We start from the raw sequence: 54,402 nt of genomic DNA on the forward strand, positions 1-54,402 counted from the left end.
ACCCCCGAAGGGGATCTACCTGCTTCCCGCGCTCGACTTGCATGTATTAGGCACGCCGCCAGCGTTCGTCCTGAGCCAAGATCAAACTCTCCAAAAAAGTTTGGGCAAGATTGACACCAATCAACCCCACCGAATGTCTTAGCTTTTGCAGAAGCAATGCTTCTGCTTGTTTATAAGAAAAAACGAGTTGTTTCTTCTTGACATACTGGTTGTTTTGTTCAGTTTTCAAAGATCGATGTTTTGTCGTTTTTCGCGACAAGATATAATTTATCATGTTTACCGTTTGCTGTCAACAGTTTTTTATGAAAAATTATCGTCTTGTTTTGCCGAACTGTGTTTCTGTCGGCGACAAAAACTAATATAGCATATATGAAAAACTTACGCAAGGGGAGAAGTGACATTTTTTTATAAAATCGATCATAACTTATCGACACACCCCCCTCCTAACAGATTAAAAACCCCCAGATGACTGCGGATAAAGCCAGTACGGAGGTTTTATGTGCTATCGTTATTGATTTTCACTGCGCTTAGGCATGTATTTTATACATTCCTGTTCGCTTGCCACTCTCCGAAACAATTGAAAAAGGATTTGATATCTCTCCCTCATCGCTCTCTTCACCATATGGTCAATTCGGTGATCTTCCAAATCCATTAATAATTCTTCCAATTCCCTTCTGAGAAGATATTCAATCTCCTTCTGCTCCATTTCATTTACAAGTAAACCTAACATTTTCATTCACCTATCTTTCCTCTACTTATCCGTGTAGTTATTCTATATGCCTCTAAAGTTCTTTGAGCGATCTATATCACATAATTCGTCACTGTTAAAAATTTTGTCGGTCTTTTTGTGAATTTATGTCAGAAGAACTCATTTTCCGGCCGGTATGGTTACTATTCCCTGTTTCCCTTACTTTTCATCCACATTTTCTGCATTTTTTCCAATTTGTTTCAGCAGTTCCCGTTTCCCTCGTTCTACTCTTTAAAGTGATGCATAGAATACTTTTAAGCAGGACAAGTATAGGAGGGTAGCAATTGCAGCATTTTTATGTTTGGAAACTCAACAAGTGGAAACGCTGGTCGGTAGTCGTTCTATTCGCATTCTTCACCGCTACATTTGTCTGGTTTGAAAGAGATGGTTCATTTTCTGTATTTTCCGGTGAAGAACCAACAGCAATAGCAAAAGGTAATGCCAACTTGCCGGACATTGCCCTGACTTTCAATATAAGCTGGGGAGAGGAAAAAGTGTTCGACATACTGGAAAAGCTCAAAGAAGAAGAGACACAGGCTACTTTCTTTCTAAGTGGGGAGTGGGCTGAACGCCATCCGGATATTGTAGAAAGAATCAACGATGGAGATCATGAAATAGGTATGCTTGGATACCGGTACAAAAGCTATATGGACCAGGAGCCCGAGGAAGTGAGACAGGATTTGATAAAAGCAAAGGAAGCTTTTGAAAAAATGGGACTGGAAAATACGAAGCTGCTTCGGCCGCCTAGCGGGCATTTCAATAAAGAAATTATAGAGATGGCAAAACAAATGGATTTCGAGGTGGTCCACTGGAATATAAACACGCATGACTGGAAGAACCCCGGCACTGAAAAAATAGTGGATACGGTAATGAAGGAAACTTCAAATGGGGACATTATTTTAATGCATGCATCGGATTCAGCTAAACAGACAGCAGACGCTCTGGAAATCATACTGCCAGGTTTAAAAACGAAGGAGTTCCAATTTGTGACCATGTCCGAACTCATCGAACAAGCTCACTCTGAAGCTGAACTGGTAGAGTAACAAAGGATTTCTCGCCTAGCAAAAACTGGCGGACATAAAGTCCGCCAGTTTTTTTCACGCCTTTCCGGCGGTTGATTTACTGTCTCCTTGAATACGATGCAATACAAGTAGCTGATAGGTATTACAGGCCAATAACGGAAAGATCATTAAAATAGCATAGTCAATGCCTTCCACCTGCATTCCTGGTATCCATTCTATAGTAGTCATTACCACCATAAGAAATAATGCTGGAATAAATGCGCGTTGATTTGTTTCGCTTGCCTTGATTTTAGCAATAATCCATCCATAGCCAAGAATGGCCCCAGCCATTAGGATAAACCAGTACAAAGCTACCCCATCAGTTGCGCGATAAGGAAAATATATAAGATCGAACACAACAAAAGCGATCAACAACACCTGGACAGTAGGCCAATATATCCGGAACAGTGAAAGGCCGAACCGGTTAATAAACAGATAAGCAAAGAAGCCTGTTTGACTGACTGCAGCAAAGACAAAGCCAATTCCGAGAAAGAAGATGACCAATCCTAATAACTCAAACGCATCGAACGGACTGAGGTAACGGGCATAATCCTCCGCTTTTACAAAAAAGCTTGTAATGAGCCCCACTACACCTCCGAGCAAAAATGTTCTAAAAAGGAACCCCACTAACTTGCGACTATTCAAACCTGTTTCCTCCTAATTTTATATCAAATATTCCTAAGATGCCCATCTTCATGCACAATTGGTATTTTATCATGTGTGCAGCTTTTTTTCCTTAAAAGCATTGCATAATTTAGAATTTGTTCACGCATATTAAGAGTATAAAGGAAGGAGAAATTCCCATGAAGCACATATCCATTATGATTGCTCTAGGATTTTCCTTCATTTTGTTAGCTGCCTGCGGCGGCCAGACCGCTTCGGGTAATGAAGGAGAATATGACACCACAAAAAAGATGGTTGTTGATATACTACAGACAGAAGATGGGAAGAAAGCAATTCAGGAAATAATGGCCGATGAAGAAATGAAAAAGGAACTTGTCATCGAGTCTGATGTAGTGAAGAAGGCTGTAAATGAGACGCTTGCAGGTGAAAAAGGTGCTGAGATGTGGAAAAAGCTGTTTGAAGACCCCAAATTTGTGGAGGGTTATGCGAAGTCCATGGAAGAGCAACACCAGAAAATGATGAAAAAACTAATGAATGACGCTGACTACAAGGAAAAAATGCTTGAATTGCTCCAAGACCCCCAGATGACCGACCAAATGCTCAATGTTTTAAAAAGCCAAGAATTTAAATCTCATTTAGAAAAGACGATCCAAGAAACATTGGAAACTCCTACCTTCCAGGCGAAGATTCAGGAAATCCTTCTTAAGGCCGCTGAAAAGCAAGGCGGCGGTGGACAGCAAGGTGGCGGTCAAGGCGGAGACGGCGGCGGCGGTGGCCAATCCGGTGGGGGCGGGGGCGGCAGTGGTGGCAGCGGCCAATAGTTGCCATCGCCACTACGTGAGTAATTGCCCTTGCACCAAGAAAAGGGCGCCTGCTAGGGACGCCCTTTTCCTGTTTATTCTTCCATTTTAGCCACAACTTTAGAAGCAATCTTATGATACTCTTTCCCAATTGGGTGATCTTCCTGATAAATGGATGGTGCAAAGACATCCTCTTCCTCGTAAGGCTGCTGAAGAGGCAGTTGTCCGAGCACCTTCGTACTGAGGGCTTCTGCAAGCTTCTCTCCCCCGCCTTTTCCAAATACATACTCTTTCTCTCCTGTAGATTCGCTTTGGAAATAAGCCATATTCTCCACTACACCCAAAATTTCATGTTCTGTCTTCAATGCCATCTGTCCTGCGCGGGCAGCGACAAATGCTGCAGTCGGATGGGGTGTTGTTACAATGATTTCCTTGCTTGTTGGAAGAAGTTCGTGAACATCCATTGCTATATCACCTGTGCCTGGCGGCAGGTCAAGTAAAAGATAATCCAGATCTCCCCACTCCACTTCAGAGAAGAAGCTGTTCAGCATTTTCCCCAGCATAGGCCCACGCCAGATAATCGGAGAGTTATCTTCCACAAAAAATCCCATAGATATGACCTTTACTCCAAACCGCTCCACTGGGATGAGTTTCTTTCCACGTACCGCCGGGCGGTTTTCCACTCCCATCATATCTGGTACACTGAATCCATATATATCTGCATCAATTATTCCGACTTTCTTCCCGAGACGCATGAGGCTTATTGCAAGATTGACTGTTACGGTTGATTTACCGACGCCGCCCTTCCCGCTTGCCACTGTGATGAATTTGGTGTCTTTACTGCCTCCAAGCAGCGTAGATTCTTTTTCTTCGTCTGCAGCACTCTGGAACTTTTTAATTACTTCGTCCGGCAATTGTTCAAAGCGGAGACCGACAGTGGAAGCGCCATTTTTCTTAAGGATTCCGACAATTTCCTGCTGAAGTTTCATTTGCTCCGCAGTATTCGTTTTTGCAATCCCTGCTTTTACACTGACATGCTTCTTTTCTTCTTTTATCGTTACATCTTTTACAGCATCCAATTCCTTAAAGGTTCTATGTAAAAACGGATCTTTTACCGGATTTAGAAGTTCGATAACTTCTTCTTTTGTTAACATTCGTCACCATCCCTTTCTAGCTAATGTCCCTCTTTTCGCTAGTATAACACAAATTACCCAGTTTCTAAGTGATTTGAATTGGAATGATGGCGGTTTCAACCTTCTTCGGGGAGGTCTTCCGTAACATAGCGCAGTATCCCCTCATATATGCTGGCTGCCATCCCCTGCTGATAATCGTCCTTCTTCAATAAGTCCCGCTCTTCTGGATTGGATAAAAATCCAATTTCCACTAATGCTCCAGGAACTTCAGCATGCTTGAGAAGATAGACTCCATTGATTGCCAAAGCCTCCCTGCTGGTGTTTTCCATATTTCGAATAATCTCCTCCTGAATCATTACAGCCAAATGCTTATTCTCACGGGACTCCGGGTAGTAGAAGGTTTGCGCCCCCCTCCATTTGCTGGATGCAAGGGCATTTAAATGAAGGGTAATAAAAAGATCTGGTTCTTTTTCATGTATAAAATTAAGACGGGCACGGATGTCTTCCGCTTTCCTCCGTGATAGCCCCTGTGTATCATCCGCGGCGAGATCCTTGTCTTCCTCCCTGGTAAGATACACCACAGCCCCGGCCTGCTGAAGGAAATTCTGCAGCTTCTTCGCCACCGCTAAAGATATATCCTTTTCCAGGGTGTCATCACTGCCCACAGCCCCGCCGTCCACCCCTCCATGACCAGGGTCGATTACTATGGTTTTGCCAGCGAGCGGCATGGTCCAAGCAGCTTCATCTGTATTCTGAATAGGAAACTGAACCAAAGCCACTAATAGCACAACCCCTAAAACCCATAACAGATACGTTTTAATATTCTTCATGGCCTCTCGCCCCTTGTCCATCTGCTTTTAAAAATATATGGATCTGGTTAAGAAAATATGACCTGTGTCCAATACTTGGGACGTTTATTTCTCATAAATTAGTGGTATCATTAAAGAAATGAACCAGAGTGAAAGGAGAGAATAGTATGGATTGGCTTGGAATTGGAGTCATTATTATTGGAATAGCACTGCTCGTATTGGTTATCCTGCTTATCAAGCCTTTGAATAAGTTATCAGGTGTATTGGAGAATCTGCAGAAGACAACGGACGACCTGCCCGAGACAGTAACCAATCTTACCGCACAAACTAAAGAGGCACTGAGCACGAGTACAGATACGCTGCATCACGTAAACAACCAAGTAAAGGAACTTAGCCCTATCTTCTACATAGTGGGAGATGCAGGACGGGCCACCAACCAATTATCTAACTCCATGGTGAATGCGGTAACCAAAATGGAATCAAAAACACAGGATGCAAGCAATCTGTCCTACCGTAAGAACCTGGAAGGTATATATGGAGCACTGACACTCGGGTATATACTATTCCAGAAAAGAAATGAATTTTCGGCTCCTAGAAAAGGATCAGCTGATGTAAGGTAAAAAAATATTCCTTGCCGTCGTACACGGCAAGGAATATTTTTTAGGTGTCAATGTGTGTTTGGACATCCTGTTTAATTGCTTGAATCTGGTTTGCTCTCCTCCAGCCATCTTCATATAATTTCTGATCGAAGTGCCTGACTTTCTCCAGGAGCGTGCGGTGTTCCTCCAGCTTTTTTCTCCGGGAAAGGTTCCTGTTGAACCCCCATCCGATTGCAGCTCCTGCACATGCAATAGCCGCCAATGAGAGCTTATTGCTAGTGTCGGCTTTATTGTCCATCCTTAGAGGCTCCTTCACTTTTCGCTCTTCTCCCTTTTTGAAGCAGGTAATACCCCAAGGCAAAGGATCCATAAAGACCGCCAAGATTATTCTTTCCAGAAATGCCACTTGCCTCTTCTGTTTTGTTTTTCATGGTTTCGGTCATGTCTACAAGTGAGGAAGAGAGCTTCCGGGTGGCATCCCCCATATCCCCTGCCATCTCGAAAAAAGGTGTGAGCTGCTTCATTTTTTCATTAACATCTGCCAAGGTATTATTACTCTCACTGATTAGGACTCCTGTTTCCTTCATTACGTCATCCAGCTGATCCGGTAATCTGTCAACGGTTTTTTCAACACCTTTCAACATTCCGGCCATATGCTGTAATGTGTTTGCAAGAAAAATCGCCAATATCAAAAATGCGATGCCGATTAATAAAACACCAATCCCCGTTAATGTCATGGTCTATCTCCTTTCCTTGTCTGCACTGCCGGAAGATGCCCGGCTCTGTGCTCTTGAGCTTTTAACTCATTCTCCCCTTGAGGCATGAGTTCATTCTTTACCGGCTTTGTTTTCACCCACTTGGAATAAAGATGGGAACCTGCTTCCGCCCATTTTATTCCTTCTACAAATGGCCAAACCTCTGCCTTAAACTCTGCTTCAGACATGCCAGCGCGTTGCTGCTGGTAAGCATGGCTGAATGACTGGGCGGAGAGCCCTAGTTCTTCCAGACTGTCAAAAAGACTGTCGGTCGATTTCATTTTAACTCCCATGTCATCTACAATCTTGTCTGTCCCGCGGAGGGTTTCCTTTAGCTGCGGGGTAATATGCGCAATTTCTTTCTCTACTTTTCCAAACGTTCTACCAAGAGAGTCCAGGACGTCTGCGGTACGTTTTAAAACCAGGCAGATATACGCTACAGCGATTGCAAATGCGATGGAACATAATAAGATTCCTAAATATACTACTCCCATATCTGTACCTCCCTTAAAAGCATTATACCACCAGTAGTTGGAAATAAAACGTTTTAAGCCTTCCAGTACTGACGATTAGATTATGACACACTTGGGTAAAGGATAACAAAACAAAACAATATTACACTACTGGAGGAAGTAACATGTCGAAACTGAAGAACTTTGCAAAAGAATTGATGGGCAGATTTAAAGAGGATAATATTCCTTTACTGGCTGCCTCCCAGGCGTATTACTATCTTTTGTCTATATTTCCGCTTCTAATCGTAGGATTCACCATTCTCCCGTACCTTAATATCCAGCCGCAGCAAGCCGTTGATTTTATCGGAAACATACTTCCATCTGAAATTGCCTCGGTTTTGCAAGAGAATGTTATAAGCCTTGTTGAAACCCCGCGCGGTGGACTTTTAACCGTCGGTATCATCGGTGCTTTATGGTCTGCATCTAATGCCGTGAACGCATTTATAAAAGCTTCTAATGAAGCATATGAAGTGGAGGAGACCCGCAATTTTATTGTTGTACGCTTGATTGCCCTCGGGTTGACTCTCGGCATGATTATTTCCATTGCCGTAGCCTTCCTGCTGCCCATATTCGGCAATGTCATTATTAATTTTGTAGAATCTATCATCGGTCTGCCACCTGGAACCAGTCTAATGCTGCAGGCAGTGCGCTGGGGCATAAGTATCATAGTATTAACCAGCATACTTTTAGTACTTTATCATGTTGCTCCTAACAAGAAACTTCCATTCAAGCATATATTGCCAGGTGCACTGACAGCAAGTATTCTCTGGCAATTGATATCCCTAGGATTTTCGTTCTATGTAAGCAACTTTGGTAATTACTCGGCTACTTACGGCAGCCTTGGCGGTATTATCATTCTAATGATTTGGTTTTTCCTGACAGGCCTAATCCTTATGACAGGCGCCGTGATAAATGTTCTCTATCACAATAGACAGGTAGCCTGGGACACAGAGAAACAGCAGGCATCAAATATATAGAATAAAGGGGATGCAAACTGGCATCCCCTTTTACATGCTTATCTGGCTATCATGCCGGTGATTATATTCTCTCCCCAGTCACCCCCCCTGAATATACTTCTCCAAGGTACTTCTTTGGCCCTGAGCGGAGTGATGAATACAGCACCGTCACGGAATTGGCCCGTCGGTGATTGTGCGACCCACTCACCGGGCTCTATCCCGCTCTTAATTTCATACATAAAATCCTCATATATTCCTGTATCGACTGCTTGCTGCTGGAGGATGCCATTCTCTGCCATTTTCCACACTGCTCCATCATATACCGCCTCTTCATATACGGCGGTGGCTCCCAATGATTCTTCCAGCGTTATTGCCATGCCGGTGTGGTAGCCGGGCAACAGTCCCTCTTCTTCCGTATATTCACTTAAAGAAACTTGGAATGGATAGCTGCTCTCCCCTTCTACAAGAACAGAGTCTGGTGAATCACTCACTTGAGTAATTTCCCCCTCTATTAATGTATCTGTAGTTTTTATACTTACTTCGACAGGCATACCTGCTTCAACTTCAGCACGTTCTTCCTCCGAAAGTTTCCCCTCAGCTCTCAATTGTATATTTTCTATGGTGATGACCGGATCAGCTAATGATTCGGATATCGACTGAACCCTTCCCTCATAAGAGCTCTCGACTACTACAGTATTACCAGTCTCCTGTAATTCGGCAAGCGACGATTCTATACTTTCCAATTGTGCCGTCTTCTGAGAAAGTTCTTTTTCCTTTTCAATCAAATATTCCTCTTTCATCAGCTCAGCTTCTGCAGGATCTGCGGATTGTACCGAAGCCTCCTCGACAGGTTCAGGGGCTAAAGGAGATGAGAGGGCCGCCTCTGTTGATTCTGACTGGGTGCTTGGTATCTGGTATTGCTCCATTTGTGCAATCGCCTCTTCAATGGCTGCGATTTCACCTCGCAGTGTCTCTGCATTCTGGGTAAGCTCGGCTTCTGCTTCTGCATAATTATCTGCTTCATACGCGAAAAGCGGGTCACCCTGCTGAACCAGTGTACCTTCTTCCACAAAGAACTCCTGGAAAGAACCAAGGCTATCATCAAAATAGACCATCCACTCTTCTGCAGGCTCCAATACACCAGGCTTATGCAATAATTCAGCCATATCCGTCTCCATTGCAGGCGACCATTCACTGATATACGCCTTCTGTTCTACCTTGCCTTCATCGTCTAAAGCTACCAATAGAACATTCACCACTAGAAACAATACAGCAACAAGCAGTACCACCTGTTTCTTCATCATTCAAACCACCCGCTTAAGATAAATGTATCAGAGTATGAAAACAATGCCGCCATACACCAGTACAAAATATGTAGTATAAAGACATTTGCCCACAGCCATTTTTTGCTAATGGCTGCCATCGTGCTCAGGAATTTAACCTGAAACCACATGATCCATAACTGGAAAAGGGAAATCGCACCGAAGAAAAAGATCAGCCATGCATTGTCTGTAAAGTAAGAAGCTATGATGCCAAAAGAGAAAGGTGATACATACCAATCAAGGCCGCTTAATAGCATGAGCGGTATCCATGTCAATCGTTCTACCAGCATTACCAGCAAAACTGCCTGCTGCATAACCAAAAGCTTTTTGTATGGTATATTTGTCAATAAATGAAACAATAGGGATGGCACAAATAACACAAATGCAGACAATAACAGAGCATATAGGAGCCGCCCTATAATAAAACCAGCTTTTGTGATTTCATATTGTATAGCGGACATAGATGCCGCATTTCTGGAGATCAAGTCACTCCCCATCCCGAGATAGGACATCCATCCATAAACCAATAAACTCAATAAAACAATTAATAATGTCGTTTTCCATAAATTATGTATCTTCTCTGCTTTTCGGATTCGGAAGAGATGATCTTCCATCGAGAAGAAGATTTTAAATAAACTTCCATAATAAGACATTCAGCTACATTCCCTCTTTTTCATTGTTATAATTTTAATACTTATCTAATTTTAACGCACCTTTCGATAAAATTCTAACATCTTCTTCCACAATTAGCCCCTCCACTTTTCTCTAACTCCCTCTTTCCCTAAAAGTCTCAGCAAGAAACTACCTATTGTAAAAAAATGAAATATTTCCCTCAATCTGGTAATAAATGCTCTGCATATAAAAAAACTCCCATTCCTGTATGGAAAGGGAGTTTTTTGTGTAAGCATATTAACGTTTTGAGAACTGTGGTGCACGACGCGCTTTCTTGAGACCGTATTTTTTACGCTCTTTCATACGTGCATCACGAGTCAAGTAGCCTTCAGATTTTAGGGAACCGCGGTATTCCGGATCTGCTTCCAGAAGAGCTCTAGCGATTCCGTGGCGGATAGCACCAGCTTGGCCAGTAAATCCTCCACCATGAACGTTTATGATAACGTCATAAGTTCCTTCTGTTTCTGTGGCAGCCAATGGCTGGTTCAGAATAAGAAGTTGTGTTTCATATGGGAAGTAGTCTTTTGCCTCACGGCCATTAATAGTAACATTCCCTGTTCCAGGTACTAAACGTACACGTGCAGTTGATTTTTTACGGCGTCCTGTGCCATAGTATTGTACTTGAGCCAATTGATTTACCTCCTTTTAATTACCCGCGAAGCTCGTAAACTTCTGGTTTTTGTGCTTGATGATTGTGTTCAGAACCTCTGAATACATGAAGCTTCTTACCCATTTTGCGGCCTAACGGGCCTTTTGGAAGCATACCTTTGATAGCAAGTTCCAGCATTTGTTCCGGGTATTTTGTACGCATTTCATTGGCACTGCGTTCTTTCAAACCGCCAGGATGGTTGGTATGACGGTAGTATTTTTTATCTGTAAGCTTCTTGCCTGTCAGTTCAATCTTCTCTGCATTGATGATGATCACATGATCACCAGTGTCAGCATGTGGTGTGTAGGTTGGCTTATGTTTACCGCGAAGGACAGAAGCGATTTCACTTGCCAGACGGCCTAGACGCTTGCCTTCCGCATCCACAACAAACCATTTGCGTTCAATATTGTTTTCATTCGCCATGAAAGTTGTGCGCATGATTGTTTTCCCTCCAAATTATCAATAATTCGATTCAAAGTTTATATTCTCAACATAATTAGTTTCCGGGGCTAATCATGGTTTAGAAATAAAATGCCATAAATCATCATATACCAGAAAGCGGTCTATGTCAAGGGTTAGAGGGGATTTTCCTCCCTGTTCCCTTTATAAATTACATCCCACAGATATAGCCCCTGCGGAGGGGCTGTTTCCCCTGCAAACTTGCGGTCGGTTTTTTCTATAATAGATTGTATCTCTTCCGGTTTTTTTCTGCCTTGGCCAACATCCAGCAGAGTTCCTACCATTATTCTGACCATATTATATAAAAATCCGTTACCGCGGAAAATAAATTCGATGTACCCATCCCTTTCTATGCAGGAAGCATGGTAGATTGTCCTCACTTTACTTCCTTTTGTTGTCGCTTTTGCGGAAGAAAAGGAAGTAAAATCATGAGATCCTTCAAAGTAACGGCACGCTTCCTGCATGGATTGGAGATTAAGGCGATAAGGAAAGTGAAAGACATAATTTCGGCGGAACACGTTTGGCTCTTCCGAATTATTGACATAATATCGATACTCTTTTTCCTTTACGTCAAAGCGGGAATGGAACGAGGAAGAAACCTCTGCACTCCGTTTTATATGAATATCTCCAGGCAGCAGACTGTTCAAGGCCTTTTTCCATTTTTCTTCAGGTATTCCATAAGAAGTTTCAAAATGGAAGACCTGGCAGAATGCATGAACCCCGGCGTCTGTCCTGCCGGATGCATGGACCCCTATCTGTTTTCCTTTGTGTATTTTCGCTAAGGCCTTTTCCAATTCTCCTTGCACAGTCCGTTGATTCGGCTGCGTTTGATAACCGGAAAAACGGGACCCATCATAGGTGACAATACATTTGATTTTTCTCATTCAACAAGCCCTCTCTCAGATGATGTGTCGAACGGCTGCAGCGATCAGAGAGTCCTAAGATGTTTCTAAGAGTAGCTTCTAGTAAGAAACAAGCCTATAACCACCGCAGCAAATAACAGAATGACCCATATATCCCGTGGCTCTATTTTCAGTTCACGTAGCTTGGTACGTCCCTCCCCGCCTTGATAGCCTCTGGCTTCCATGGCCATCGCCAGCTCCTCCGCTCGCTTAAATGCACTAACAAACAAAGGAACGAGCAATGGAACGACAGCCTTGGCCCGATCCTTAATGGTCCCGGAACGGAAATCGACGCCCCTGGAAGCTTGTGCTTTTGAAATCTTTTCCGTTTCCTGCATAAGCGTAGGTATAAAACGGAGGGAAATGGACATCATCAACGCGAGCTCATGTACCGGGAATTTCACTTTCTTCAAGGGGGCAAGCAGTTCTTCCACAGCGTCTGTGATTTCAATTGGGGTGGTAGTAAGCGTCAAGAGAGAAGTAACTAAAATGAGCAGGAAAAACCTCATGGAGATGGCAAACCCTTGAACGACTCCCCCTGTATAAAATTCAAATACCCAGAAGTCAAAAAATACTTCGCCTTCCCTTGTAACAAATAAGTGCAGGATGAAAGTGAAAACAATTAAGAACCAGACAGGTGTCAGACCCTTCAACACAAAGCGAACTGGGACTTTTGACACCAGCATACTGGCTAGAGCAAAACCAGTGATAATTGTATAACTTGCCACAGTGTTCGCAAAGAAAACAATCAACACATAAAAGAAGATCAGCGTGATTTTAGTACGGGGATCCAGACGATGGACAAGAGAATTCCCTGGGACATACTGACCAATGATTAAGGAATTATTCATAAGGCTCCCCCTTTTGGAGGATATCCTTGATGACGGCAGCCAGTTCCTTCATAGATTGTCTCCGAAATGGGATGCTTACTCCCAACTTACTTTCCAGTTCGCCCATGAACTGGACGATTTCAGGTACATCCAGTTGAACTGCTTGCAGCTCTTCTTTCCTGGTAAAGACCTCTTCCGGCTTGCCTTCCATGAATTTGCGGCCTTTATTCAAGATAATCACATGGTCCGCATATTGGAGTGCATCCTCCATACTGTGAGTGACAAGGACGGTGGTAAGCTGCTGCTCTTTATGCAGCTGGTGAAACATCTCCATAATTTCCTTTTGTCCCCGGGGGTCAAGACCTGCTGTTGGCTCGTCCAATACCAAGACTTCCGGTTTAACAGCCAAAACGCCGGCGATGGCAACCCTTCTCATTTGCCCCCCGCTAAGGTCAAACGGGGACCGTTCCAGAATTTCCTCCTGCAGGCCGACAGCTGGAAGAATTTGTTTTATACGCTGTGAAATTTCCGACTCATCCACTCCAAAATTCTGTGGGCCAAATGCAATGTCTTTTCTCACCGATTCTTCAAATAACTGATGCTCTGGGTACTGAAAAACAATTCCAACTCTGCTGCGTAATTTCATTATATCCTCGGGCTTTTCCTCTTTTGTAAGACGGAAGCCCCCAACATTGACCATTCCTTTGCTTGGTCTAATCAAGCCATTCAGGTGCTGTAAAAGGGTAGACTTTCCGGAGCCAGTATGACCAATGACTGCAACAAACGATCCCGATGGAATATGGAAAGAAAGGCTGTCGATTGCTCGATGTTCGAAAGGGGTATTTTCTTGGTAGATATAGCTTACGTTCTTGAATGCAATGTCCATAAATCCTCCAATAACTCTTCGTGGTTTAGCGGACCTTTCCGGGCAACCGGAACACCAGCAAGCTGCAGTTCATCTGCCAAAATAGCCGCAAAGGGAACATCCAAGCCTATACTCCGCAATTCCTCTTTCTTCTCGAAGATCTCTCGAGGGGCGGCTTCCTGCCATACTTCTCCCTCATTCATCACAATTACACGGTCGGCCTGGACTACTTCTTGAAGATCATGGGTTATTGTAATGAGAGACAAGTCATTCCTTTGCCGAACCTCAGAAACGGTTTCCATAATTTCCCCTCTTCCATGGGGGTCGAGCATCGCAGTAGCCTCGTCCAAAATCATAACCCTGGGAGAGATGGCTAATACGCTCGCAATCGCTACCCTTTGTTTCTGGCCACCTGATAATCGATGCGGCTCGGTCAAAAGATAATCCTGCATTCCGACAGCTTTCAGGTTGGTTTCTATTTTCTCTATCATTGTTTTTCTGTCAAACCCTCTGTTTTCCATCCCGAATGCAACATCATCCTGAACCGTAGTGCCCACAAATTGGTTATCGGGATTTTGAAAAACCATGCCTACTTCCTTGCGAATCTCCCAGACTGAATCCTGATTTACTTCCATACCATTTATTAGAATCTGGCCCTCTTGCGGGTATAGAAGGCCATTCAACAGCTTGGCAATGGTCGACTTTCCAGAGCCATTATGGCCAATAATTGCCACCCACTCATTTTTATAAATATCGAATGAACAGTTTTTCAATACCCAGGGTTGTTCCTCACTATAACGGAAAGATACATCGCGAAACTCAATCAGTTTTTCACTCATTCTCTGCTCCCCCTCCTGCCCCTAGATCAGGCCCAAATGGATGATGCAAAATCCATATCACGGTAAAAACCCAACCTATATCATTTCCTCCCAAAGGAAGTGGACAGCATCTTTCACTTCTCTATCTCTACAAAAAAAGGGCTTGGATTCACCTCATGAAGAGATTCAGTCCTGCCCTTGACGCATATTGTAGATTAAACTAGTTCAATAATTGCCATTTTTGCCCCGTCTCCTTGGCGCTCACCAAGTTTAAGAACACGGGTGTAACCGCCTTGGCGGTCTTCATAGCGTGCAGCAACGTCGTTGAAAAGCTTCTGGAGAACTGTTTCATCTTCGTTAGCTTCCTGATTATACAGAAATGCTGCAGCTTGACGGCGTGCGTGAAGATCCCCACGCTTGCCTAGTGTAATCATTTTCTCTACCACCGAGCTAAGTTCCTTCGCTTTTGCCTCAGTTGTTTCCAAACGCTCATGGATGATAAGGTCAGAAGCAAGATTGCGAAGAAGAGCCAAACGGTGATCTGTTGTACGTCCTAATTTTCTAGCCATGGACTATCCCTCCCTTTCTAGTTGCTTGGGCATTGAAGAATAAATGAATTTGAAGTTTAATCAGTATTCTACAAGCTGATTAATCATCATCCCGCAGACCGAGACCAAGATCATTAAGTTTAACCTTTACTTCCTCTAATGATTTACGGCCAAGATTACGGACTTTCATCATATCTTCTTCCGATTTATTTGCAAGCTCTTGAACTGTATTGATTCCGGCACGTTTCAAGCAGTTATAAGATCTAACGGACAGATCAAGTTCTTCGATAGTCATTTCCATAACTTTCTCTTTTTGATCTTCCTCTTTTTCGACCATGATTTCGGCCTTTTGAGCTTCATCCGTCAACCCTACAAATATATTAAGATGTTCTGTAAAGACTTTAGCTCCTAAAGAAACTGCTTCCTCAGGGCGAATGCTTCCGTCTGTCCAGACATCCAATGTCAACTTATCGTAGTTTGCGACTTGTCCTACGCGTGTGTTTTCAACTTGGAAAGTTGAACGCGAGACCGGGGTGAAAATTGAATCAACCGGAATTACGCCAATAGGCTGTTCATCCCTTTTATTCTCTTCCGCCGGACGGTAGCCACGACCACGTTCCGCGGTGATTTTCATATGCAAGTTAGCTTTTGAATTCAACGTAGCAATATGAAGGTCAGGATTTAAAACTTCCACATCACTATCATAAGTTAAATCAGCAGCCGTAACTTTCCCTTCCCCCTGTACATCGATCTCCAACGTCTTCTCATCATCAGAGTAAATCTTCAGGGCCAGTTTCTTCAGGTTCAAAATAACCGTTGTGACATCTTCAACAACACCTTCAATTGTTGAAAATTCATGCAGTGCTCCATCGATTTGAACTGATGTAACAGCAGCACCTGGAAGTGAGGATAAGAGGATACGACGCAAGGAGTTTCCTAGAGTGGTACCATATCCACGTTCGAGCGGTTCGACTACGAATTTACCGAATGTAGCATCATCGCTGACTTCTACCGTTTCAATTTTTGGTTTTTCAATTTCGATCATTCAATAAAACCCTCCTTCAAAACGTCGAAACCCCGGTTAGACATTTGTCTAACCGAAATTCCTCAAATAGGCAGTTGGCGTTTCTGCGCTACCTGCATTTCTTTTGCACTTTGTTGTCCGGATGCTATGTGCATAGGTCTTGCCCTATGCTTTCAGCCATCATAACCCATTATAGACAGGGTGACAAATTATATACGGTACAATTATACACGACGACGTTTTGGCGGGCGGCAACCATTGTGAGGTACTGGTGTAACATCCATAATTGCAGTGACTTCCAAACCTGCAGCTTGTAGAGAACGGATCGCTGCTTCACGACCGGCTCCTGGACCTTTAACCGTTACTTCCAATGTTTTCATGCCATTATCGATTGCTGTTTTTGCAGCTGTTTCTGCAGCCATTTGAGCAGCAAATGGAGTGGATTTACGGGAACCTTTGAAACCAAGTGCCCCTGCAGAACTCCAGCCGATGGAATTACCCTGCTTATCCGTAATAGTAACAATTGTATTGTTGAAGGTAGAACGGATATGAGCAATACCAGATTCAATATTCTTTTTCACACGACGCTTACGTGTATTAGTTCTACGTGCCATTGATTAGCTAACCTCCTTCACTTTATTTTTTCTTATTAGCCATTGTTTTACGAGGACCTTTACGTGTACGTGAATTGTTTTTGGTCTTCTGCCCACGAACCGGCAGACCGCGGCGGTGACGTACACCTCTGTAAGAGCCGATCTCGATCAAACGCTTGATGTTCAGGGAAGTTTCACGGCGAAGATCACCTTCGACTGTGTACTCATCCATTGCCTTACGGATTCTTGATAGTTCGTCTTCTGTCAAATCACGAACACGAGTATTTTCGGAAACGCCTGCTTCCTTAAGAATTTCCTGTGCAGTAGAAGTCCCTACACCATAAATGTATGTCAAGGAAATAACTATGCGTTTGTCACGAGGAATATCTATACCTGCAATACGTGCCATCGATCAATGCACCTCCTGTTTTTTAGCCTTGTTTTTGCTTGTGTTTAGGGTTGTCGCAAATCACCATTACTTTACCCTTACGTTTAATTACTTTGCATTTCTCGCAAATTGGTTTTACAGATGCTCTTACTTTCATCATCTTTACCTCCTTTTATATCGGAGCTCTTATTTATAACGGTACGTAATTCGTCCTCTTGTTAAATCATACGGAGATAGTTCCACCGTTACTTTATCGCCTGGAAGAATGCGGATGAAATGCATACGGATCTTCCCGGACACATGGGCCAGGACCGTATGTCCGTTTTCAAGCTCTACTTTGAACATCGCATTCGGCAATGTATCCGTTACGGTTCCTTCCACTTCAATTACATCGTCTTTCGCCATCGTGTTGATCTCCCTTCTTCAAATCAGTCACAACCTCATCTGCAAATTTAGCTATGGCATAACGCAGCTTGCCATTTGTGACACGACCAGTTTCCAGAAGGCTGTTTTGGACTTCAGGGGATATATGGCCCGTTAACTCAATATGACTGATATTCTTCTTCTTTGGCCGGTCATATTTACGTTTTTCCCCATCTGCGAGCAGAACATACCGATCATCGACGACTTTTATGATTATCGCGTATTGGCCCGCTTCACGTCCCTGCATAATACGAACAACTTGACCTATTAGCGGAATCGAATCATCTTCGTTCAACACCAATCACCTTCAATTAGGCTTGAATAGCACTTACCTTTTCCAGAAAAGGAGTAAGAACTATAATCATGTGCCACTTAAACTATGAAATCACACGTCAATCATAATTACTACGATACCAATTATATCTTTTCATTGGCAGATTTTCATCTGTACCGTGCCTCAAAATACAGCCAACAGCTTATTTTTCAATGATAGCTTGAATATCCCGGAATACTTCATCAATCTCACGATCTCCGTCTACCGAAACAAGATATCCCTGATCCTGATAAAAGTCCAATAAGGGCTGCGTCTGTTCAATATTCACGGCAAGACGATTTTTAACCGTTTCAGGTTTATCGTCATCACGCTGAATCAATTCAGAACCATCGTTATCACAGATACCTTCCTCTTTTGGAGGGTTGTATTGGATATGATAAGTTGCTCCGCATGTCGGACAAATTCTTCGACCAGTTAAGCGCTCCACTAATTTTTCTTCCGGTACATCCACATGCAGTACATAGTCAATACTGCTTTCCATGTCTTGCATAAGACTCTGCAAGCTTTCCGCTTGGGCAATGGTCCTTGGAAACCCATCAAGCAGGAAACCATTTTTACAGTCTTCTTTGCTTAACCGTTCTCTAACAATCCCAATAGTTACTTCATCAGGTACAAGAGCTCCCTGATCCATATACTCTTTCGCTTTTTTGCCTAAATCTGTACCTTCTTTAATTGCTAAGCGAAACATATCTCCAGTAGAAATATGAGGAATGTTATACTTTTTATTTATTTTCTCTGCCTGTGTGCCTTTTCCGGCCCCAGGAAGACCCATTAAAATCAGGTTCAACGAATTTCCCCTCGCTCTCATTGGCAGCCCGATTACTTAATAAACCCTTTGTAGTGGCGTTTAACCAGCTGACTCTCCAACTGTTTCATGGTGGTCAGGGCAACCCCAACAACAATCAATAAGCTTGTGCCGCCGATTTGTACTGCGGTCGGCAGGTTTGCAATACTGCCCAGTACTATAGGAAGAACAGAAACTGCTGCTAAGAACAGTGAACCTACAAAAGTAAGTCGGTACATGACTCGTGTCAGATATGTCTCCGTGTTTTGTCCGGGACGTATTCCAGGAATATAACCGCCCTGTTTTTGCAGATTTTCCGCCATCTGTTCAGGGTTTACCTGGACAAATGTGTAGAAATAGGTGAAAGCAATAATCAATGCCACATATATCACCATGCCAACAGGCTGTGTATAATCAAAAATATATTGGATGGTAGAGGCTGCCCCACTGCCTTCAAAGAAGCTGGCAATGGTCGTAGGAGCCATAATAAAAGCAATGGCAAAGATTACTGGTATAACACCCGCCGCATTAACTTTAAGCGGTAAATGGGTGGATTGCCCTCCAACTGGAGACCGGTTCACTAGTTTTTTTGCATATTGAATAGGTATTTTACGTAATGCCTCATTCACAAAGACCACACCAACTGTAACAGCAACAACGACCAGTGCGATCAGTGCGACAATCACGATATTGATAAATAACTCATCACCAGGATTTACGAAATACTGGCTGTACAATTGACCGATACCGTTCGGCACTGCAGCAACAATACCTGCAAAAATCAAAATTGAAATTCCGTTTCCAACACCATGCGCTGTAATTTGTTCCCCCAGCCACATTAGAAATGCCGTACCACTGGTCAATACAACGGCTATCAGCAAGAATTTCCCGACGCCGGGATCTTCAATCAACATGCCTCCAGCCATGGCATTGAAGCCGATAGACATTGCAATCGCCTGGATGAAAGCAAGCACAATCGTTGCATAACGGGTGATCTGTGCAATTTTCTTCCGGCCAACTTCTCCTTGTTTTTTCAACTCGGCAAGTTTAGGAACAACATCCATCTGCAATAACTGCATGATAATGGAGGCAGTGATGTATGGCATGATCCCCATGGCAAAAATGGAGAAGTTTTGTAAAGCTCCTCCACCAAAAGTATCAAGAAAACCGAAAACATTTTGCTGGTTCATAAAGTCAATTGCATCTTTATTGGTATATGGTACTGGAATGAAAGTACCTAGCCGAAAAACAATCAACATTAACAAGGTGAAAATTATTTTCTGTCTGATGTCTTTTACGCGCATAAAATTGGAGATCGTACGGAACATTAGATCACCTCAGTTTGACCGCCCGCTGCCTCGATAGCTTCCTTAGCTGAAGCAGAGAACTTATGAGCTTTTACTGTAAGTTTCTTTTCAACAGAACCGTTACCAAGCACCTTGATACCAGCTTTCTGTTTACTAACGACACCTTCTTCAAGTAATAGCTCAGGTGTGACTTCCGTGCCGTCTTCAAAACGATTCAGCGCGTCCAAGTTTACAATAGCAAACTCTTTGCGGTGGATATTAGTGAATCCTCGTTTTGGCAGCCTCTGGAACAATGGCATTTGACCGCCTTCGAAGCCTGGACGAGTACCTCCGCCTGAACGTGCCTTCTGCCCTTTGTGTCCTCTGCCGGAAGTTTTACCATTACCGGATGACATTCCGCGGCCTACACGGTTCCTGTTTTTGCGAGTACCTTCTGACGCCTTCAATTCATGAAGTTTCATGCGAGCACCTCCTCTTACGCTTGATTTTATTAAACTTCTTTTACCGTTACCAGGTGGGATACTTTATCAACCATACCGCGTACAGCTGGAGTATCTTCCAGAACGACTGATTGACGGATTTTTTTAAGACCTAAAGCTTCAACAGTTTTACGCTGTTTATCTTTTCCACCAATAACACTGCGTGTGAGGGTGATTTCTAATTGTTTAGACATAATTCTTCCCTCCTTATTATCCTAACAGTTCTTCGACAGACTTTCCACGTAGTTTCGCTACGTCTTCTGCACGTTTCAGATTTGTCAGTCCGTTTAATGTTGCACGAATCATATTGATTGGTGTATTGGAGCCGAGTGATTTAGTAAGAATGTCGCCGACACCAGCCAATTCAAGAATTGCACGGACAGGTCCGCCGGAGATAACTCCTGTACCTTCCATTGCTGGCTTAAGCAATACATTACCAGAGCCAAAGCGTCCGTGGATTTCATGTGGAATAGTAGTTCCGACAATCGGTACTGTAATCAAGTTCTTCTTCGCATCATCAACTGCTTTTTTGATTGCTTCAGGTACTTCTTGTGCTTTACCTGTACCAAAACCTACATGGCCATTTTTATCACCGACAACCACTAAAGCTGCAAAGCGGAAGCGACGTCCACCCTTAACTACTTTTGCAACACGGTTGACCGTAACAACACGTTCTTCAAGATCTAATTTGTTCGGATCGATGTTTGTACTCATCTAATGGTTCCCTCCTTTATCTTAAAATTCCAGTCCTGCCTCGCGAGCAGCATCTGCCAATGCTTTCACACGTCCATGATAAAGGTAGCCTCCGCGATCGAATACAACTGATTTATAACCTTTATCCTTGGCACGTTTAGCAATCAATTCTCCTACCTGTGCAGCAGAATCGACATTACCGGTTGCTTCCACGTTCAATTCGTTATCGTTGGTAGAAGCACTCGCTACTGTAACACCATTGTTATCGTCGATTAGCTGTGCATAGATGTGTTTATTTGAACGGTACACGTTCAAACGAGGGCGTTCTGCAGTGCCGAAAAGATTTTTTCGTACACGCTGATGCCTTCTTTTACGTGTAATATTTTTGTCAGGTTTTGTGATCATCTAGCTCACTCCTTTCTGCTCCCTAACTCACTTTACTTAGCAGTCTTACCTTCTTTACGACGTACATATTCGTCTTGGTATCTGATACCTTTACCTTTGTAAGGCTCTGGCGGGCGGATTGCTCTGATATTAGAAGCAACAGCTCCAACAAGCTCTTTGTCGATACCCTTTACTACGATCTGTGTATTTTTAGGAACTTCGATTTCAATACCTTCAATCGGATCCAATTCAACAGGATGTGAGTAACCGGCATTGATCACTGTTTTATTACCTTGCTTCTGAGCACGGTAACCGACACCGATGATTTCCAGGGATTTTTCAAAACCTTTGTGTACGCCCACTACCATGTTGTTGATCAAGCTGCGGGTAGTACCGTGCAATGCACGATGCTCTTTATGGTCGCTTGGACGCTCAAGTGTAATGATGTTATCTTCAATATTTACTTTAATATCTCCATGCAAATCTCTTGATAATTCCCCTTTTGGCCCTTTTACAGTAACCTTAGTTCCGTCTAACTGAACTTCGACGCCTTCAGGGATTTCAATTGGTTTAAGTCCTATACGAGACATTCCATGCACCTCCTCATCTAAAAAAGTTAATTACCAAACATATGCCAGCACTTCGCCGCCAACAGCTTGAGAGCGCGCTTCTTTATCGGAAAGCACTCCGTTAGATGTTGAGACGATGGCAATTCCTAAACCGTTAAGTACGCGGGGTACTTCAGTTGCTTTAGCATAAACACGAAGCCCAGGCTTGCTGATGCGTTTAATGCCAGTGATAACACGTTCGTCACTAGAGCCGTACTTAAGGAAAATACGCAGAACACCTTGCTTGTTGTCCTCAACATATTCAAAATCGGAGATGAAACCTTCACGTTTAAGGATATCAGCGATTTCTTGTTTCATTTTTGAAGCAGGAAGCTCCAATTTTTCATGACGTACCATGTTAGCATTACGAATACGAGTCAGCATATCTGCGATTGGATCTGTCATAACCATTACTCATTACCTCCTTCCCGAATCGGGGTTTACCAGCTTGCTTTTTTGACACCAGGAATTTGACCTTTATAGGCAAGTTCACGGAAACAAATACGGCATAATTTAAATTTACGGATTACAGAATGTGGACGGCCACAGCGCTCACAGCGTGTATATTCACGTACTTGATATTTTTGTGGGCGCTTTTGCTTCGCAATCATTGATTTCTTTGCCACAATTTTCCCTCCTTCTATTAGCTCTTAGCTTACTTTTGGAAAGGCATGCCTAGCTGAGCCAAAAGTTCACGTGCCTCTTCATCAGTATTGGAGCTTGTTACAATAACAATATCCATACCGCGCACTTTACTTACTTTATCGTAGTTAATTTCCGGGAAAATCAATTGCTCTTTAACACCTAGAGTGTAGTTACCGCGACCATCAAAAGCCTTTTTAGAGATACCGCGGAAGTCACGCACACGTGGCAGTGAAACGGCAACAAGCTTTTGAAGGAATTCGTACATACGCTCACCACGAAGTGTTACTTTCGCGCCGATTGGCATACCCTCACGAAGGCGGAACCCTGCGATGGATTTCTTAGCACGAGTAACCATAGGCTTTTGACCAGAAATTAATGCAAGCTCTTCTACGGCATCATCCAATGCTTTTGAATTTTGTACTGCGTCGCCAACACCCATGTTGATAACAATTTTCTCAATGGCTGGCACTTGCATAACAGAATCATAGTTGAATTTGTTCATTAAAGATGGTGTGATTTCATCTTGGTATTTTTGTTTAAGTTCATTCATCATGTCGCCCTCCTTTCGTCGCTAAATTATTTATCTATTGCTTCACCGGATTTTTTAGCGATACGGACTTTCTTTCCATCACGTACTTCGTATCCAACACGAGTTGGCTCACCGGATTTTGGATCTATTGGCATTACGTTAGAAACATGGATTGGACCTTCGATGTCGAGGATTCCACCCTGCGGATTATCCTGGGAAGGCTTCGCGTGCTTCTTGATCATGTTTACACCTTCTACAAGAACACGTTCCTTCTTAGGATAAGCTTCTAAGATAACGCCCTCTTTACCACGGTCTTTGCCGGATAAAACTTTGACTTTATCACCTTTTTTAACATGCATGCTTGACGCACCTCCTTGACAGGTTTCTATCGCTTATAAAACTTCTGGAGCTAGAGATACGATTTTCATGAACTTTGCATCGCGCAATTCACGTGCGACCGGCCCAAAGATACGAGTACCTCTTGGACTTTTGTCATCACGGACAATTACCGCTGCATTTTCATCAAAACGAATGTATGACCCGTCTTTACGGCGTGCACCAGATTTAGAACGTACAATAACTGCTTTGACGACATCGCCTTTTTTGACAACGCCTCCTGGTGTTGCTTGTTTCACCGTGCAAACAATGACATCACCAATATTAGCGGTTTTACGTCCGGATCCGCCTAATACTTTAATGGCCAATACTTCACGAGCACCAGAGTTATCTGCAACTTTCAATCGAGTTTCCTGTTGAATCATAACACTGTTACCTCCCTTCGGATACCTTCCGAGCGAACTTTAATTATATGATTACCGCTTCTTCAACGACTTCTACCAGGCGGAAGCGCTTGGTTGCTGACAGCGGGCGAGTTTCCATGATGCGAACAACGTCACCGGTCTTAGCCTGGTTGTTTTCATCATGTGCTTTGAATTTCTTTGAGTACTTAACACGTTTTCCGTATAGCTTATGAAACTTGTAAGTTTCAACTAATACAGTAATTGTTTTATCCATTTTGTCAGATACAACACGACCTGTATATACTTTACGATCATTACGTTCAGTCATATGAGGCTAGCCTCCTCTCTAAGATCAGTTATTTACACTTAGTTCACGTTGACGGACAACGGTTTTCATGCGGGCAATGTTCTTTCTTACTTCACGGATGCGTGCAGTGTTTTCCAATTGGCCGGTTGCAAGCTGAAAGCGTAAATTAAAAAGCTCTTCTTTTAAAGATTTTACTTTTTGTTCAATTTCGGCAGTGGTTAGTTCTCTGATTTCATTAGCCTTCATTGATTTCACCACCAATTTCTTCACGTTTTACAAATTTAGTTTTAATCGGCAGCTTATGTGAGGCCAGACGTAACGCTTCCCGCGCAACTTCCTCAGGCACACCTGCGATTTCAAACATAATTTTTCCTGGTTTTACTACTGCTACCCAGCCTTCTGGAGCACCTTTACCGGAACCCATGCGGACTTCGAGGGGTTTAGCAGTATATGGCTTATCTGGAAAGATTTTGATCCAAACTTTACCGCCACGCTTCATGTAACGAGTCATTGCGATACGGGCAGCCTCGATTTGACGGCTTGTGATCCAAGAAGCTTCTGTAGCTTGAAGACCGTATTCCCCAAATGCTACTGTTCTGCCACCTTTAGCTTGGCCTCTCATTTTCCCACGATGTTGTCTACGATATTTAACACGTTTAGGCATTAACATAATGCATCTGCCCCCTTCCTTATTTGTTTGGTTTAGTTGGAAGGACTTCCCCACGATAGATCCACACTTTGACACCTAACTTACCATAAGTTGTGTCTGCTTCTGCAGTGCCATAGTCAATGTCGGCACGCAAAGTGTGAAGTGGTACAGTTCCTTCACTGTAATGTTCTGCACGAGCAATGTCAGCTCCGCCAAGACGTCCGGAAACCTGTGTTTTGATTCCTTTCGCTCCACCACGCATTGCACGCTGGATGGATTGCTTCTGGGCACGACGGAAAGAAATTCGGTTTTCCAGCTGACGAGCGATATTTTCAGCAACAAGTGTTGCGTCAAGATCAACTTTTTTGATTTCAACAATATTAATATGAACACGTTTGCCAGTAAGGCTGTTCAGCGCTTTTCGAAGTGCTTCCACTTCTGAACCACCTTTACCGATTACCATACCTGGCTTACCAGTATGAATGGTGATATTCACGCGATTTGCTGCACGTTCAATATCGATGGAAGAAACAGCAGCTGTACGCAAACGGTTTTCAAGATATTCTCTGATTTTAATATCTTCATGCAGCAAGTCTGCATAGTCTTTGCCGGCATACCATTTTGACTCCCAGTCTTTGATGATGCCAACACGAAGACCCGTTGGATTTACTTTTTGACCCACTGACTATCCCTCCTTCTTTTCTGTCACAACCACTGTGATATGGCTTGTGCGTTTATTAATTCTGCTTGCACGTCCTTGAGCACGTGGACGGAAACGTTTCAATGTAGCACCTTCATTAACAAATGCTTCAGAAATGACCAGGCTATCTGGATCCATTTCATAATTGTGTTCTGCATTAGCGATAGCGGAGTTTAATACCTTTTCCACGACCGGGGATGCTCCGCGTCTTGTATGGCGCAGGATTGCTACAGCTTCACCAACATTTTTTCCTCGAATTAGATCGACAACTAGACGTACTTTACGAGGAGCAATACGAACTGACTTCGCAACGGCTTTAGCTTGCATGTTGAATGCCTCCTCTCATTAGCGTTTTGTTTTCTTGTCATCGCCAGCGTGTCCTTTAAACGTACGGCTTGGCGCGAATTCACCTAATTTATGTCCGACCATGTCTTCTGTAATATAGACGGGTACGTGTTTACGTCCATCATAAACTGCGATTGTATGACCAACGAAATTAGGGAAAATAGTTGAACGGCGGGACCAAGTCTTAATAACTTGCTTCTTATCCGTTTCATTCAAGTTCTCGACTTTTTTCATTAGATGGTCATCTACAAAAGGTCCTTTTTTTAAGCTACGACCCATGGATAAACCTCCTTCCGCAATTGAGAGACGGGTGTGTTTCCCCGTCCAAAACTTAATTTATTTTTTTCGCTTACGAACGATATACTTATCAGATGGTTTGTTTCGTTGACGCGTTTTGTAACCAAGTGTAGGTTTGCCCCAAGGTGACATTGGTGATTTACGTCCGATAGGAGCGCGACCTTCACCACCACCATGCGGGTGATCGTTAGGGTTCATTACAGAACCACGAACTGTTGGGCGGATACCTTTCCAGCGGGAACGTCCTGCTTTACCTACACGGACAAGTTCATGTTCCAGATTTCCGACTTGGCCGATTGTTGCACGGCAAGTGGAAAGTACCAGGCGGACTTCTCCTGAAGCCAAACGTACGAGTGTGTACTTGTCTTCGCGCCCTAGGACCTGAGCTTCGGCACCGGCGGAACGGGCCAGCTGGCCTCCACGTCCTGGTTTTAGTTCAATGTTATGAATGATAGTACCTACAGGGATGTTTGCCAATGGCAATGCGTTCCCCATTTTAATGTCTGCTTCTTCTCCAGAAACAATTTCTTGCCCTACCTTCAGCCCTTTCGGAGCTAAGATGTAGCGTTTTTCACCGTCAGCATAGTTGATCAATGCAATGTTTGCGGAACGGTTTGGATCATACTCAACAGTAGCAACGCGTCCTGGTATACCATCTTTATCGCGTTTGAAGTCGATAATACGGTATTGACGCTTATGGCCGCCACCTTGATGACGAACAGTCAATTTCCCTTGGTTGTTACGACCGCCACGTTTGTGGAGTGGGCTCAACAGGGATCTTTCCGGCTTGTCAGTAGTGATTTCCGCGAAATCAGATGTTGACATATTACGTCTGCCGTTTGATGTTGGTTTAAACTTCTTAATCGCCATCTTGTTTTCCCTCCTTCACTTATTTTTGATTAAGCTTCAAAGAATTCCAGTTCTTTACTGTCTTCAGTAAGCTGTACAATTGCTTTTTTGCGGTCTGGGCGGTAACCACCGTAACGTCCCATACGCTTGAATTTACCTTTAACATTCAATGTGTTGACTTTTTCAACTTTCACACCAAAAATTAATTCAACAGCATCTTTGATCTCTGTTTTATTGGCTTTTGGATATACTTCAAATGTGTACTTTTTCGCTGCCATCAAATCAGCGGAATGCTCAGTGATGACAGGGCGCTTAATAATATCACGTGGGTCTTTCATTATGCAAGCACCTCCCCTGCTTTTTCAGCTGCATCCTTTGTGACGATCAGCTTGTCATGCGTAAGCAAGTCAAGTACATTGATTTCTTCTACGGTCAGTACTTTTACTGATTGAAGGTTGTTTGCTGAGCGGATTACTGTTTCTTCTTTGTCAGCAGTAACGATCAGTGCTTTTGTGTCCACTTTAAGGGCATCCAGCATCTTAACAACTTCTTTTGTTTTAGGTGCATCAATTGCAATGTTATCCAGTACTACAAGATTATCTTCTTGTACTTTGGAAGACAAAGCAGATTTAAGCGCCAAACGACGTACCTTCTTAGGAAGTTTATAACTATAGCTGCGTGGTGTAGGACCGAATACTGTTCCGCCGCCTACCCATTGTGGAGAGCGAATGGAACCTTGACGTGCACGGCCAGTCCCTTTCTGACGCCATGGCTTACGACCACCACCGCGAACCTCCGAGCGATTTTTCACTGCATGAGTACCTTGTCTTAAGGAAGCACGCTGCATTACTACAGCTTCATGTAAAACATGTGTGTTTGGTTCGATGCCGAATACAGAATCATTCAACTCCACATCTCCAGCTTGTGAACCATCTTGTTTAAAAAGTGCTACTTTAGGCATGACATATCCTCCCTTCGTTTATATGATTAGTTAGCCTTGTTTGCACTCGTGATTTTCACGAATGATTTTTTAGCACCAGGAACATTTCCTTTAATCAAAAGCAGATTCTTTTCAGTATCTACATTCACGATCTCAAGGTTTTGGATAGTAACCTGATTGCCACCCATCTGTCCAGGGAGTGGTCTACCTTTAAATACTCTCATTGGGTCAACCGCACCTAATGAACCTGGGCTTCTGTGATAATGGGAACCGTGGGACATTGGCCCGCGCTGTTGGTTATGACGCTTGATAGAGCCTTGGAAACCTTTCCCTTTAGTAGTTCCTGTTACATCAATTCTATCTCCAGCCTCGAATACGCCTACTCCGACTTCTTGGCCGACTTCATACGCATCAACGTCTGCGTCACGGATTTCACGAACGTAGCGCTTAGGGCTAGTGCTCGCTTTTTCAGCATGACCTTTAGCCGCTTTGTTTGCGCGAGATTCCTTGACATCAGCAAAGCCTAATTGCAGAGCTTTGTAACCATCATTCTCTTCTGTTCTCTTCTGTAAAACTACGTTTGGCTCAGCCTGGATAACTGTTACAGGGATTAATTCACCAGTTTCAGAAAATAGCTGAGTCATGCCGATTTTACGACCTAAGATTCCTTTCGTCATCCGTTACACCTCCTATAGTTAACATTAAATTTATAGTTTGATTTCAATATCCACACCGGATGGCAGGTCAAGACGCATAAGCGAATCAACTGTCTGCGGAGTTGGATTAACAATATCGATCAAGCGCTTATGTGTACGCATTTCGAATTGCTCACGAGAATCCTTGTACTTGTGCACCGCACGCAATACTGTGTAGACTGACTTCTCAGTTGGGAGTGGGATTGGTCCAGACACCTTAGATCCCGCTCTTTTTGCAGTGTCTACGATTTTTTCAGCAGATTGATCCAACACTTGGTGATCATATGCTTTCAAACGAATTCTGATTTTCTCTTTTGCCATTATTTTCCCTCCTTTTTCGCCCATATTATTACAGACATACTCCACGGAAATTCCTTAGCAGACCCGCCATGGCAAAGGGGCCGGGTGTGCCAACAACCTTCCGTTTCATCGCCCTAAATGACCAACATTCATATTATATAAGAAATCGCTGGTCAGTGCAACCTTTATATACATAAAAATATCTAATCGCACATCAATGTATTATACAGACTTCGAGCAGCCATTTCAAGGGCCTCAGTTATTTTTTTACTCTTTATCCTTGGTAGATTCTCTCAATACAGCAATTCTTTGAAAGACATGTTTATAGAAGGAAGCTGTTCAGCTAGGAAAGTACAGTGTAAAGCTATAGAAGACAATATTCCAGCGTTTGCAATTAAAAGGGGAGACTCAGCACTCCACTGTCCAGGAATGAACCAGATACTGAAACGGTACAGAAATTCCCAAAAGGATAGAATGTGAGGAAGTATTTCTCTTTTTGCTAAAATCTATAAACATAGGACTAGATTGTTTTCATAAAAAAGCGGACAGCAACTTGTGCTGTCCGCTCTATACGTAGGATTCAATTATTCTTGGATCTCGTTAACAACGCCGGATCCTACAGTACGTCCACCTTCACGGATGGAGAAACGAGTACCGTCTTCAATAGCGATTGGGGAAATGAGTTCAACTTGCATTTCCACGTTATCACCAGGCATAACCATTTCTACGCCTTCTGGAAGTTCAATAACTCCAGTCACGTCAGTTGTACGGAAGTAGAACTGAGGGCGATAGTTGGCGAAGAATGGAGTGTGACGTCCACCTTCTTCTTTGGAAAGAACGTATACTTCTGCTTTAAACTTTGTGTGTGGAGTGATAGAACCAGGCTTGGCCAGAACTTGACCACGGTTGATATCTTCACGAGCCACACCACGAAGAAGTGCACCAATGTTGTCACCAGCTTCTGCATAGTCAAGAAGCTTACGGAACATCTCAACACCAGTTACAGTAGTTTTGGAAGAGTCTTCGGCAAGACCGATAATTTCTACTTCGTCCCCTACTTTAACTTCTCCACGCTCAACACGGCCAGTTGCAACGGTACCACGTCCAGTGATGGAGAATACGTCTTCAACAGGCATCATGAATGGCTTATCTTTGTCACGGTCTGGAGTTGGGATATACTCATCAACTGCAGCCATCAGCTCAACGATTTTTTCTTCATACTCTGCATCACCTTCAAGTGCTTTCAGTGCAGAGCCTTTAACTACTGGCACATCGTCACCAGGGAAGTCATATTCAGTGAGAAGATCGCGAACTTCCATTTCTACCAATTCTAATAGTTCTTCATCGTCTACCATGTCCGTTTTGTTAAGGAATACTACGATAGAAGGTACACCAACGTTACGGGACAGCAGGATGTGCTCACGAGTTTGTGGCATTGGACCATCAGCAGCAGATACAACAAGGATAGCTCCGTCCATCTGTGCAGCACCAGTGATCATGTTTTTAACATAGTCAGCGTGACCTGGGCAGTCAACGTGTGCATAGTGGCGAGAATCAGTTTCGTATTCTACGTGAGATGTAGCAATGGTAATTCCACGCTCTTTTTCTTCCGGAGCTCCGTCGATTTGGTCATACGCCATTGCAGAACCTTTACCGGATTTCTTATGCATTACAGAAGTAATTGCAGCAGTCAGAGTAGTTTTACCATGGTCAACGTGTCCAATTGTTCCAATGTTGACGTGACTTTTAGAGCGATCGAATTTTTCTTTAGCCATTTATAGTTCCTCCTTTAATTAAATGAAAGTTGTTAGCATTTATAGTCAGCCAAGAAAATATACTGGTCATAATCTCAGCCTTTACTAAAAGTTATACTTTAGATTGAAGAAAAAATCAATTATTCACCAGCGTTTTTCTTGATAATTTCTTCAGCAATGCTTTTCGGCACTTCTTCGTAGTGGTCGAATGTCATGGTGTAAGTTCCACGGCCTTGCGTATTGGAACGCAATGCGGTAGCATAACCGAACATTTCGGAAAGAGGCACGAATGCATTAACAAGCTGCTGCTGCCCACGGGAATCCATACCTTCTACACGTCCACGACGGGAAGTTACGTCACCCATGATATCACCCATATACTCTTCAGGGATAACAATTTCAACTTTAACAACCGGCTCAAGGATTACTGGCTGAGTCTTAGCTTTAGCAGCTTTAAGCGCCATGGAACCAGCAACCTTAAATGCCATCTCGTTGGAGTCGACATCATGATAGCTTCCATCATATAGAGTCGCTTTGAAGTCGATCAGCGGGTAACCTGCAAGAATACCATTCTCGGCAGATTCTTTGATACCTGCTTCAACTGACGGGATGTACTCACGAGGGATAACACCACCGACAATTTTGTTTTCAAATTCAAAGCCGGCGCCTTCTTCGTTTGGCTCAAACTTAACCCAAACATGACCATACTGTCCACGACCACCGGACTGACGTACAAATTTACCTTCGACTTCAGCGGAAGCGCGGATGGTTTCACGATAGGCAACCATTGGAGCACCCACGTTAGCTTCAACTTTGAATTCACGTTTCAGACGATCTACGATGATGTCAAGGTGGAGTTCACCCATACCGGAGATGATTGTCTGTCCTGTTTCCACATCTGTTTCAGTTCTGAAAGTCGGATCCTCTTCTGCTAGCTTACCAAGTGCAATAGCCATTTTATCCTGGTCGGCTTTTGTCTTAGGCTCAATAGCAACGGAGATAACCGGTTCAGGGAATTCCATGGACTCAAGAACAACCAGGTCTTTTTCATGACAAAGTGTGTCACCTGTTGAAGTATCCTTCAAACCTACTGCAGCAGCGATTTCACCACTGTAGACAGTAGAGATCTCTTCACGGGAGTTTGCGTGCATTTGCAGAATACGTCCTACACGCTCACGCTTATCCTTTACAGAGTTCTTGACATATGAACCTGAATCCAATGTGCCGGAATAAACGCGGAAGAAGGTTAGCTTACCAACATATGGGTCAGTCATAACCTTGAATGCGAGCGCTGAGAAAGGTGCATCATCAGATGATGGGCGAGTAACTTTCTCCTCACTTCCAGGTACAACACCTTCGATCGGTGGTACATCTGTTGGTGCCGGTAGGTAGTCAAGGACACCATCCAACACTAGCTGTACACCTTTGTTTTTGAAGGCAGAACCGCAGAATACAGGGTAGAATTCCACGTTCAGTGTAGCTTGGCGAATTGCTTTCTTCAATTCTTCGTTGGAGACTTCCTCTCCTTCGAGGAACTTCATCATCAAGTCTTCATCAAGCTCAGAAACTGCTTCTACAAGACTTGCACGGAGTTCTTCCGCCTTATCCTTGTATTCAGCAGGAATTTCACGAGCCTCCGCACGTGTTCCAAGGTCATCTTCATAGAAGTAGGCTTCCATGTTTATAAGGTCGATGATACCCTCGAACTCGTCTTCAGCCCCGATTGGAAGTTGTACTGGGTGAGCATTTGCTCCCAGGCGGTCATTCAGTGTTCCGGTAGAATACTCGAAATCCGCACCTACTTTATCCATCTTATTGATGAACACAATACGAGGTACACCATAAGTAGTAGCCTGGCGCCAAACTGTTTCTGTCTGCGGCTCAACACCTGATTGAGCATCAAGTACAGTTACCGCACCATCCAACACCCTCAGGGAACGCTCAACTTCAACAGTGAAGTCTACGTGTCCAGGTGTATCAATGATGTTGATTCGATGGCCTTTCCATTGAGCGGTAGTAGCAGCGGAAGTAATTGTAATACCGCGCTCCTGCTCCTGCTCCATCCAGTCCATCTGTGAAGCACCCTCGTGGGTTTCACCGATTTTGTGAATACGTCCTGTGTAGAAAAGAATACGCTCGGTAGTAGTGGTCTTACCTGCATCAATGTGCGCCATAATACCAATATTACGCGTCTTTTCCAAGGAGAACTCTCTAGCCATGTATTCTTCTCCCTTCTCTTGAAAGCTTTATATTTGGTATAATTACCAGCGGTAGTGAGCGAATGCTTTATTGGCTTCAGCCATTTTATGCATTTCTTCACGTTTCTTCACTGCTGCTCCAGTGTTATTGGAAGCATCCAGGATTTCGTTTGCAAGACGTTCTTCCATTGTTTTTTCTCCGCGTAGACGGGAGTAATTAACAATGTAACGAAGACCTAAAGCCTGACGGCGTTCAGGGCGAACCTCCATTGGCACCTGGTAGTTGGAACCACCGACACGGCGGGCTCTAACTTCAAGCACTGGCATAACGTTTTTCATCGCCTGTTCAAATACTTCCATTGCATTTTGACCGCTTCTTTCAGCTACAAGTTCGAATGCATTATAAAGAATTTTTTGGGCTTTACCGCGTTTACCATCAATCATGATTTGGTTGATCAAACGAGTTACTAATTTTGATTTATAAAGTGGATCCGGCAAGACATCGCGTTTAGGTACTGGTCCTTTACGTGGCATATGTCCCCCTCCTTTCCTTGTTGTATTCGTTTCACGGTTTATTTCTTAGGTCGTTTTGTTCCGTATTTGGAACGGCCTTGTGCACGGCCTTCTACTCCTGCAGTGTCAAGCGCACCACGTACGATGTGGTAACGTACACCAGGAAGGTCTTTTACACGGCCTCCACGAAGCAATACAACACTGTGCTCTTGAAGATTGTGGCCAATCCCCGGGATGTATGCAGTTACTTCCATGTTATTAGAAAGACGCACACGAGCATATTTACGAAGAGCCGAGTTAGGTTTCTTCGGTGTCAAAGTACCAACACGTGTACATACTCCGCGTTTTTGTGGAGAATTTTGGTTGGTGAACTTTTTCTTAAAGCTGTTGTACCCTCTGTTAAGTGCTGGAGAGTCAGATTTCTTTGGCTTGCTCACACGACCTTTACGTACTAGCTGATTAATTGTAGGCATGTATATTTCCTCCTTTCTTTTCTAGTGATTGGGCTTGCGTTAAACCCGGCACCACCTACCAGCTGTGGCTTTTGTAATTCCACATATCCAGGTGGTTCATCTTTTGGCAAAAACAAAGCTTTCGCGAAAGAATTCCGCCAAAACTAGGATTGTTTTATTGCTGCTGTAGATGCCCCAACCTCTATGCCGCAAGCAGCTCCAAGCTTGTTCATTGAATCAACCCGTTCACATGGTATATTCAATTCTTCGGCTAAACTTGCAACCTTTTGTGTTATTTTTGGATCTGCATCGTCAGCAATGAACACTTCGCTGATTTCACCATTCTTCATGGCTTTGAGCGTTTGCTTTGTTCCAATAATCACACGTGATTTAACTTGCGTTACTTTTTCATAAGACATATTCATATATCCTCCAAAGCAACAAGCATATCGGAAGCACCTAGGATAGTTTATCATCCACCCATAATCGTGTCAACATAAAATGGGATTTTTATGGCTCCCGATTCCAACACTTGTTTTTATCACATAGTAAAGCGGGTGGCGGTTCCGGCACAGCCGGAACCGAACCTCCCGTTTATTGAATTGCTTCTGTTTCTTCCGCCTCTTCTGCAGGCTCATCAACGTTAGCTTCAACAGAACGGTATTGCTGCATTCCAGTACCAGCTGGAACAAGTTTACCGATAATGACATTCTCTTTAAGACCTAACAGCTCATCACGCTTTCCTTTAATAGCGGCATCTGTAAGGACACGTGTGGTCTCCTGGAAGGATGCTGCGGACAGGAATGAATCAGTCTCCAGCGAAGCTTTTGTAATTCCAAGAAGTACTGGTTTCCCTGTTGCAGGAGACTCGCCATTCAGCAGAACCTGATGGTTAGCATCACGGAACTGGTGCAGTTCAAGCAGAGAACCAGGGAGCACTTCCGTATCACCGGCATCCACTACACGCACTTTGCGCATCATCTGGCGAACCATTACTTCCACGTGTTTGTCGCCGATTTCCACACCCTGCATCCGGTATACTTTTTGTACTTCCTTCAGCAAGTAATCCTGCACTCCTTCGATGCCTTTGATTCGCAGGAGTTCCTTAGGATCCACGGAACCTTCTGTCAGTTCCTGGCCGGCTTGAACTTCGTCGCCAACCGTCACTTTTATCCGGGCATTATATGGAACCGGATAGGACCGCTGCTCCACATCACCTTGAATAACAATTTCTTGTTTATCTTTAACTTCTTTAATTTCCAGCACGGTTCCATGAACTTCTGTGATGACCGCTTGCCCTTTTGGATTACGGGCTTCAAAGATTTCCTGGATACGTGGAAGACCTTGCGTGATATCATCACCGGCCACCCCGCCTGTGTGGAAAGTACGCATGGTAAGCTGTGTACCAGGCTCACCAATAGACTGTGCAGCAATGATACCAACTGCTTCGCCTACTTCAACCTCATCACCTGTTGCGAGGTTACGGCCATAACACTTCTTACAAACGCCATGCTTGGTATTACATGTGAATGCTGTCCTGATAATGACACTTTCAATGCCAGCCTCTTCAATCTGCTTCGCCTGATCCTCGGAGATAACTGTATCATTCTCCACAATTACCTTACCTGTTTCAGGATGTTTCACAGTCTCGAACGCTGTACGTCCTATCAGACGGTCGATCAGTGGTTCGATCAATTCTGTCCCCTCAGTAAGAGCAGATACTGTCAATCCACGGTCGGTACCGCAATCTTCTTCACGGACAATTACATCCTGGGCAACATCTACCAATCTTCTGGTCAAATAGCCGGAGTCGGCAGTTTTCAGTGCGGTATCTGCCAAACCTTTACGTGCACCGTGAGTGGAAATAAAGTATTCCAATACTGTCAGGCCTTCACGGAAGCTTGATTTAATTGGCAGTTCAATGATTTTACCAGCCGGGTTGGCCATCAGGCCACGCATACCTGCAAGCTGTGTGAAGTTGGAAGCATTACCCCTCGCACCCGAGTCACTCATCATGAATATCGGGTTACGCGGACTTAAGGACTGCATCAGTTTGTCCTGAATGGTATCTTTAGCCTGGGACCAGACTGCAATGACCCTGTCATAACGTTCTTCATCCGTGATCAGACCACGGCGGAACTGCTTAAGGACATTATCCACTTTCTTTTGGGCCTCATCTAAGATTCCTTCCTTCTCGGCGAGCACCACGATATCGGAAACACCAACGGTCATTCCCGCCTTAGTGGAATAGCTGAAACCTAGATCTTTCATGCGGTCAAGCATCTTGGAAGTTTCACTGATTTTAAATCGTTTAAACACTTCGGCGATGATGTCACCAAGGAATCCTTTTTTGAAAGGTTTAATAATCTCTCTTGACTGGATTTCCTCTTTAATGTCCTTATCACTATCCACAAAGTATTTATCAGGGGTTTCTAACTCAAGGTTGCTCTGTGTCGGTTCGTTGATATACGGGAAGGATTCCGGCAGAATCTCATTGAATATCAGTTTTCCGACCGTTGTCAACAGGAGTTTATTCTGATTTTCTTTTGTGAAAGTTTTATTTTCTAAGCTTGACGCCTGCACTGCAATTCTCGTATGCAAGTGGACATATCCATTTTGATAGGAGAGGAGTGCTTCATTGATATCTTTGAAAACCTTACCTTCTCCAACGGCGCCTTCTCTTTCCAGAGTGAGGTAGTAGTTGCCCAATACCATATCCTGGGAAGGAGTAACAACAGGCTTGCCGTCTTTCGGGTTCAGAATGTTCTGGGCAGCCAGCATCAAAATGCGGGCTTCCGCTTGAGCTTCTGCAGATAACGGTACGTGAACCGCCATTTGGTCCCCATCAAAGTCAGCATTGTATGCCGTACATACTAGAGGGTGTAGGCGGATAGCGCGGCCTTCAACCAAGGTAGGTTCGAACGCCTGGATCCCCAACCTGTGCAGGGTTGGTGCACGGTTAAGCAATACCGGGTGCTCCTTGATAACTTCCTCAAGTACATCCCATACCTCCGGATGCACACGCTCTATTTTCCGTTTTGCGGACTTGATGTTGTGAGCAATTCCTCTTTCCACCAGTTCCTTCATGATGAATGGCTTGAATAGCTCAAGCGCCATTTCTTTTGGCAGTCCGCACTGATACATTTTCAGATGCGGTCCAACCACGATAACAGAACGTCCTGAATAGTCTACACGCTTACCAAGCAGGTTCTGACGGAAACGCCCCTGCTTACCCTTCAGCATATGGGATAAAGACTTCAGTGGCCTATTACCAGGACCGGTTACAGGACGGCCTCTCCGGCCATTATCAATCAGAGCATCTACTGCTTCTTGGAGCATGCGTTTCTCGTTTTGGACGATAATGCTAGGAGCCCCAAGGTCCAGCAGGCGTTTCAGACGGTTGTTCCGGTTGATCACACGACGATACAGATCATTCAAGTCAGACGTCGCAAAACGTCCTCCATCAAGCTGCACCATTGGGCGGATTTCTGGCGGGATTACCGGAAGGACATCCAGAACCATCCAGGAAGCATCGTTTCCTGAGTTGCGGAAGGATTCGAGCACTTCCAACCGCTTGATTGCACGAGTTCTTCGCTGCCCGTGTGCTGTTTTAAGCTCTTCCCGCAAGGCATCGACTTCCTTCTCTAAATCGATATCCTGCAAAAGTTTGCGAATTGCTTCGGCACCCATCTGCGCCTTGAATGATTTGCCATATTTATCATAGTAAGAGCGGTATTCCTTCTCGGAAAGAAGCTGTTTCTTCTCTAAAGGAGTATCACCTGCATCTGTTACGATATATGCAGCAAAATAGATAACCTCTTCCAATGCACGTGGAGACATATCAAGAACAAGCCCCATACGGCTTGGTATCCCTTTGAAATACCAAATATGCGACACAGGTGCGGCTAACTCAATATGACCCATCCTTTCACGGCGGACCTTGGATTTAGTCACCTCAACTCCGCAGCGGTCGCAGACAACTCCCTTGTAACGTACGCGTTTGTACTTGCCACAGTGGCATTCCCAGTCTTTCTGTGGACCGAAAATACGCTCACAGAATAGGCCATCTTTTTCCGGCTTCAGTGTCCGGTAATTGATTGTTTCCGGCTTTTTGACCTCTCCGTATGACCAAGAACGGATTTTTTCCGAGGATGCTAAACCGATTTTCATATACTCAAAGTTATTTACATCTAGCAAAGGGCCTACCTCCCTTAAAGTGTCCCGATTTATCCATTGGCTTATCTATCCTAAGCAAAAAGCTGGCTGGGAACCCCGGGAACCGGGGTCTTTTTCCGCCAACTATTGATTTTCTCCGACTTCCAGATTCAACTTGCTCGCTGCCTGTGTGTCTTCCTCTTCCAGTTCACGCATGTCGATTTCTTCCTCATCGCTTGAGAGCATTTTGACATCCATTCCGAGACTTTGAAGTTCTTTAATCAATACTTTGAATGATTCAGGAACCCCAGCCTCCGGAACATTGTCTCCTTTGACAATCGATTCATACGTCTTCACACGGCCGACTACATCGTCTGATTTGACTGTCAGGATTTCCTGCAGGGTGTATGCAGCTCCATATGCTTCCAGAGCCCATACCTCCATCTCACCGAAACGCTGTCCACCGAACTGCGCTTTACCACCGAGCGGTTGCTGGGTTACGAGGGAATACGGTCCAGTTGAACGGGCATGCAACTTATCATCAACCATATGGGCGAGTTTGATCATATACATGACGCCGACCGACACACGGTTATCAAACGGCTCACCGCTGCGGCCGTCATAAAGGATGGTTTTTGCATCCCGCGGCATTCCAGCCTCTTCAAGGGTTTCCCAAACATCTTCTTCTCGGGCCCCGTCAAACACTGGGGTCGCGACGTGAAGGCCTAATTCCCTTGCCGCCATACCAAGATGCAATTCAAACACCTGTCCGATATTCATACGGGATGGTACCCCCAATGGGTTAAGCATGATATCGATCGGTGTGCCATCCGGCAAGTAAGGCATATCCTCTTCCGGAAGGATTTTCGAGATTACACCTTTGTTACCGTGACGACCGGCCATTTTATCCCCTTCGTTTATCTTACGTTTCTGGACAATATAAGCTCGGACAAGCTGATTTACGCCCGGCGGCAGCTCATCTCCGTCTTCACGGTGGAAGATTTTCACGTCAAGGACTATTCCGCCGGCACCATGAGGTACTCTGAGGGAAGTATCCCGGACTTCTCTAGCCTTTTCACCGAAGATGGCATGGAGGAGCCGTTCTTCCGCCGAAAGCTCTGTTACCCCTTTAGGAGTAACCTTACCAACCAGAATATCTCCATCGGTGACTTCTGCCCCGACACGGATGATACCCTGCTCATCAAGGTTTTTCAACGCATCTTCACCGACATTCGGGATATCTCTTGTAATTTCTTCGGGTCCCAACTTGGTATCCCGAGCCTCTGATTCATACTCCTCTATATGGATGGAAGTATAAACGTCATCCTTCACAAGTCTTTCACTCATGATGATGGCATCCTCATAGTTGTAACCTTCCCATGTCATAAAACCAACGAGCACATTCTTACCTAAAGCCAGCTCTCCATCCTGCATGGAAGGTCCATCAGCCAATACTTCTCCTTTGGTTACCCGGTCTCCTTCACTTACAATCGGACGCTGGTTGTAACAGGTACCCTGGTTGGAGCGGATGAATTTCTGAAGGGTATACTTATCTGTATCTCCTTCAACCTCCTTACCGTCCACATTAGAGATGCGGCGCACAACTACTGTTTTAGCCTCCACACTCTCTACTACACCGTCATGGCGGCATATAATGGCGGCACCTGAGTCTTTTCCGTTTACATATTCCATCCCAGTACCTACAACAGGGGCTTCGGGCTGCATCAGTGGAACAGCCTGACGCTGCATGTTGGCACCCATCAATGCACGGTTGGAGTCATCATTTTCCAAGAAAGGAATACATGCGGTAGCCGCTGAAACAACCTGCTTTGGCGATACGTCCATATAATCAATCTGTTCCCGCTTTACTACCGTGTTGTCTCCACGGAAACGGGCAATGACTTCCTCGCTTGCAAATGTTGCATCCTCATTCAATTCAGCATTTGCCTGTGCGACAACATAATTATCTTCCTCATCGGCAGTTAGATAATCAATTTGGGCTGTAACCTTACCAGTTTCAGGATCTACCCGGCGGTATGGTGTCTCAATAAACCCGAATTCATTTACCTTTGCATAACTGGATAATGAGTTGATCAGCCCGATGTTAGGCCCCTCAGGCGTTTCAATCGGACACATGCGGCCATAGTGTGAGTAGTGAACGTCACGGACTTCGAAACCGGCGCGTTCCCTTGTCAAACCACCTGGTCCTAATGCTGATAGACGACGTTTATGCGTCAGCTCTGCAAGCGGATTGGTCTGGTCCATGAACTGTGAAAGCTGCGAGCTTCCGAAAAACTCTTTTATTGAAGCAATTACAGGCCTGATATTGATCAGCTGCTGTGGAGTGATACTGGAAGTGTCCTGAATGGACATCCTCTCTCTCACCACTCGCTCCATACGGGATAGACCAATACGGAACTGGTTTTGCAGCAGCTCCCCGACAGAACGGAGACGACGGTTGCCAAGGTGGTCGATATCATCTGTCCCGCCAACCTCATGGAGAAGATTGAAGAAATAGCTGACAGACGAGAGAATATCGGCAGGGGTAATATGTTTTACCTCTTTCGGCACATTGGCATTGCCTATTACATTCAGAACCCTTTCACCATTAGGGTCAGTTGGATCTATAATCTTGATAGATTGAAGTGGAATAGGATCTTCCAGCACTCCATCAGTCGGTTCGAAAACTTTCTCACCAAGCCGTGCTTCTTCATCTTCAAGATAAGGAATAATCTTATCCAGCAGTTTACGCTCCAGCTTATCACCTTTTTGGGCAAGTACCTCGCCTGTTTCCTGATCCACGATGTTTTCAGCAAGAACCTGATTGAAAAGTCGATTCTTAAGATGCAGCTTCTTGTTCATCTTGTAACGGCCGACACGGGCAAGGTCATAACGTTTAGGGTCGAAGAAACGGGATACCAGCAGACTTTTTGCATTTTCTACTGTAGGCGGCTCCCCAGGACGTAAACGTTCGTAGATTTCCAGCAATGCTTTTTCTGATGTTTCTGTATTATCTTTTTCTAACGTGTTTTTTAAGTATTCATTCTCACCAATGAGATCAATGATTTCCTGGTCTGTACCAAACCCAAGTGCACGCAACAGCACAGTTATCGGCAATTTGCGTGTACGGTCAATACGGACATGGGCAACGTCCTTGGCATCTGTCTCAAATTCAAGCCAGGCACCACGGTTTGGAATTACTGTAGCACCAATTCCCCGCTTCCCGTTTTTATCGATTTTCTTGTTAAAATAGACACTAGGTGAACGGACGAGCTGTGATACGATCACTCGTTCAGCTCCATTAATTACAAATGTACCCGTATCTGTCATCAGAGGGAAATCTCCCATAAAGACTTCCTGCTCTTTCACTTCTCCGGTTTCATTATTTATTAGACGGACCTTCACACGAAGCGGAGCGTTATAGGTGACGTCCCGTGACTTCGATTCTTCCACGGAATACTTCGGTTCACCTAAACTGTAGTCGACAAATTCAAGAGATAGATTTCCTGTGAAATCTTCAATAGGAGAAATGTCTTTGAACATTTCCCTTAGACCTTCCTCCATGAACCACTCATAGGAAGCGGTTTGGATCTCGATTAAATTTGGCAATTCCAAAACTTCGCTGATACGCGCATAGCTCCTGCGTTGGCGGTGCCGTCCATACTGAACTAGTTGACCTGTCAACTGCTTCACCCCTTAAATCAAGCATTTTGTAGAAACTCTACTGAAATGATTTTTATATTTGAAAAACAAACCTGAATTTGCAATCATCCAGGAATGCTTTGATACCAGTTACTTCCGCCGGTTGCCGGCGGCCATACATGCAAGAACACACATCCGTGTGTATCGGATTCCTTGCGACTCCAAAGATTGCCTGACGGCGTTTTAATCATTAGAAAACAGGAAAATACAAGTTTTAATTACTCTTAACTTTACCATTTTCTCCTTCCAACAATGGAATATACGTCATAATTCGATAAAAATATATCTTGACAAAGGAATCGCCATGTTAGCATTTATCTATCATACCATCTCGACTTAAACTCGTCAAACATTAACAGCCTTCAGTATATAGTAGCCTTTGTCTTTTGCAACTATTTCTACTTCCCCGAACAATTCTTCCAACTTGATTTTGGCAGAAGGTGCTCCCTGCTTCTTTTGCATGACTGCCCACAACTCCCCATTTTCCTGCAACGCATTTTTAGATTCTTCAAAGAGTTGATGTACTGTTTTTTTTCCTGCTCTTATCGGGGGGTTGGATATCACTGAAGCAAATGATCGGTTCTTCAGGCCCATAAACAAATCACTATAGGTAAACTCAACGTTGGTCACACCGTTCTGTTTAGCATTCTTTTCCGCTAAGCCGAGAGCTCTTTCATTGACATCCGCCATCACTACTTTTCTATCGGGGTAAGAATCTGCTAGCGAAATACCGATCGGACCATAGCCGCATCCGAGGTCCAATAAGTCACCCGGCTCATCCGGAGCAGTAAATTTTTCAATTAACAGCCGCGATCCAAAATCCACTTCGTTTTTAGAAAACACTCCCACATCACTAGTGAAAGTATAAACCTTGTTTCTCAATTCATATTTCCATGTCTTGGGTGAACTTTTTGATTGGGGTTTATTCGAAAAGTAATGCTCAGCCATTTGGGCACCTACTTTTTTATTTAATATGAGAAGAAAATTACTGTAAAGCGCCAGAAACATCCCTGAATCAGAGCTTCCGTTTTAGGGCGCTTTTCGCTTCGAGGAAACTGAATGATTGGGATGGGCGCTGGAGTCGGCGGTTTTCGCCTTTAAGATATAGAAAGCCCGCCGTAGGACGACGAGCTTACATGTAATTAATAGGTTATTACTTAACTTCTACTTCAGCGCCAGCTTCTTCAAGTTTACCTTGGATTTCCTCAGCGTCTTCTTTAGAGATTCCTTCTTTAACTGGTTTAGGTGCGTTATCCACCAAGTCTTTTGCATCTTTCAGGCCAAGACCAGTGATTTCACGTACAGCTTTAACCACTTTGATTTTAGAAGCGCCAGCACCAGTAAGCACTACATCAAATTCAGTTTGTTCTTCTGCTGCTTCTCCTGCTCCTGCTGCACCTGCTGCTGCTACTGGAGCTGCTGCAGTTACTCCGAATTCTTCTTCGATTGCTTTAACTAAGTCGTTCAGTTCGAGAACGGACATTTCTTTAATCGCATCAATGATTTGCTCATTATTCATGATAAAATTCCTCCTGGTTTTTATATTATAGTTTTAATAGAAACGAACTTAAACGGCAGGTTTACACTGCCTGAGTTTATTCGCCTTGTTCTTCTTTCTGTTCCGAAACAGCTTTTGCAGCATATGCAAAGTTGCGGACTGGTGCTTGAAGTACACTAAGAAGCATAGAGACCATGCCTTCGTAGTTTGGAAGGTTCGCAAGCTCTTTCAACTGATCAACAGTAGCTACCTTTCCTTCAATAACACCGCCTTTGATCTCCAAAGCATCATGCTCTTTGGCAAAGTTGTTCAGGATCTTAGCTGGAGCAACGACATCATCATTACTGAAAGCCAGGGCGTTCGGACCTGTTAGCAGGTCGTTCAACTCTGTCAATTCAGCAGATTCAACGGCACGGCGTGTCATTGTATTCTTGTAGACTTTGAAGTCAATCCCAGCTTCGCGGAGCTCTTTACGCAATTGCGTTACTTCAGCTACATCAAGACCGCGGTAATCCACGAGTACAGATGTCTGGCTTTGGCGAAATTTCTCTGTGATTTCTTCAACAACCTGTTTCTTTTGCTCAATTACATTAGACATTATTCCACCTCCTGTTAACATTCATCATACCGTTCGAGAAGCCCGAAGAATGGCAGGAAATTTCTTTCCAACCAGCGGGACATATAAGAAAAGCTCCCATGTAGACATGGGAGCTTAATATCACAAATGGAAAGAGCGGGAAATGCCTTTCACATCTGTCTATAAACACCTCGGCAGGATATTAAGCGAATGGTCGCCCCTGCTGTCTACGGTACAACGTATTCAATTCACAACGTGATCTATTATATTGGATAGAAATCAAAAAGTCAATAGTCGATTAACGATAGTTGGAGACGTCGACTTTGATTCCAGGTCCCATGGTTGAAGCGATGGATACATTCTTCATGTATGTCCCTTTAGCGCTTTGCGGTTTAACTTTGACCAATTGCTCAGCGAGAGCGGCAAAGTTGTCAACCAATTTATCATTCTCGAAAGAAAGTTTGCCGATCGGCACATGGATGTTGGCAGACTTGTCCACACGGTACTCAACCTGTCCCGCCTTGACATCTTTGACTGCTTTTTCCACGTCGAAAGTAACTGTCCCGGTTTTAGGGTTAGGCATCAGGCCTTTAGGCCCCAACACACGGCCCAGCTTACCAACTTCAGCCATCATATCTGGAGTGGCTACGATCACATCAAACTCAAACCAGCCTTGGTTGATTTTATTGATGTATTCCTCTTCACCCACATAATCTGCACCTGCGTTTTCGGCCTCTTTGGCTTTTTCGCCTTTAGCGAACACCAGAACACGCTGGGTTTTACCAGTTCCATGCGGCAACACCATTGCACCGCGGATCTGTTGGTCAGCTTTCTTAGGGTCTACACCCAGACGAAAAGCTGCTTCGACTGTTTCGTCAAAGTTTGCTTTAGAAGCTTCTTTTGCCAAAGCAACAGCTTCATTTATATCATATGATTTAGAACGATCAACAAGTTTCAAAGCTTCTTGATGCTTCTTACCTCTTTTTGCCATTTTATTTCCTCCTCTATTGTGGTTATAACGGTAAGACCTCCCACTTATAAAAGCCAAACACTTTTATAAAGCTTAGAATGACAGACATCCTAAGGTGTTCCTTAAAATGCTGCCAATCTCACGAAAAAGGTTGCGGGTAATGGCATGTCACTCGCAACCTGTACCGTATTTTGAAACATTAATTAGTCTTCGATGGTGATACCCATGCTGCGGGCTGTTCCCTCAACCATGCGCATCGCTGCCTCTACATCAGCGGCGTTCAGGTCTTCCATTTTTGTTTCCGCGATTTCTTTGACTTGATCGCGTTTAACACTAGCAACTTTATTACGGTTCGGCTCCCCTGAAGCAGTTTCAATGCCTGCTGCTTTCTTCAACAGAACTGCAGCCGGTGGAGTTTTAGTAATAAATGTAAATGAACGGTCTTCAAACACCGTGATTTCAACAGGAATAATCATACCCGCCTGGTCTTGCGTGCGTGCATTGAATTCTTTACAGAATCCCATGATGTTCACACCTGCTTGACCCAATGCCGGTCCTACCGGTGGCGCCGGGTTTGCTTTTCCAGCTGGAATTTGCAATTTAACTAGCTTGATTACTTTTTTAGCCACGAGACACACCTCCTTAAAGTCCGTGATGTGGTAATAGGGTCCTGTATGGTACCCTCCCACTCCAATTTGCCATATTCAATGCCGAAGCATGAATAACAAAAGAATTTTAGCATGAATCGGGAGATGATGCAAGCCCTCCTCCCGATTTTTATCGAATTGTATTAGATTTAGCTGAGTTTTTCTATTTGGTTGAAGTCTAATTCAACCGGAGTTTCCCTTCCAAACATATTCACATGCACTTTGATTTTTTGCTTATCCATATCAATATGCTCGATCGTCCCAGTGAAATCTGTAAACGGCCCATCTGTCACCCGGACATGCTCCTTCAATTCGAAATCCAGCTGTACTGGCGCATCTTCGACTCCCATACGTTTAAGGACTGTCTCCGCTTCGCCGGGGAGCAGTGGCGTCGGTTTGGCTCCTCCGCCACTGGAGCCGATAAACCCGGTAACACCGGGCGTATTCCTTACAACATACCAGGAATCATCTGTCATAATCATCTCTGTCAGGACATAACCAGGAAAAGACTTTTTCTTGACCACTTTCCGTTTGCCGTCCTTGATTTCCGTCTCTTCATCTTCTGGGACAATGACACGGAAGATTTTATCTTCCATGCCCATCGTCTCCACTCGTTTCTCCAAGTTCATCTTCACTTTGTTTTCATACCCGGAATAAGTATGAATGACATACCAGTTTTTCTCCATTCGATCAGGGCGGCAACCACCCTTCCCTCCCTTATGTTTATTAACGGATATCTATTCTGCAGCATCTGCAATCTGCTTCGCTGTTAATTTCAGGCAATTTAAAAAACCCGTGCTGCCGGGTTTTATAAAAGGAATATTATTTTCATTATAGCATAATCTTCTAGTAATTATTCAAAGAAAGCGTTCAAAGCTTGGGAAATCCCAAAATCGACAATTGCAAAAAACACCGCTACAAACGCCACCGTAGTTATAACCGTTATCGTGTATGCAGTCAATTCCTTCCCTTTTGGCCAGCTTACCTTCTTCATCTCTCTGGAGACATTCTTCAAAAACGAGAACATGCCTGTACCCCCTAAACTCTGCCTTTACCGGACGCTTATTTTGTCTCGCGGTGCAATGTATGCTTACTGCATGTTTTGCAGTATTTTTTAACTTCCAGACGTGTGTCCTGGGCGGATACATTTTTATTTGTAGAATAATTTCTGCTGTTGCAAATTGCACACGCTAATATTACTTTTTTTCTCATCGATTCACCCCGTTCAGGGTTCATTTTACACACACTCTAATGTAGCATGGACCAGCCACTCTGTCAACGGAGCCCAATTCCCCACCCCGTCAGTATTTTACCTTCTCTGTTTCTAAGAGCTGCTCCAATTTCCTTTTCACCCGCTGAAGGGCATTATCAATGGATTTGACATGCCTGTCCAACAACACGGAGATTTCCTGATAGGTCTGGCCGTCTAAATAGAGGTGGAGCACCTTTTTTTCCAGGCCGCTCAACAACTCTGATAACTTGTTCTCCATATCTCCGTATTTCTCTCTATTGATGAGCAGCTCCTGCGGGTCTATCGTTTTGGATCCGGCTATCACGTCGAGCAGAGTTCTGTCAGTCTCTTCATCATACATTGGCTTGTCCAATGAAACATATGAATTAAGGGGAATATGCTTTTGCCTGGTAGCCGTTTTGATTGCAGTTATGATCTGCCTCGTCACACAAAGTTCGGCAAAGGCCTTAAAGGATGACTGCTTCTCTTTATCATAGTCTCTGATTGCTTTATAGAGTCCGATCATTCCCTCTTGAATGATATCCTCTTTATCTGCTCCCACCAGAAAGTAAGTCCGCGCCTTCGCCCATACAAAGTTTTTATATTTATTTATAAGAAAATCCAACGCATTGCTGTCCTCTTGATGAATCAGGCGAAGTAGTTCATCATCATCAAGTATGCTTAAGTTATGGTCCTCCGCCGCTAACTGCTTGACACTCAACACAAAGCCCCCCCCGGAACGTACAGTCAATTTAGAATTATTATACAGTAAGCGCTTTATAAGAGTCAATGCCAAAAAAGGGGATACCATGCGGAATAATCGTACCCGAACCGCTCATGTATCCCCTCTCCGCCACTTTTCAAACTTTTTTAACACTTCATCACTCAAAGCTATTTTTGTCTGCGGCTTCATCTTTTGATGTGTCTTGATATTCTCCTCAATCTCTCTTTCAATATTTCCTAATTCGATCAATAATTCCCTGGCCGATTTACGCAAGGCTCCTCTGCTGAAGATCGTGCGTTGTTCGGTATAATCATTAGTTACGACGTACACCTGATTCTGTACGTTCTTCAGATCTTTTACGAGTTTTTCGATACACTCATCGGCGGTTTCCTTTTCTTTGGTGAAAATGACCTCAACTTTATATGCTTCCAATTTGGAAGCTGTACCTCTTACGTAGTAAGCATCGAAAACGATGATAACCCTCATTCCGGTATATGCCTGATACTCGGCCATCAAACCAATAAGGCGGTCGCGCGCCTGGGCCATATCCTTTTCTTTAAGCCTCTGCAGTTCTCCCCATGCGCCTATGACGTTGTAACCGTCCACTACCAGAATATTCATTATCCCTCACCAAGCGGAGATCTTTTGCGGTACACCTCGTACAGGAGAAGGCTGCATGCAACAGAAGCATTAAGAGAGGAAACCTCGCCCTTCATGGGGAGGCTTACCGTCCAATCACATTTTTTTCTGACCAGCCGGCTCATTCCTTTGCCTTCATTACCAATGACAATGGCGAGTGGGAGCGTCCCTTCTAATTGACGATAATCTTCCGTAGCGTCCGCTTCTGTTCCGACAACCCAAACATTCCGCTCTTTCAACTCATCAATTGTATTGGCAATGTTAGTTACCCGGACCACTGGAATGTGCTCCATTGCCCCCGCTGCAGTTTTTGCCACCGTAGCAGTGAGCCCCACAGAACGGCGCTTTGGGATAATTACGCCATGAACCCCCGCAGCATCAGCAGTGCGGAGGATGGAACCCAAGTTATGTGGGTCCTCCAACTCGTCCAGAATAATTAAAAATGGCTCCTCCTTGTTCTCGTCTGCCCTCTGAAACAGGTCTTCAATAGAAGCATATTGATAAGATGCTACATAAGCAATGACTCCCTGATGATTTCCGGACGCCGCTTGGTCCAGTTTACTCTTGGGAACCTTCTGTACAATTGTCCCCGCTTCCTTGCTTTGATGAATGATTTTCCCTTGTACTTTAGGATTTAGTTGTTCGGAAACAAGCACCTTATTTACTGACCTTCCTGATTTTAAAGCCTCCAGAACGGGATTCTTGCCGATAATCATCTCTTGCTGTTGATCCATTACTGTTTCCTCCCTTCAGTGAATTCCACCGCCTGGCCCAACAGTTCCTCCAGCCGTTTCTTATTTCCAGATAAGTAATGATAGCCAATGAGTGCTTCAAAGGCAGTACTGTAGCGGTAAGTTTGAATGCTGATGTTCTTGGGCGTCGACCCGGACTTGGCATTTCTGCCTCTTGCGACCACCCGCTCCTCCTCTTCGTCAAGGACCCCGTTGTCCAGCCAATGCAGGACAACGGCCGCCTGTGCTTTCCCTGATACAAAACTCACTGCTTTCTGATGAAGCTGATTGGGTTTTACCTGACCCGACTGTAATAAGTGTTCGCGTACATGCACTTCAAATACAGCATCTCCCATGTAGGCAAGGGCCAAGCTTTTCATCTGCCTGACGTCTTGGATCATAGCTATCCTCTCTTCCAACGCACTCCCTGAGGGGTGTCCTCCAGGATGATGTTTTTCTCTTTTAGCATATCCCTAATTTCATCTGCCCGGGCGAAATCCCGTTTGTTCCTGGCTTCCGTCCGTTCCTCAATCAATGCCTCCACATCTTCATCAAGCAGCTCTTCCTCCTGTACCAAGTCAATCCCTAGCACTTGCATAAATGACTCAGCTGTTTCCATGAAGGAATCGATCACTTTTGTGGTTGTTTGATTGGATTCCAGATAAACATTTGCCTCTTTTGTAAGATCAAACAGCACGGAAATCGCATTAGCTGTATTAAAATCATCATCCATTTCTGTTTCGAACTGCTGCTTCAGCTGTGCAATCTTATCCAGCCACTGCTGGCCATCACCCGCAAGATTCATACTGGATTGCTTCCGGTGTTTCAAGTTGACATAAGCTGTTCTAATACGCTCAAGACTGTTTTTTGCGCTTTCCAGCAGCTCTTCTGTGAAATTGATCGGATTGCGATAATGGACACTCAGCATAAAGAAGCGAATCACTTGAGGATCATGCTGTGTGATCAAATCCCTGGTCAGTACAAAATTACCAAGTGACTTCGACATTTTTTCATTATCTATATTAATATACCCATTATGCATCCAATATCTCGCAAATGATTTACCATTGCCTGCTTCCGACTGGGCAATCTCATTCTCATGATGTGGGAAGGTCAAATCCTGCCCGCCGGCATGGATATCAATGGTCTCACCAAGGTATTTTTTTGCCATTGCAGAGCATTCGATATGCCAGCCCGGCCGCCCTTGCCCCCATGGAGAGTCCCAGGCAACCTCGCCATCTTTTGCTTGTTTCCACAAGGCGAAATCCAATGGATCTTCTTTCTTCTCCCCTACCTGTATCCTTGCACCGGAACGCAATTCATCAATAGATTGATGAGAAAGCTTTCCATACTCTTTAAAAGCACGGGGTTTAAAGTAGACATCGCCCCCAGCCTCATAAGCAAAACCTTTCTCGATCAACCCTTTAATAAATGCAATGATATCGTCCATCGTTTCCATTACTCGTGGGTTGTAAGTAGCTTGCTTGACCCCTAGAGCTCCGACGTCCTCCAGGTAGGCATCTATATAACGATCAGCTACGGCCTTTACCTCTTCACCAAGTTCATTCGCCCTTTTGATAATTTTATCGTCTACATCCGTGAAGTTTAGAACATACTCCACCTCATATCCTTTATATTCCAAGTACCTTCTTACGCTATCGAATACGATTGCTGGACGGGCATTACCAATATGGATGTAGTTGTATACGGTCGGACCGCATACATACATCTTCACCTTACCTTCTTCCAATGGCTTAAACGCCTCTTTTTGCCTTGTTAATGTATTATAGACCTTAATCGACATATTGTTTCCCTTCTTTCATTCTGGCGATTTCTTCTCTCAATTCGTCAATTTCCCTCTGTAAATGGGCACAACGGTCTGCAACCGGATCGGGAATCTTATGATGATCTAGATCCCTTCTAATCTTTTCCCCATTCTGCTTGACCACCCGGCCAGGAATCCCTACAACAGTGGCATGGTCCGGGACATCTTTCAACACGACAGATCCGCCGCCTACCTTTGCATTCTCCCCAATGGTAATGGAGCCGAGCACTTTGGCACCCGTTGAGATAAGCGCATTATCTTTCACTGTAGGATGGCGCTTCCCTTTTTCTTTTCCTGTCCCGCCCAAGGTGACTCCTTGGAATACGGTGACATTATCCCCAATCTCGCATGTCTCCCCGATGACAACTCCCATCCCATGATCGATAAAGAATCTCCGGCCAATTTTAGCACCCGGATGGATCTCTATACCTGTAATAAAACGGCTGATTTGCGAAATGAGACGGGCGAAGAAAAACATCTTTCGTTTGTAGAAAGCATGGGCGATACGATGCCCCCAAACAGCATGCAGTCCTGAATAGGTGAGCATGACCTCAATATAGGATCTTGCCGCTGGATCCTGTTCAAACACTACGTCCATATCCTCTTTCATCCGTCTGAAAAAGCCCATTGTTTCTCCTCCTTCTTCCCTTTTATCAGTCTATTTTTCACTGCCCTTTCCATTATTACAAGAAAACGCCTAGACAGGCTGGGCTATATGGCCCAGTTCCTCCTGCGTTGGCGAAAAAGCTAAGTGGAGACACCCCGTCAGCGCTGTACGTGCTATACACAATCCATTGCCTCCAGAAGCCTCGTTAAACCACTAATCGCCAGCTTGGACGTAATTATACCTGTCATCAGTCAGCCGCTACTTTTAAATATTGTAGTTTCCTCAATAAAAAAAGCGCCTCTGTGTAGTGACTACACAGAGACGCTTTTGCGCGGTTCCACTCTGTTTGGAGGAGCAAAGGACACTCTCCTCCCAGCTTAATGCTCTCATAACGGGAGAGTTCCGCCAACATGTACTCCTAGCTTTCCATGCCGGACTCGAAGGGGCACTTCGAAAACAATCCTTAAAACCACTCGCAGCAAATGTGATTCTCTCTGGGTAAGTCAATTGTTTCCTACTTTTCCTTGTCAACGTTCCAATATTTATAATTACTATATTACATTTTAGGCGGAATGTGAACCATTAAGCTCCCAGCTGCTTGAGTACCTTATCCAGTCTGCGGACAATAGCTTCTTTGCCTAGAAGCTCAATAGCCAACGGCAATTCGGGGCCATGTGTCTGCCCAGTGGTTGCTACCCGGATAGGCATGAAAAGTTTCTTCCCGCGATGTCCGGTCTCTTTTTGTGTTGCCTTAATTTGCGCCTTGATGGAGTCTTTTTCAAAATCCTCCAAGTGGATCAGCTTATCTGTGAAGACTTGAAGCACTTCAGGCACCTGCTCCTGCTGGAGTACATCCATTGCTCCTTCATCAAAGGTCAATTCATCCTGGAAGAAAAGCTCCGTTAACTCCACGATTTCCGCTCCATACCTCAGTTGTTCACGGTAAAGGGAGACAACCTTTTCGGCCCACTCGCGTGTACGCTCATCCATATCTGCAGGCAGTCTGCCGGCTTCAATCAAATGAGGCATAGCCAAATCGATTACCTGCTCAATGTCTGCAGCTTTGATATATTCATTATTCATCCATTTTAATTTATGTCTGTCAAAAATCGCAGCGGACGTAGACAGCCTGTCCGGATCAAAGATATCAATCAAGGTTTCCTGATTGAATATCTCTTCTTCCCCGACTGGCGACCAACCAAGCAAAGTAATAAAGTTGAATAGAGCTTCAGGCAAATAGCCGAGTTTCTCATATTGTTCAATAAACTGAAGAATATGCTCGTCCCGCTTACTCAGTTTCTTTCTTTCCTCATTGAGAATGAGGGTCATGTGGCCAAATTGAGGAGGTTCCCATCCCAATGCTTCATAGACCATCATTTGCTTCGGTGTATTGGAAATATGCTCCTCTCCCCTCAGTACATGGGAAATCTGCATCAAGTGATCATCAATAGCCACCGCAAAATTGTACGTTGGAATCCCATTTTTCTTAACAATCACCCAGTCGCCGAAATCACTTGATTCGAAGGTGATATTGCCACGGACAATATCAGGGAATGTATAAGTATGGTTCTCTGGCACACGCATCCTGATACTTGGCTGGCGCCCTTCCTTCTCAAAGCGGTTGATATCTTCTTCCGACAAATTGCGATGAGCGCCCGAGTATTTCGGGACCTCGCCTTTTTGGCGCTGCTCTTCCCGCTCTGCTTCCAACTCTTCTTCTGTCATATAACACTTGTAAGCAAGTCCTTTTTCCAGCAGTTCATCTACGTACTTTTGGTAGATTTCCAAGCGTTCCATCTGTCGGTATGGACCATAGTCGCCGCCTACATCAGCACCTTCATCCCATTCAATACCGAGCCACTTCAGATATTTCAGCTGGCTTTGCTCGCCGCCTTCCACATTTCGCTTATCATCTGTATCCTCTATACGGATGATGAATTTCCCACCGAAGTGCTTGGCGTATAAATAGTTGAACAGCGCCGTACGCGCATTTCCAATATGCAGGTTGCCGGTCGGGCTCGGTGCATAGCGAACACGAACTTCCTTTGTCATGATGTTACCCCTTTCTTTTTATAAAAACAGCTAAATGGATGGTAGATGTTTTATATAAATGCTAAGAAAAGTGATAACATCCACATGTTATCACTTTTATAAATTACTATATCCTCTATAAGTTATACTCTTTTTACTGTGCTTTTTCAAGTAATTTTGGTTTAGCAAAAATCATACGACCGGCAGATGTCTGCAGCACGCTTGTAATCAGAACCTCTATCGTCTTGCCGATATAATTCCTTCCCTCTTCGACAACAATCATTGTTCCATCATCGAGGTAGGCAACTCCCTGGTTATGTTCTTTCCCGTCCTTGATCACTTGAACAGCCAATTCTTCTCCCGGCAATACAACCGGTTTTACAGCATTAGCCAGATCATTGATATTCAGTACCGGAACACCTTGTAGATCACAAACCTTATTAAGATTGAAATCATTCGTAACAACCACGCCATCAGTTACTTTTGCCAGTTTGATCAGTTTACTGTCCACTTCCTGGATATCCTCAAAATCCCCTTCGTAGATTTCTACTTCTACCGGCAGTTCTTTTTGCATCCTGTTTAGGACATCCAGCCCTCGACGGCCCCGATTACGTTTCAGAGTATCGGAAGAATCCGCAATATGCTGCAGCTCACCCAGTACAAATTGGGGAATAACGATTGTCCCTTCGAGAAAGTGAGTTTGGCAAATATCTGCAATTCGTCCGTCAATAATGACGCTAGTATCAAGTATTTTGGGTTTTGGTTTCCCGGTTGGCTGATTGTTTTCAGCATTCTCCGCGGGCTTTCGCTTATCCCTTTCCTTGCGGTTCTTATTCAGAAGATTGACAAACTCATCCCTCCGTCGGAAGCCCACCCGGAACCCGAAATAACCCAGTAAAGTCATAATAAAGAATGGAAGCACCTGAGAAATAATTTCAATATTTATATCCTGAAGCGGCATGTTTATAAAATAGGCTATAACCAGACCAACAATCAAACCTACACTTCCAAAAAACAAATCAATGGCCGGAAGCTTGATCAGCGCATCCTCCACCCATTTCAAAAAACCTACG

Annotated in this window: 72 protein-coding genes, 1 rRNA gene and 2 other annotated features (1 of these 75 only partly in view); of the genes, 4 read left to right on the forward strand and 69 right to left on the reverse strand. The window is 44.2% G+C overall.

The features are described from left to right. Both ACFODW_RS12970 and ACFODW_RS12975 read right to left on the reverse strand, forming a co-directional pair. A 16S ribosomal RNA gene (locus ACFODW_RS12970) occupies positions 1-97 on the reverse strand; the annotation flags it as partial. Positions 98-508: 411 nt separating this feature from the next. Next, positions 509-730, reverse strand: a complete 222-nt coding sequence (locus ACFODW_RS12975; RefSeq protein ID WP_390307265.1) for a hypothetical protein — start codon at positions 728-730, stop codon at positions 509-511. A 302-nt stretch (positions 731-1,032) separates the two neighbouring features. Between ACFODW_RS12975 and pdaB the strand changes: the two genes are divergently transcribed. Then, the gene (gene pdaB, locus ACFODW_RS12980; protein ID WP_390307124.1) at positions 1,033-1,791 is read left to right on the forward strand and encodes a polysaccharide deacetylase family sporulation protein PdaB; all 759 of its coding nucleotides are present in this window, start codon (positions 1,033-1,035) and stop codon (positions 1,789-1,791) included. Between the two features lie 54 nt (positions 1,792-1,845). Here pdaB and ACFODW_RS12985 read toward each other — a convergent pair whose 3' ends face one another. Further along, on the reverse strand, positions 1,846-2,454 hold the full coding sequence (locus tag ACFODW_RS12985; protein WP_390307126.1) for a KinB-signaling pathway activation protein: 609 nt from the start codon (positions 2,452-2,454) through the stop codon (positions 1,846-1,848). Positions 2,455-2,612: 158 nt separating this feature from the next. On the opposite strand from ACFODW_RS12985, the gene gerD reads away from it, so the two are divergent. Further along, a complete protein-coding gene (gene gerD / locus ACFODW_RS12990) occupies positions 2,613-3,254 on the forward strand; it encodes a spore germination lipoprotein GerD (protein WP_390307128.1) in 642 nt (213 codons plus the stop codon). A gap of 74 nt (positions 3,255-3,328) precedes the next feature. On the opposite strand, the gene ACFODW_RS12995 is transcribed toward gerD, so the two are convergent. Together ACFODW_RS12995 and cwlD are read right to left on the reverse strand one after the other, a co-directional pair. After that, positions 3,329-4,387 (reverse strand): Mrp/NBP35 family ATP-binding protein, encoded by a 1,059-nt coding sequence (locus ACFODW_RS12995; protein ID WP_390307130.1) that lies wholly within the window; start codon positions 4,385-4,387, stop codon positions 3,329-3,331. Between the two features lie 95 nt (positions 4,388-4,482). Beyond that, on the reverse strand, positions 4,483-5,196 hold the full coding sequence (gene cwlD, locus ACFODW_RS13000; RefSeq protein WP_390307133.1) for an N-acetylmuramoyl-L-alanine amidase CwlD: 714 nt from the start codon (positions 5,194-5,196) through the stop codon (positions 4,483-4,485). 146 nt (positions 5,197-5,342) lie between these two features. Between cwlD and ACFODW_RS13005 the strand changes: the two genes are divergently transcribed. Continuing rightward, positions 5,343-5,795, forward strand: a complete 453-nt coding sequence (locus ACFODW_RS13005; protein WP_390307135.1) for a DUF948 domain-containing protein — start codon at positions 5,343-5,345, stop codon at positions 5,793-5,795. A 40-nt stretch (positions 5,796-5,835) separates the two neighbouring features. On the opposite strand, the gene ACFODW_RS13010 is transcribed toward ACFODW_RS13005, so the two are convergent. Genes ACFODW_RS13010 through ACFODW_RS13020 form a run of 3 tightly spaced genes read right to left on the reverse strand, consistent with a single transcriptional unit; the run spans position 5,836 to position 7,023 of the window. After that, positions 5,836-6,072: a hypothetical protein gene (locus tag ACFODW_RS13010; protein WP_390307137.1), complete on the reverse strand. Its 237-nt coding sequence runs from the start codon at positions 6,070-6,072 to the stop codon at positions 5,836-5,838. Beyond that, entirely contained in the window at positions 6,062-6,511 is a 450-nt protein-coding gene (locus ACFODW_RS13015; RefSeq protein ID WP_390307139.1) for a DUF948 domain-containing protein, read from the reverse strand. Before ACFODW_RS13015 ends, ACFODW_RS13010 begins: the two co-directional genes overlap by 11 nt. Next, positions 6,508-7,023 carry a DUF948 domain-containing protein gene (locus ACFODW_RS13020; protein ID WP_390307141.1) on the reverse strand — a complete coding sequence of 172 codons (516 nt, stop codon included), beginning with the start codon at positions 7,021-7,023 and terminating at the stop codon, positions 6,508-6,510. The genes ACFODW_RS13015 and ACFODW_RS13020 overlap by 4 nt, the downstream gene beginning before the upstream one ends. A 143-nt stretch (positions 7,024-7,166) precedes the next feature. On the opposite strand from ACFODW_RS13020, the gene ACFODW_RS13025 reads away from it, so the two are divergent. Continuing rightward, a complete protein-coding gene (locus ACFODW_RS13025) occupies positions 7,167-8,018 on the forward strand; it encodes a YihY/virulence factor BrkB family protein (protein ID WP_390307143.1) in 852 nt (283 codons plus the stop codon). 38 nt (positions 8,019-8,056) lie between these two features. Here the strand turns inward: ACFODW_RS13025 and ACFODW_RS13030 are convergent, their stop codons facing one another. The 61 genes from ACFODW_RS13030 to ACFODW_RS13330 all read right to left on the reverse strand — a co-directional run. After that, positions 8,057-9,298 carry an efflux RND transporter periplasmic adaptor subunit gene (locus tag ACFODW_RS13030; RefSeq protein WP_390307145.1) on the reverse strand — a complete coding sequence of 414 codons (1,242 nt, stop codon included), beginning with the start codon at positions 9,296-9,298 and terminating at the stop codon, positions 8,057-8,059. After that, complete coding sequence (locus tag ACFODW_RS13035) at positions 9,298-9,972, reverse strand: hypothetical protein (protein WP_390307147.1); 675 nt, start codon at positions 9,970-9,972, stop codon at positions 9,298-9,300. Before ACFODW_RS13035 ends, ACFODW_RS13030 begins: the two co-directional genes overlap by 1 nt. A gap of 256 nt (positions 9,973-10,228) precedes the next feature. After that, positions 10,229-10,621 (reverse strand): 30S ribosomal protein S9, encoded by a 393-nt coding sequence (rpsI, locus tag ACFODW_RS13040; protein ID WP_390307149.1) that lies wholly within the window; start codon positions 10,619-10,621, stop codon positions 10,229-10,231. Positions 10,622-10,640: 19 nt separating this feature from the next. Next, on the reverse strand, positions 10,641-11,078 hold the full coding sequence (rplM, locus tag ACFODW_RS13045; protein WP_390307151.1) for a 50S ribosomal protein L13: 438 nt from the start codon (positions 11,076-11,078) through the stop codon (positions 10,641-10,643). Positions 11,079-11,215: 137 nt separating this feature from the next. Then, positions 11,216-11,983 carry a tRNA pseudouridine(38-40) synthase TruA gene (gene truA / locus ACFODW_RS13050; protein ID WP_390307153.1) on the reverse strand — a complete coding sequence of 256 codons (768 nt, stop codon included), beginning with the start codon at positions 11,981-11,983 and terminating at the stop codon, positions 11,216-11,218. A gap of 65 nt (positions 11,984-12,048) precedes the next feature. Further along, positions 12,049-12,852 carry an energy-coupling factor transporter transmembrane component T family protein gene (locus ACFODW_RS13055; RefSeq protein WP_390307155.1) on the reverse strand — a complete coding sequence of 268 codons (804 nt, stop codon included), beginning with the start codon at positions 12,850-12,852 and terminating at the stop codon, positions 12,049-12,051. Continuing rightward, entirely contained in the window at positions 12,845-13,717 is an 873-nt protein-coding gene (locus tag ACFODW_RS13060; protein WP_390307157.1) for an energy-coupling factor ABC transporter ATP-binding protein, read from the reverse strand. Before ACFODW_RS13060 ends, ACFODW_RS13055 begins: the two co-directional genes overlap by 8 nt. Beyond that, entirely contained in the window at positions 13,693-14,535 is an 843-nt protein-coding gene (locus ACFODW_RS13065; protein ID WP_390307159.1) for an energy-coupling factor ABC transporter ATP-binding protein, read from the reverse strand. Before ACFODW_RS13065 ends, ACFODW_RS13060 begins: the two co-directional genes overlap by 25 nt. 194 nt (positions 14,536-14,729) lie before the next feature. After that, positions 14,730-15,083, reverse strand: coding sequence for a 50S ribosomal protein L17 (rplQ, locus tag ACFODW_RS13070; RefSeq protein ID WP_390307161.1), 354 nt, complete (start codon positions 15,081-15,083; stop codon positions 14,730-14,732). A gap of 79 nt (positions 15,084-15,162) precedes the next feature. After that, positions 15,163-16,107, reverse strand: coding sequence for a DNA-directed RNA polymerase subunit alpha (locus tag ACFODW_RS13075; RefSeq protein WP_390307164.1), 945 nt, complete (start codon positions 16,105-16,107; stop codon positions 15,163-15,165). 203 nt (positions 16,108-16,310) lie between these two features. Beyond that, a complete protein-coding gene (gene rpsK, locus ACFODW_RS13080; RefSeq protein WP_390272640.1) occupies positions 16,311-16,700 on the reverse strand; it encodes a 30S ribosomal protein S11 in 390 nt (129 codons plus the stop codon). 22 nt (positions 16,701-16,722) lie between these two features. Next, entirely contained in the window at positions 16,723-17,088 is a 366-nt protein-coding gene (gene rpsM, locus ACFODW_RS13085; RefSeq protein ID WP_390307166.1) for a 30S ribosomal protein S13, read from the reverse strand. Positions 17,089-17,110: 22 nt separating this feature from the next. Further along, complete coding sequence (rpmJ, locus tag ACFODW_RS13090) at positions 17,111-17,224, reverse strand: 50S ribosomal protein L36 (RefSeq protein WP_080876116.1); 114 nt, start codon at positions 17,222-17,224, stop codon at positions 17,111-17,113. A gap of 29 nt (positions 17,225-17,253) precedes the next feature. Continuing rightward, a complete protein-coding gene (gene infA / locus ACFODW_RS13095; protein ID WP_010652072.1) occupies positions 17,254-17,472 on the reverse strand; it encodes a translation initiation factor IF-1 in 219 nt (72 codons plus the stop codon). Next, complete coding sequence (locus ACFODW_RS13100; protein WP_390307267.1) at positions 17,450-17,785, reverse strand: KOW motif-containing protein; 336 nt, start codon at positions 17,783-17,785, stop codon at positions 17,450-17,452. Before ACFODW_RS13100 ends, infA begins: the two co-directional genes overlap by 23 nt. 181 nt (positions 17,786-17,966) lie before the next feature. After that, complete coding sequence (locus ACFODW_RS13105) at positions 17,967-18,611, reverse strand: adenylate kinase (protein ID WP_390307168.1); 645 nt, start codon at positions 18,609-18,611, stop codon at positions 17,967-17,969. Between the two features lie 32 nt (positions 18,612-18,643). Further along, positions 18,644-19,936: a preprotein translocase subunit SecY gene (gene secY, locus ACFODW_RS13110; protein WP_390307171.1), complete on the reverse strand. Its 1,293-nt coding sequence runs from the start codon at positions 19,934-19,936 to the stop codon at positions 18,644-18,646. Continuing rightward, the gene (rplO, locus tag ACFODW_RS13115) at positions 19,936-20,376 is read right to left on the reverse strand and encodes a 50S ribosomal protein L15 (protein ID WP_390307173.1); all 441 of its coding nucleotides are present in this window, start codon (positions 20,374-20,376) and stop codon (positions 19,936-19,938) included. Before rplO ends, secY begins: the two co-directional genes overlap by 1 nt. A gap of 29 nt (positions 20,377-20,405) precedes the next feature. Continuing rightward, a complete protein-coding gene (gene rpmD, locus ACFODW_RS13120) occupies positions 20,406-20,588 on the reverse strand; it encodes a 50S ribosomal protein L30 (RefSeq protein ID WP_390307176.1) in 183 nt (60 codons plus the stop codon). Positions 20,589-20,604: 16 nt separating this feature from the next. Further along, positions 20,605-21,108, reverse strand: coding sequence for a 30S ribosomal protein S5 (rpsE, locus tag ACFODW_RS13125; protein ID WP_390307178.1), 504 nt, complete (start codon positions 21,106-21,108; stop codon positions 20,605-20,607). Between the two features lie 21 nt (positions 21,109-21,129). After that, a complete protein-coding gene (gene rplR / locus ACFODW_RS13130; RefSeq protein WP_390307180.1) occupies positions 21,130-21,492 on the reverse strand; it encodes a 50S ribosomal protein L18 in 363 nt (120 codons plus the stop codon). A gap of 32 nt (positions 21,493-21,524) precedes the next feature. Beyond that, positions 21,525-22,061: a 50S ribosomal protein L6 gene (gene rplF, locus ACFODW_RS13135; RefSeq protein WP_390307182.1), complete on the reverse strand. Its 537-nt coding sequence runs from the start codon at positions 22,059-22,061 to the stop codon at positions 21,525-21,527. A 30-nt stretch (positions 22,062-22,091) separates the two neighbouring features. After that, positions 22,092-22,490 (reverse strand): 30S ribosomal protein S8, encoded by a 399-nt coding sequence (gene rpsH, locus ACFODW_RS13140; RefSeq protein ID WP_390307185.1) that lies wholly within the window; start codon positions 22,488-22,490, stop codon positions 22,092-22,094. 29 nt (positions 22,491-22,519) lie between these two features. Further along, complete coding sequence (locus ACFODW_RS13145) at positions 22,520-22,705, reverse strand: type Z 30S ribosomal protein S14 (protein ID WP_019375521.1); 186 nt, start codon at positions 22,703-22,705, stop codon at positions 22,520-22,522. Between the two features lie 29 nt (positions 22,706-22,734). Further along, positions 22,735-23,274, reverse strand: coding sequence for a 50S ribosomal protein L5 (gene rplE, locus ACFODW_RS13150; RefSeq protein WP_390307187.1), 540 nt, complete (start codon positions 23,272-23,274; stop codon positions 22,735-22,737). 26 nt (positions 23,275-23,300) lie between these two features. Beyond that, positions 23,301-23,612 (reverse strand): 50S ribosomal protein L24, encoded by a 312-nt coding sequence (gene rplX, locus ACFODW_RS13155; protein ID WP_390307189.1) that lies wholly within the window; start codon positions 23,610-23,612, stop codon positions 23,301-23,303. Between the two features lie 33 nt (positions 23,613-23,645). Continuing rightward, positions 23,646-24,014: a 50S ribosomal protein L14 gene (gene rplN / locus ACFODW_RS13160; RefSeq protein WP_390307191.1), complete on the reverse strand. Its 369-nt coding sequence runs from the start codon at positions 24,012-24,014 to the stop codon at positions 23,646-23,648. Between the two features lie 43 nt (positions 24,015-24,057). Continuing rightward, positions 24,058-24,321 (reverse strand): 30S ribosomal protein S17, encoded by a 264-nt coding sequence (gene rpsQ, locus ACFODW_RS13165; protein WP_090872370.1) that lies wholly within the window; start codon positions 24,319-24,321, stop codon positions 24,058-24,060. 24 nt (positions 24,322-24,345) lie between these two features. Continuing rightward, on the reverse strand, positions 24,346-24,546 hold the full coding sequence (rpmC, locus tag ACFODW_RS13170; protein ID WP_390307195.1) for a 50S ribosomal protein L29: 201 nt from the start codon (positions 24,544-24,546) through the stop codon (positions 24,346-24,348). After that, positions 24,536-24,970, reverse strand: a complete 435-nt coding sequence (gene rplP, locus ACFODW_RS13175) for a 50S ribosomal protein L16 (protein ID WP_390307197.1) — start codon at positions 24,968-24,970, stop codon at positions 24,536-24,538. The genes rpmC and rplP overlap by 11 nt, the downstream gene beginning before the upstream one ends. Positions 24,971-24,989: 19 nt before the next feature. Continuing rightward, positions 24,990-25,631, reverse strand: coding sequence for a 30S ribosomal protein S3 (gene rpsC / locus ACFODW_RS13180; protein WP_390307199.1), 642 nt, complete (start codon positions 25,629-25,631; stop codon positions 24,990-24,992). 3 nt (positions 25,632-25,634) lie between these two features. Continuing rightward, complete coding sequence (gene rplV / locus ACFODW_RS13185) at positions 25,635-25,976, reverse strand: 50S ribosomal protein L22 (RefSeq protein ID WP_390307201.1); 342 nt, start codon at positions 25,974-25,976, stop codon at positions 25,635-25,637. Between the two features lie 18 nt (positions 25,977-25,994). Then, the gene (gene rpsS / locus ACFODW_RS13190) at positions 25,995-26,273 is read right to left on the reverse strand and encodes a 30S ribosomal protein S19 (protein WP_390307203.1); all 279 of its coding nucleotides are present in this window, start codon (positions 26,271-26,273) and stop codon (positions 25,995-25,997) included. A gap of 57 nt (positions 26,274-26,330) precedes the next feature. After that, positions 26,331-27,161 (reverse strand): 50S ribosomal protein L2, encoded by an 831-nt coding sequence (gene rplB / locus ACFODW_RS13195; RefSeq protein WP_390307205.1) that lies wholly within the window; start codon positions 27,159-27,161, stop codon positions 26,331-26,333. 29 nt (positions 27,162-27,190) lie between these two features. Then, positions 27,191-27,478 carry a 50S ribosomal protein L23 gene (gene rplW, locus ACFODW_RS13200; RefSeq protein WP_390307207.1) on the reverse strand — a complete coding sequence of 96 codons (288 nt, stop codon included), beginning with the start codon at positions 27,476-27,478 and terminating at the stop codon, positions 27,191-27,193. Then, a complete protein-coding gene (gene rplD / locus ACFODW_RS13205) occupies positions 27,478-28,101 on the reverse strand; it encodes a 50S ribosomal protein L4 (RefSeq protein WP_390307208.1) in 624 nt (207 codons plus the stop codon). Before rplD ends, rplW begins: the two co-directional genes overlap by 1 nt. A gap of 26 nt (positions 28,102-28,127) precedes the next feature. Next, positions 28,128-28,757 carry a 50S ribosomal protein L3 gene (gene rplC, locus ACFODW_RS13210; protein ID WP_390307210.1) on the reverse strand — a complete coding sequence of 210 codons (630 nt, stop codon included), beginning with the start codon at positions 28,755-28,757 and terminating at the stop codon, positions 28,128-28,130. A 30-nt stretch (positions 28,758-28,787) separates the two neighbouring features. Further along, positions 28,788-29,096, reverse strand: coding sequence for a 30S ribosomal protein S10 (rpsJ, locus tag ACFODW_RS13215; protein ID WP_390307212.1), 309 nt, complete (start codon positions 29,094-29,096; stop codon positions 28,788-28,790). Positions 29,097-29,659: 563 nt separating this feature from the next. Next, positions 29,660-30,850: an elongation factor Tu gene (gene tuf / locus ACFODW_RS13220; RefSeq protein WP_390307214.1), complete on the reverse strand. Its 1,191-nt coding sequence runs from the start codon at positions 30,848-30,850 to the stop codon at positions 29,660-29,662. Positions 30,851-30,969: 119 nt separating this feature from the next. Next, positions 30,970-33,048, reverse strand: a complete 2,079-nt coding sequence (fusA, locus tag ACFODW_RS13225; protein ID WP_390307216.1) for an elongation factor G — start codon at positions 33,046-33,048, stop codon at positions 30,970-30,972. A gap of 42 nt (positions 33,049-33,090) precedes the next feature. Further along, complete coding sequence (rpsG, locus tag ACFODW_RS13230; RefSeq protein WP_390307219.1) at positions 33,091-33,561, reverse strand: 30S ribosomal protein S7; 471 nt, start codon at positions 33,559-33,561, stop codon at positions 33,091-33,093. A gap of 38 nt (positions 33,562-33,599) precedes the next feature. Continuing rightward, a complete protein-coding gene (gene rpsL / locus ACFODW_RS13235) occupies positions 33,600-34,013 on the reverse strand; it encodes a 30S ribosomal protein S12 (RefSeq protein ID WP_390272708.1) in 414 nt (137 codons plus the stop codon). Positions 34,014-34,156: 143 nt separating this feature from the next. Next, on the reverse strand, positions 34,157-34,411 hold the full coding sequence (locus tag ACFODW_RS13240) for a 50S ribosomal protein L7ae-like protein (protein WP_390307221.1): 255 nt from the start codon (positions 34,409-34,411) through the stop codon (positions 34,157-34,159). A gap of 175 nt (positions 34,412-34,586) precedes the next feature. Continuing rightward, positions 34,587-38,189: a DNA-directed RNA polymerase subunit beta' gene (gene rpoC / locus ACFODW_RS13245; RefSeq protein WP_390307223.1), complete on the reverse strand. Its 3,603-nt coding sequence runs from the start codon at positions 38,187-38,189 to the stop codon at positions 34,587-34,589. Between the two features lie 102 nt (positions 38,190-38,291). Continuing rightward, positions 38,292-41,831 carry a DNA-directed RNA polymerase subunit beta gene (gene rpoB / locus ACFODW_RS13250; RefSeq protein ID WP_390307225.1) on the reverse strand — a complete coding sequence of 1,180 codons (3,540 nt, stop codon included), beginning with the start codon at positions 41,829-41,831 and terminating at the stop codon, positions 38,292-38,294. 363 nt (positions 41,832-42,194) lie between these two features. After that, a complete protein-coding gene (locus ACFODW_RS13255) occupies positions 42,195-42,797 on the reverse strand; it encodes a class I SAM-dependent methyltransferase (protein ID WP_390307227.1) in 603 nt (200 codons plus the stop codon). Positions 42,798-43,002: 205 nt separating this feature from the next. Further along, positions 43,003-43,368, reverse strand: a complete 366-nt coding sequence (gene rplL, locus ACFODW_RS13260; protein ID WP_390307230.1) for a 50S ribosomal protein L7/L12 — start codon at positions 43,366-43,368, stop codon at positions 43,003-43,005. A 76-nt stretch (positions 43,369-43,444) separates the two neighbouring features. Then, positions 43,445-43,945: a 50S ribosomal protein L10 gene (gene rplJ / locus ACFODW_RS13265; RefSeq protein WP_390307233.1), complete on the reverse strand. Its 501-nt coding sequence runs from the start codon at positions 43,943-43,945 to the stop codon at positions 43,445-43,447. A 77-nt stretch (positions 43,946-44,022) separates the two neighbouring features. Beyond that, positions 44,023-44,175 (reverse strand) — a sequence feature (ribosomal protein L10 leader region). A 47-nt stretch (positions 44,176-44,222) separates the two neighbouring features. Next, positions 44,223-44,915 carry a 50S ribosomal protein L1 gene (rplA, locus tag ACFODW_RS13270; RefSeq protein WP_390307235.1) on the reverse strand — a complete coding sequence of 231 codons (693 nt, stop codon included), beginning with the start codon at positions 44,913-44,915 and terminating at the stop codon, positions 44,223-44,225. Positions 44,916-45,097: 182 nt separating this feature from the next. Continuing rightward, a complete protein-coding gene (rplK, locus tag ACFODW_RS13275) occupies positions 45,098-45,523 on the reverse strand; it encodes a 50S ribosomal protein L11 (RefSeq protein WP_390307237.1) in 426 nt (141 codons plus the stop codon). A gap of 167 nt (positions 45,524-45,690) precedes the next feature. After that, the gene (nusG, locus tag ACFODW_RS13280) at positions 45,691-46,227 is read right to left on the reverse strand and encodes a transcription termination/antitermination protein NusG (protein ID WP_390307239.1); all 537 of its coding nucleotides are present in this window, start codon (positions 46,225-46,227) and stop codon (positions 45,691-45,693) included. A gap of 167 nt (positions 46,228-46,394) precedes the next feature. Then, positions 46,395-46,568, reverse strand: a complete 174-nt coding sequence (gene secE, locus ACFODW_RS13285) for a preprotein translocase subunit SecE (protein ID WP_390307241.1) — start codon at positions 46,566-46,568, stop codon at positions 46,395-46,397. 35 nt (positions 46,569-46,603) lie between these two features. Further along, complete coding sequence (rpmG, locus tag ACFODW_RS13290; RefSeq protein WP_390307243.1) at positions 46,604-46,753, reverse strand: 50S ribosomal protein L33; 150 nt, start codon at positions 46,751-46,753, stop codon at positions 46,604-46,606. 89 nt (positions 46,754-46,842) lie between these two features. Further along, the gene (sigH, locus tag ACFODW_RS13295) at positions 46,843-47,493 is read right to left on the reverse strand and encodes an RNA polymerase sporulation sigma factor SigH (protein WP_390307245.1); all 651 of its coding nucleotides are present in this window, start codon (positions 47,491-47,493) and stop codon (positions 46,843-46,845) included. Between the two features lie 114 nt (positions 47,494-47,607). Further along, positions 47,608-48,117, reverse strand: a complete 510-nt coding sequence (locus ACFODW_RS13300; protein ID WP_390307247.1) for an NYN domain-containing protein — start codon at positions 48,115-48,117, stop codon at positions 47,608-47,610. After that, positions 48,117-48,869, reverse strand: a complete 753-nt coding sequence (rlmB, locus tag ACFODW_RS13305; RefSeq protein ID WP_390307249.1) for a 23S rRNA (guanosine(2251)-2'-O)-methyltransferase RlmB — start codon at positions 48,867-48,869, stop codon at positions 48,117-48,119. The genes ACFODW_RS13300 and rlmB overlap by 1 nt, the downstream gene beginning before the upstream one ends. Beyond that, the gene (locus ACFODW_RS13310) at positions 48,869-49,267 is read right to left on the reverse strand and encodes a Mini-ribonuclease 3 (protein ID WP_390307251.1); all 399 of its coding nucleotides are present in this window, start codon (positions 49,265-49,267) and stop codon (positions 48,869-48,871) included. The genes rlmB and ACFODW_RS13310 overlap by 1 nt, the downstream gene beginning before the upstream one ends. A gap of 2 nt (positions 49,268-49,269) precedes the next feature. Continuing rightward, a complete protein-coding gene (gene cysS / locus ACFODW_RS13315; RefSeq protein ID WP_390307253.1) occupies positions 49,270-50,670 on the reverse strand; it encodes a cysteine--tRNA ligase in 1,401 nt (466 codons plus the stop codon). Then, entirely contained in the window at positions 50,660-51,319 is a 660-nt protein-coding gene (gene cysE / locus ACFODW_RS13320) for a serine O-acetyltransferase (protein ID WP_390307255.1), read from the reverse strand. The genes cysS and cysE overlap by 11 nt, the downstream gene beginning before the upstream one ends. A gap of 293 nt (positions 51,320-51,612) precedes the next feature. Further along, positions 51,613-51,838 (reverse strand) — a binding site (T-box leader). 42 nt (positions 51,839-51,880) lie between these two features. Beyond that, positions 51,881-53,350, reverse strand: coding sequence for a glutamate--tRNA ligase (gltX, locus tag ACFODW_RS13325; RefSeq protein ID WP_390307257.1), 1,470 nt, complete (start codon positions 53,348-53,350; stop codon positions 51,881-51,883). A 133-nt stretch (positions 53,351-53,483) separates the two neighbouring features. Further along, positions 53,484-54,402 carry the 3' portion of a PIN/TRAM domain-containing protein gene (locus ACFODW_RS13330; protein WP_390307258.1) on the reverse strand. Its footprint extends 185 nt past the window's final position, so the window shows 919 of its 1,104 coding nt (coding positions 186-1,104); its start codon lies beyond the right edge, outside the window; the stop codon is at positions 53,484-53,486.

The sequence above is a fragment of the Virgibacillus sediminis genome (genome assembly GCF_042643265.1).
Lineage (GTDB): Bacteria > Bacillota > Bacilli > Bacillales > Amphibacillaceae > Virgibacillus_O > Virgibacillus_O sediminis.

What these genes read in the sequence shown, in the direction of transcription:
- ACFODW_RS12975 (WP_390307265.1), bottom strand. Translation starts at nt 730, where the DNA reads ATGTTAGGTTTACTTGTAAATGAAATGGAGCAGAAGGAGATTGAATAT.
- gerD (WP_390307128.1), top strand. Translation starts at nt 2,613, where the DNA reads ATGAAGCACATATCCATTATGATTGCTCTAGGATTTTCCTTCATTTTG.
- ACFODW_RS12995 (WP_390307130.1), bottom strand. Translation starts at nt 4,387, where the DNA reads ATGTTAACAAAAGAAGAAGTTATCGAACTTCTAAATCCGGTAAAAGAT.
- cwlD (WP_390307133.1), bottom strand. Translation starts at nt 5,196, where the DNA reads ATGAAGAATATTAAAACGTATCTGTTATGGGTTTTAGGGGTTGTGCTA.
- ACFODW_RS13005 (WP_390307135.1), top strand. Translation starts at nt 5,343, where the DNA reads ATGGATTGGCTTGGAATTGGAGTCATTATTATTGGAATAGCACTGCTC.
- ACFODW_RS13010 (WP_390307137.1), bottom strand. Translation starts at nt 6,072, where the DNA reads ATGGACAATAAAGCCGACACTAGCAATAAGCTCTCATTGGCGGCTATT.
- ACFODW_RS13015 (WP_390307139.1), bottom strand. Translation starts at nt 6,511, where the DNA reads ATGACATTAACGGGGATTGGTGTTTTATTAATCGGCATCGCATTTTTG.
- ACFODW_RS13020 (WP_390307141.1), bottom strand. Translation starts at nt 7,023, where the DNA reads ATGGGAGTAGTATATTTAGGAATCTTATTATGTTCCATCGCATTTGCA.
- ACFODW_RS13025 (WP_390307143.1), top strand. Translation starts at nt 7,167, where the DNA reads ATGTCGAAACTGAAGAACTTTGCAAAAGAATTGATGGGCAGATTTAAA.
- ACFODW_RS13030 (WP_390307145.1), bottom strand. Translation starts at nt 9,298, where the DNA reads ATGAAGAAACAGGTGGTACTGCTTGTTGCTGTATTGTTTCTAGTGGTG.
- ACFODW_RS13035 (WP_390307147.1), bottom strand. Translation starts at nt 9,972, where the DNA reads ATGTCTTATTATGGAAGTTTATTTAAAATCTTCTTCTCGATGGAAGAT.
- rplM (WP_390307151.1), bottom strand. Translation starts at nt 11,078, where the DNA reads ATGCGCACAACTTTCATGGCGAATGAAAACAATATTGAACGCAAATGG.
- truA (WP_390307153.1), bottom strand. Translation starts at nt 11,983, where the DNA reads ATGAGAAAAATCAAATGTATTGTCACCTATGATGGGTCCCGTTTTTCC.
- ACFODW_RS13055 (WP_390307155.1), bottom strand. Translation starts at nt 12,852, where the DNA reads ATGAATAATTCCTTAATCATTGGTCAGTATGTCCCAGGGAATTCTCTT.
- ACFODW_RS13060 (WP_390307157.1), bottom strand. Translation starts at nt 13,717, where the DNA reads ATGGACATTGCATTCAAGAACGTAAGCTATATCTACCAAGAAAATACC.
- ACFODW_RS13065 (WP_390307159.1), bottom strand. Translation starts at nt 14,535, where the DNA reads ATGAGTGAAAAACTGATTGAGTTTCGCGATGTATCTTTCCGTTATAGT.
- rplQ (WP_390307161.1), bottom strand. Translation starts at nt 15,083, where the DNA reads ATGGCTAGAAAATTAGGACGTACAACAGATCACCGTTTGGCTCTTCTT.
- ACFODW_RS13075 (WP_390307164.1), bottom strand. Translation starts at nt 16,107, where the DNA reads ATGATCGAAATTGAAAAACCAAAAATTGAAACGGTAGAAGTCAGCGAT.
- rpsK (WP_390272640.1), bottom strand. Translation starts at nt 16,700, where the DNA reads ATGGCACGTAGAACTAATACACGTAAGCGTCGTGTGAAAAAGAATATT.
- rpsM (WP_390307166.1), bottom strand. Translation starts at nt 17,088, where the DNA reads ATGGCACGTATTGCAGGTATAGATATTCCTCGTGACAAACGCATAGTT.
- rpmJ (WP_080876116.1), bottom strand. Translation starts at nt 17,224, where the DNA reads ATGAAAGTAAGAGCATCTGTAAAACCAATTTGCGAGAAATGCAAAGTA.
- infA (WP_010652072.1), bottom strand. Translation starts at nt 17,472, where the DNA reads ATGGCGAAAGACGATGTAATTGAAGTGGAAGGAACCGTAACGGATACA.
- secY (WP_390307171.1), bottom strand. Translation starts at nt 19,936, where the DNA reads ATGTTCCGTACGATCTCCAATTTTATGCGCGTAAAAGACATCAGACAG.
- rplO (WP_390307173.1), bottom strand. Translation starts at nt 20,376, where the DNA reads ATGAAACTTCATGAATTGAAGGCGTCAGAAGGTACTCGCAAAAACAGG.
- rpmD (WP_390307176.1), bottom strand. Translation starts at nt 20,588, where the DNA reads ATGTCTAAACAATTAGAAATCACCCTCACACGCAGTGTTATTGGTGGA.
- rpsE (WP_390307178.1), bottom strand. Translation starts at nt 21,108, where the DNA reads ATGAGTACAAACATCGATCCGAACAAATTAGATCTTGAAGAACGTGTT.
- rplR (WP_390307180.1), bottom strand. Translation starts at nt 21,492, where the DNA reads ATGATCACAAAACCTGACAAAAATATTACACGTAAAAGAAGGCATCAG.
- rplF (WP_390307182.1), bottom strand. Translation starts at nt 22,061, where the DNA reads ATGTCTCGTATAGGACTTAAACCAATTGAAATCCCTGAAGGCGTCGAA.
- rpsH (WP_390307185.1), bottom strand. Translation starts at nt 22,490, where the DNA reads ATGGTTATGACAGATCCAATCGCAGATATGCTGACTCGTATTCGTAAT.
- rplE (WP_390307187.1), bottom strand. Translation starts at nt 23,274, where the DNA reads ATGAATGAACTTAAACAAAAATACCAAGATGAAATCACACCATCTTTA.
- rplX (WP_390307189.1), bottom strand. Translation starts at nt 23,612, where the DNA reads ATGCATGTTAAAAAAGGTGATAAAGTCAAAGTTTTATCCGGCAAAGAC.
- rplN (WP_390307191.1), bottom strand. Translation starts at nt 24,014, where the DNA reads ATGATTCAACAGGAAACTCGATTGAAAGTTGCAGATAACTCTGGTGCT.
- rpsQ (WP_090872370.1), bottom strand. Translation starts at nt 24,321, where the DNA reads ATGACTGAACGTAATGATCGTAAAGTATATACAGGTCGTGTTGTATCT.
- rpmC (WP_390307195.1), bottom strand. Translation starts at nt 24,546, where the DNA reads ATGAAGGCTAATGAAATCAGAGAACTAACCACTGCCGAAATTGAACAA.
- rplP (WP_390307197.1), bottom strand. Translation starts at nt 24,970, where the DNA reads ATGTTAATGCCTAAACGTGTTAAATATCGTAGACAACATCGTGGGAAA.
- rplV (WP_390307201.1), bottom strand. Translation starts at nt 25,976, where the DNA reads ATGCAAGCTAAAGCCGTTGCGAAGTCAGTTCGTATTGCTCCTCGTAAA.
- rpsS (WP_390307203.1), bottom strand. Translation starts at nt 26,273, where the DNA reads ATGGGTCGTAGCTTAAAAAAAGGACCTTTTGTAGATGACCATCTAATG.
- rplB (WP_390307205.1), bottom strand. Translation starts at nt 27,161, where the DNA reads ATGGCGATTAAGAAGTTTAAACCAACATCAAACGGCAGACGTAATATG.
- rplW (WP_390307207.1), bottom strand. Translation starts at nt 27,478, where the DNA reads ATGAAAGACCCACGTGATATTATTAAGCGCCCTGTCATCACTGAGCAT.
- rplD (WP_390307208.1), bottom strand. Translation starts at nt 28,101, where the DNA reads ATGCCTAAAGTAGCACTTTTTAAACAAGATGGTTCACAAGCTGGAGAT.
- rplC (WP_390307210.1), bottom strand. Translation starts at nt 28,757, where the DNA reads ATGACGAAAGGAATCTTAGGTCGTAAAATCGGCATGACTCAGCTATTT.
- rpsJ (WP_390307212.1), bottom strand. Translation starts at nt 29,096, where the DNA reads ATGGCAAAAGAGAAAATCAGAATTCGTTTGAAAGCATATGATCACCAA.
- tuf (WP_390307214.1), bottom strand. Translation starts at nt 30,850, where the DNA reads ATGGCTAAAGAAAAATTCGATCGCTCTAAAAGTCACGTCAACATTGGA.
- fusA (WP_390307216.1), bottom strand. Translation starts at nt 33,048, where the DNA reads ATGGCTAGAGAGTTCTCCTTGGAAAAGACGCGTAATATTGGTATTATG.
- rpsG (WP_390307219.1), bottom strand. Translation starts at nt 33,561, where the DNA reads ATGCCACGTAAAGGACCAGTACCTAAACGCGATGTCTTGCCGGATCCA.
- rpsL (WP_390272708.1), bottom strand. Translation starts at nt 34,013, where the DNA reads ATGCCTACAATTAATCAGCTAGTACGTAAAGGTCGTGTGAGCAAGCCA.
- ACFODW_RS13240 (WP_390307221.1), bottom strand. Translation starts at nt 34,411, where the DNA reads ATGTCTTATGAAAAAGTAACGCAAGTTAAATCACGTGTGATTATTGGA.
- ACFODW_RS13255 (WP_390307227.1), bottom strand. Translation starts at nt 42,797, where the DNA reads ATGGCTGAGCATTACTTTTCGAATAAACCCCAATCAAAAAGTTCACCC.
- rplL (WP_390307230.1), bottom strand. Translation starts at nt 43,368, where the DNA reads ATGAATAATGAGCAAATCATTGATGCGATTAAAGAAATGTCCGTTCTC.
- rplJ (WP_390307233.1), bottom strand. Translation starts at nt 43,945, where the DNA reads ATGTCTAATGTAATTGAGCAAAAGAAACAGGTTGTTGAAGAAATCACA.
- rplA (WP_390307235.1), bottom strand. Translation starts at nt 44,915, where the DNA reads ATGGCAAAAAGAGGTAAGAAGCATCAAGAAGCTTTGAAACTTGTTGAT.
- nusG (WP_390307239.1), bottom strand. Translation starts at nt 46,227, where the DNA reads ATGGAGAAAAACTGGTATGTCATTCATACTTATTCCGGGTATGAAAAC.
- secE (WP_390307241.1), bottom strand. Translation starts at nt 46,568, where the DNA reads ATGTTCTCGTTTTTGAAGAATGTCTCCAGAGAGATGAAGAAGGTAAGC.
- rpmG (WP_390307243.1), bottom strand. Translation starts at nt 46,753, where the DNA reads ATGAGAAAAAAAGTAATATTAGCGTGTGCAATTTGCAACAGCAGAAAT.
- ACFODW_RS13300 (WP_390307247.1), bottom strand. Translation starts at nt 48,117, where the DNA reads ATGAATATTCTGGTAGTGGACGGTTACAACGTCATAGGCGCATGGGGA.
- rlmB (WP_390307249.1), bottom strand. Translation starts at nt 48,869, where the DNA reads ATGGATCAACAGCAAGAGATGATTATCGGCAAGAATCCCGTTCTGGAG.
- ACFODW_RS13310 (WP_390307251.1), bottom strand. Translation starts at nt 49,267, where the DNA reads ATGATCCAAGACGTCAGGCAGATGAAAAGCTTGGCCCTTGCCTACATG.
- cysS (WP_390307253.1), bottom strand. Translation starts at nt 50,670, where the DNA reads ATGTCGATTAAGGTCTATAATACATTAACAAGGCAAAAAGAGGCGTTT.
- cysE (WP_390307255.1), bottom strand. Translation starts at nt 51,319, where the DNA reads ATGGGCTTTTTCAGACGGATGAAAGAGGATATGGACGTAGTGTTTGAA.
- gltX (WP_390307257.1), bottom strand. Translation starts at nt 53,350, where the DNA reads ATGACAAAGGAAGTTCGTGTTCGCTATGCACCGAGCCCGACCGGCAAC.